Annotated in this window: 56 protein-coding genes, 1 tRNA gene and 2 pseudogenes (1 of these 59 running past the window's edge); 31 read left to right on the forward strand and 28 right to left on the reverse strand. The window is 67.3% G+C overall.

Annotated elements, in window-relative coordinates; genetic code table 11:
- Positions 1–125 (forward strand): annotated as a pseudogene (locus AB4Z37_RS12490) (IS481 family transposase); the annotation flags it as partial.
- A gap of 86 nt (positions 126–211) precedes the next feature.
- On the opposite strand, the gene AB4Z37_RS12495 reads toward AB4Z37_RS12490, so the two are convergent.
- Entirely contained in the window at positions 212–1,411 is a 1,200-nt protein-coding gene (locus AB4Z37_RS12495) for an MFS transporter (protein WP_441517060.1), read from the reverse strand.
- An 81-nt stretch (positions 1,412–1,492) separates the two neighbouring features.
- Here AB4Z37_RS12495 and AB4Z37_RS12500 point away from each other — a divergent pair, with 81 nt between their 5' ends.
- Positions 1,493–2,476 carry an AraC family transcriptional regulator gene (locus AB4Z37_RS12500; protein ID WP_441517061.1) on the forward strand — a complete coding sequence of 328 codons (984 nt, stop codon included), beginning with the start codon at positions 1,493–1,495 and terminating at the stop codon, positions 2,474–2,476.
- Between the two features lie 29 nt (positions 2,477–2,505).
- On the opposite strand, the gene AB4Z37_RS12505 is transcribed toward AB4Z37_RS12500, so the two are convergent.
- Entirely contained in the window at positions 2,506–3,288 is a 783-nt protein-coding gene (locus tag AB4Z37_RS12505; RefSeq protein WP_441517062.1) for a DeoR/GlpR family DNA-binding transcription regulator, read from the reverse strand.
- Between the two features lie 103 nt (positions 3,289–3,391).
- On the opposite strand from AB4Z37_RS12505, the gene AB4Z37_RS12510 reads away from it, so the two are divergent.
- The 5 genes from AB4Z37_RS12510 to AB4Z37_RS12530 all read left to right on the forward strand — a co-directional run bounded on the left by AB4Z37_RS12510 (position 3,392) and on the right by AB4Z37_RS12530 (position 8,143).
- Positions 3,392–4,030 carry a TIGR00725 family protein gene (locus tag AB4Z37_RS12510; protein ID WP_441517063.1) on the forward strand — a complete coding sequence of 213 codons (639 nt, stop codon included), beginning with the start codon at positions 3,392–3,394 and terminating at the stop codon, positions 4,028–4,030.
- An 83-nt stretch (positions 4,031–4,113) separates the two neighbouring features.
- Positions 4,114–4,902, forward strand: coding sequence for an ABC transporter permease (locus AB4Z37_RS12515; RefSeq protein WP_441517064.1), 789 nt, complete (start codon positions 4,114–4,116; stop codon positions 4,900–4,902).
- Positions 4,899–5,948, forward strand: coding sequence for an ABC transporter ATP-binding protein (locus tag AB4Z37_RS12520; RefSeq protein WP_441517065.1), 1,050 nt, complete (start codon positions 4,899–4,901; stop codon positions 5,946–5,948). Before AB4Z37_RS12515 ends, AB4Z37_RS12520 begins: the two co-directional genes overlap by 4 nt.
- A 20-nt stretch (positions 5,949–5,968) precedes the next feature.
- Entirely contained in the window at positions 5,969–7,066 is a 1,098-nt protein-coding gene (locus tag AB4Z37_RS12525) for an extracellular solute-binding protein (RefSeq protein ID WP_441517066.1), read from the forward strand.
- Between the two features lie 252 nt (positions 7,067–7,318).
- The gene (locus AB4Z37_RS12530; protein ID WP_441517067.1) at positions 7,319–8,143 is read left to right on the forward strand and encodes an ABC transporter permease; all 825 of its coding nucleotides are present in this window, start codon (positions 7,319–7,321) and stop codon (positions 8,141–8,143) included.
- A gap of 3 nt (positions 8,144–8,146) precedes the next feature.
- On the opposite strand, the gene AB4Z37_RS12535 is transcribed toward AB4Z37_RS12530, so the two are convergent.
- A complete protein-coding gene (locus AB4Z37_RS12535; RefSeq protein WP_441517068.1) occupies positions 8,147–9,010 on the reverse strand; it encodes a helix-turn-helix transcriptional regulator in 864 nt (287 codons plus the stop codon).
- A 112-nt stretch (positions 9,011–9,122) separates the two neighbouring features.
- On the opposite strand from AB4Z37_RS12535, the gene AB4Z37_RS12540 reads away from it, so the two are divergent.
- The 3 genes from AB4Z37_RS12540 to AB4Z37_RS12550 all read left to right on the forward strand — a co-directional run bounded on the left by AB4Z37_RS12540 (position 9,123) and on the right by AB4Z37_RS12550 (position 11,724).
- Positions 9,123–10,574, forward strand: coding sequence for an MFS transporter (locus AB4Z37_RS12540; RefSeq protein ID WP_441517069.1), 1,452 nt, complete (start codon positions 9,123–9,125; stop codon positions 10,572–10,574).
- A gap of 19 nt (positions 10,575–10,593) precedes the next feature.
- On the forward strand, positions 10,594–11,061 hold the full coding sequence (locus AB4Z37_RS12545; RefSeq protein WP_441517070.1) for an ester cyclase: 468 nt from the start codon (positions 10,594–10,596) through the stop codon (positions 11,059–11,061).
- A gap of 207 nt (positions 11,062–11,268) precedes the next feature.
- The gene (locus AB4Z37_RS12550; RefSeq protein ID WP_441517326.1) at positions 11,269–11,724 is read left to right on the forward strand and encodes an ABC transporter permease subunit; all 456 of its coding nucleotides are present in this window, start codon (positions 11,269–11,271) and stop codon (positions 11,722–11,724) included.
- Positions 11,725–12,166: 442 nt separating this feature from the next.
- On the opposite strand, the gene AB4Z37_RS12555 is transcribed toward AB4Z37_RS12550, so the two are convergent.
- The 3 genes from AB4Z37_RS12555 to AB4Z37_RS12565 form a co-directional block, all read right to left on the reverse strand.
- Entirely contained in the window at positions 12,167–13,120 is a 954-nt protein-coding gene (locus AB4Z37_RS12555) for a caspase family protein (protein ID WP_441517071.1), read from the reverse strand.
- A gap of 15 nt (positions 13,121–13,135) precedes the next feature.
- Complete coding sequence (locus AB4Z37_RS12560) at positions 13,136–13,504, reverse strand: TIR domain-containing protein (protein ID WP_441517072.1); 369 nt, start codon at positions 13,502–13,504, stop codon at positions 13,136–13,138.
- A gap of 288 nt (positions 13,505–13,792) precedes the next feature.
- Positions 13,793–14,545 carry a pyridoxamine 5'-phosphate oxidase family protein gene (locus tag AB4Z37_RS12565; RefSeq protein ID WP_441517073.1) on the reverse strand — a complete coding sequence of 251 codons (753 nt, stop codon included), beginning with the start codon at positions 14,543–14,545 and terminating at the stop codon, positions 13,793–13,795.
- Between the two features lie 100 nt (positions 14,546–14,645).
- On the opposite strand from AB4Z37_RS12565, the gene pdxR reads away from it, so the two are divergent.
- Positions 14,646–16,043, forward strand: coding sequence for a MocR-like pyridoxine biosynthesis transcription factor PdxR (pdxR, locus tag AB4Z37_RS12570; protein WP_441517074.1), 1,398 nt, complete (start codon positions 14,646–14,648; stop codon positions 16,041–16,043).
- Between the two features lie 483 nt (positions 16,044–16,526).
- Here pdxR and AB4Z37_RS12575 read toward each other — a convergent pair whose 3' ends face one another.
- From AB4Z37_RS12575 to AB4Z37_RS12605, 7 genes are all read right to left on the reverse strand, one after another.
- Positions 16,527–16,919, reverse strand: coding sequence for a hypothetical protein (locus tag AB4Z37_RS12575; protein WP_441517075.1), 393 nt, complete (start codon positions 16,917–16,919; stop codon positions 16,527–16,529).
- A gap of 13 nt (positions 16,920–16,932) precedes the next feature.
- Positions 16,933–18,414, reverse strand: a complete 1,482-nt coding sequence (locus AB4Z37_RS12580; protein WP_441517076.1) for a sensor histidine kinase — start codon at positions 18,412–18,414, stop codon at positions 16,933–16,935.
- On the reverse strand, positions 18,411–19,085 hold the full coding sequence (locus AB4Z37_RS12585; protein WP_441517077.1) for a response regulator transcription factor: 675 nt from the start codon (positions 19,083–19,085) through the stop codon (positions 18,411–18,413). Before AB4Z37_RS12585 ends, AB4Z37_RS12580 begins: the two co-directional genes overlap by 4 nt.
- Before the next feature lie 422 nt (positions 19,086–19,507).
- Positions 19,508–20,248, reverse strand: coding sequence for an SDR family NAD(P)-dependent oxidoreductase (locus tag AB4Z37_RS12590; protein ID WP_441517078.1), 741 nt, complete (start codon positions 20,246–20,248; stop codon positions 19,508–19,510).
- Between the two features lie 5 nt (positions 20,249–20,253).
- Positions 20,254–20,862 (reverse strand): glutathione S-transferase family protein, encoded by a 609-nt coding sequence (locus AB4Z37_RS12595; RefSeq protein ID WP_441517079.1) that lies wholly within the window; start codon positions 20,860–20,862, stop codon positions 20,254–20,256.
- A 69-nt stretch (positions 20,863–20,931) separates the two neighbouring features.
- Positions 20,932–22,128 carry an MFS transporter gene (locus AB4Z37_RS12600; RefSeq protein ID WP_441517080.1) on the reverse strand — a complete coding sequence of 399 codons (1,197 nt, stop codon included), beginning with the start codon at positions 22,126–22,128 and terminating at the stop codon, positions 20,932–20,934.
- A 10-nt stretch (positions 22,129–22,138) separates the two neighbouring features.
- On the reverse strand, positions 22,139–23,392 hold the full coding sequence (locus tag AB4Z37_RS12605) for an MFS transporter (protein WP_441517081.1): 1,254 nt from the start codon (positions 23,390–23,392) through the stop codon (positions 22,139–22,141).
- 328 nt (positions 23,393–23,720) lie between these two features.
- Between AB4Z37_RS12605 and AB4Z37_RS12610 the strand changes: the two genes are divergently transcribed.
- The gene (locus AB4Z37_RS12610; RefSeq protein WP_441517082.1) at positions 23,721–24,173 is read left to right on the forward strand and encodes a winged helix-turn-helix transcriptional regulator; all 453 of its coding nucleotides are present in this window, start codon (positions 23,721–23,723) and stop codon (positions 24,171–24,173) included.
- A 177-nt stretch (positions 24,174–24,350) separates the two neighbouring features.
- Here AB4Z37_RS12610 and AB4Z37_RS12615 read toward each other — a convergent pair whose 3' ends face one another.
- Positions 24,351–24,644, reverse strand: a complete 294-nt coding sequence (locus AB4Z37_RS12615; RefSeq protein ID WP_441517083.1) for a DUF4287 domain-containing protein — start codon at positions 24,642–24,644, stop codon at positions 24,351–24,353.
- Positions 24,645–24,689: 45 nt separating this feature from the next.
- On the opposite strand from AB4Z37_RS12615, the gene AB4Z37_RS12620 reads away from it, so the two are divergent.
- Positions 24,690–25,364 carry a TetR/AcrR family transcriptional regulator gene (locus AB4Z37_RS12620; protein WP_441517084.1) on the forward strand — a complete coding sequence of 225 codons (675 nt, stop codon included), beginning with the start codon at positions 24,690–24,692 and terminating at the stop codon, positions 25,362–25,364.
- 169 nt (positions 25,365–25,533) lie between these two features.
- On the opposite strand, the gene AB4Z37_RS12625 is transcribed toward AB4Z37_RS12620, so the two are convergent.
- From AB4Z37_RS12625 to AB4Z37_RS12660, 8 genes are all read right to left on the reverse strand, one after another.
- Positions 25,534–26,172 carry a flavin reductase family protein gene (locus tag AB4Z37_RS12625; RefSeq protein WP_441517085.1) on the reverse strand — a complete coding sequence of 213 codons (639 nt, stop codon included), beginning with the start codon at positions 26,170–26,172 and terminating at the stop codon, positions 25,534–25,536.
- Positions 26,173–26,444: 272 nt separating this feature from the next.
- Entirely contained in the window at positions 26,445–27,140 is a 696-nt protein-coding gene (locus tag AB4Z37_RS12630; RefSeq protein WP_441517086.1) for an ABC transporter ATP-binding protein, read from the reverse strand.
- Complete coding sequence (locus AB4Z37_RS12635) at positions 27,134–27,889, reverse strand: ABC transporter ATP-binding protein (RefSeq protein ID WP_441517327.1); 756 nt, start codon at positions 27,887–27,889, stop codon at positions 27,134–27,136. The genes AB4Z37_RS12630 and AB4Z37_RS12635 overlap by 7 nt, the downstream gene beginning before the upstream one ends.
- 7 nt (positions 27,890–27,896) lie before the next feature.
- Positions 27,897–28,871, reverse strand: a complete 975-nt coding sequence (locus tag AB4Z37_RS12640) for a branched-chain amino acid ABC transporter permease (RefSeq protein ID WP_441517087.1) — start codon at positions 28,869–28,871, stop codon at positions 27,897–27,899.
- A gap of 4 nt (positions 28,872–28,875) precedes the next feature.
- Complete coding sequence (locus AB4Z37_RS12645; RefSeq protein WP_441517088.1) at positions 28,876–29,790, reverse strand: branched-chain amino acid ABC transporter permease; 915 nt, start codon at positions 29,788–29,790, stop codon at positions 28,876–28,878.
- A gap of 61 nt (positions 29,791–29,851) precedes the next feature.
- Positions 29,852–31,042, reverse strand: coding sequence for an ABC transporter substrate-binding protein (locus AB4Z37_RS12650; protein ID WP_441517089.1), 1,191 nt, complete (start codon positions 31,040–31,042; stop codon positions 29,852–29,854).
- Positions 31,043–31,110: 68 nt separating this feature from the next.
- Positions 31,111–32,022, reverse strand: a complete 912-nt coding sequence (locus tag AB4Z37_RS12655; RefSeq protein ID WP_441517090.1) for a fumarylacetoacetate hydrolase family protein — start codon at positions 32,020–32,022, stop codon at positions 31,111–31,113.
- 13 nt (positions 32,023–32,035) lie between these two features.
- The gene (locus tag AB4Z37_RS12660; protein ID WP_441517091.1) at positions 32,036–33,163 is read right to left on the reverse strand and encodes a cupin domain-containing protein; all 1,128 of its coding nucleotides are present in this window, start codon (positions 33,161–33,163) and stop codon (positions 32,036–32,038) included.
- Between the two features lie 113 nt (positions 33,164–33,276).
- Here AB4Z37_RS12660 and AB4Z37_RS12665 point away from each other — a divergent pair, with 113 nt between their 5' ends.
- Both AB4Z37_RS12665 and AB4Z37_RS12670 read left to right on the forward strand, forming a co-directional pair.
- Positions 33,277–34,035: an FCD domain-containing protein gene (locus AB4Z37_RS12665; RefSeq protein WP_441517092.1), complete on the forward strand. Its 759-nt coding sequence runs from the start codon at positions 33,277–33,279 to the stop codon at positions 34,033–34,035.
- A gap of 448 nt (positions 34,036–34,483) precedes the next feature.
- Positions 34,484–35,401, forward strand: coding sequence for an EamA family transporter (locus AB4Z37_RS12670; RefSeq protein ID WP_441517093.1), 918 nt, complete (start codon positions 34,484–34,486; stop codon positions 35,399–35,401).
- A gap of 74 nt (positions 35,402–35,475) precedes the next feature.
- Here the strand turns inward: AB4Z37_RS12670 and AB4Z37_RS12675 are convergent.
- Positions 35,476–36,756 (reverse strand): annotated as a pseudogene (locus AB4Z37_RS12675) (malic enzyme-like NAD(P)-binding protein); the annotation flags it as partial.
- A gap of 375 nt (positions 36,757–37,131) precedes the next feature.
- Between AB4Z37_RS12675 and AB4Z37_RS12680 the strand changes: the two are divergent.
- From AB4Z37_RS12680 to AB4Z37_RS12695, 4 genes are all read left to right on the forward strand, one after another.
- On the forward strand, positions 37,132–38,181 hold the full coding sequence (locus AB4Z37_RS12680; protein WP_441517094.1) for a S1/P1 nuclease: 1,050 nt from the start codon (positions 37,132–37,134) through the stop codon (positions 38,179–38,181).
- Positions 38,182–38,259: 78 nt separating this feature from the next.
- Entirely contained in the window at positions 38,260–41,211 is a 2,952-nt protein-coding gene (locus tag AB4Z37_RS12685; protein ID WP_441517095.1) for a LodA/GoxA family CTQ-dependent oxidase, read from the forward strand.
- 6 nt (positions 41,212–41,217) lie between these two features.
- Positions 41,218–42,384, forward strand: coding sequence for a tryptophan 7-halogenase (locus tag AB4Z37_RS12690; RefSeq protein WP_441517096.1), 1,167 nt, complete (start codon positions 41,218–41,220; stop codon positions 42,382–42,384).
- 74 nt (positions 42,385–42,458) lie between these two features.
- Positions 42,459–42,806 carry a YrdB family protein gene (locus AB4Z37_RS12695; protein WP_441517097.1) on the forward strand — a complete coding sequence of 116 codons (348 nt, stop codon included), beginning with the start codon at positions 42,459–42,461 and terminating at the stop codon, positions 42,804–42,806.
- A 30-nt stretch (positions 42,807–42,836) separates the two neighbouring features.
- Here AB4Z37_RS12695 and AB4Z37_RS12700 read toward each other — a convergent pair whose 3' ends face one another.
- Complete coding sequence (locus tag AB4Z37_RS12700) at positions 42,837–43,187, reverse strand: hypothetical protein (RefSeq protein WP_441517098.1); 351 nt, start codon at positions 43,185–43,187, stop codon at positions 42,837–42,839.
- An 8-nt stretch (positions 43,188–43,195) separates the two neighbouring features.
- Positions 43,196–44,092, reverse strand: a complete 897-nt coding sequence (locus AB4Z37_RS12705) for an MFS transporter (RefSeq protein ID WP_441517099.1) — start codon at positions 44,090–44,092, stop codon at positions 43,196–43,198.
- Positions 44,093–44,204: 112 nt separating this feature from the next.
- On the opposite strand from AB4Z37_RS12705, the gene AB4Z37_RS12710 reads away from it, so the two are divergent.
- Complete coding sequence (locus tag AB4Z37_RS12710; protein ID WP_441517100.1) at positions 44,205–45,098, forward strand: LysR substrate-binding domain-containing protein; 894 nt, start codon at positions 44,205–44,207, stop codon at positions 45,096–45,098.
- A gap of 148 nt (positions 45,099–45,246) precedes the next feature.
- On the opposite strand, the gene AB4Z37_RS12715 is transcribed toward AB4Z37_RS12710, so the two are convergent.
- A tRNA-Gly gene (locus tag AB4Z37_RS12715) sits at positions 45,247–45,321 on the reverse strand.
- A 296-nt stretch (positions 45,322–45,617) separates the two neighbouring features.
- Between AB4Z37_RS12715 and trxA the strand changes: the two genes are divergently transcribed.
- Complete coding sequence (gene trxA / locus AB4Z37_RS12720) at positions 45,618–46,535, forward strand: thioredoxin (protein ID WP_441517101.1); 918 nt, start codon at positions 45,618–45,620, stop codon at positions 46,533–46,535.
- Positions 46,536–46,619: 84 nt separating this feature from the next.
- Complete coding sequence (locus tag AB4Z37_RS12725; RefSeq protein WP_441517102.1) at positions 46,620–47,294, forward strand: LON peptidase substrate-binding domain-containing protein; 675 nt, start codon at positions 46,620–46,622, stop codon at positions 47,292–47,294.
- A gap of 30 nt (positions 47,295–47,324) precedes the next feature.
- Here AB4Z37_RS12725 and AB4Z37_RS12730 read toward each other — a convergent pair whose 3' ends face one another.
- Positions 47,325–47,675, reverse strand: a complete 351-nt coding sequence (locus AB4Z37_RS12730; protein ID WP_441517103.1) for a hypothetical protein — start codon at positions 47,673–47,675, stop codon at positions 47,325–47,327.
- 102 nt (positions 47,676–47,777) lie between these two features.
- Here AB4Z37_RS12730 and AB4Z37_RS12735 point away from each other — a divergent pair, with 102 nt between their 5' ends.
- Together AB4Z37_RS12735 and AB4Z37_RS12740 are read left to right on the forward strand one after the other, a co-directional pair.
- On the forward strand, positions 47,778–48,320 hold the full coding sequence (locus AB4Z37_RS12735; RefSeq protein ID WP_441517104.1) for a TetR/AcrR family transcriptional regulator: 543 nt from the start codon (positions 47,778–47,780) through the stop codon (positions 48,318–48,320).
- A gap of 82 nt (positions 48,321–48,402) precedes the next feature.
- Positions 48,403–48,600, forward strand: coding sequence for a Trm112 family protein (locus AB4Z37_RS12740; RefSeq protein ID WP_441517105.1), 198 nt, complete (start codon positions 48,403–48,405; stop codon positions 48,598–48,600).
- Positions 48,601–48,804: 204 nt separating this feature from the next.
- On the opposite strand, the gene AB4Z37_RS12745 is transcribed toward AB4Z37_RS12740, so the two are convergent.
- The gene (locus AB4Z37_RS12745) at positions 48,805–50,025 is read right to left on the reverse strand and encodes a ubiquinone biosynthesis hydroxylase (RefSeq protein ID WP_441517106.1); all 1,221 of its coding nucleotides are present in this window, start codon (positions 50,023–50,025) and stop codon (positions 48,805–48,807) included.
- 170 nt (positions 50,026–50,195) lie between these two features.
- On the opposite strand from AB4Z37_RS12745, the gene tesB reads away from it, so the two are divergent.
- The 7 genes from tesB to AB4Z37_RS12780 form a co-directional block, all read left to right on the forward strand.
- Positions 50,196–51,059 carry an acyl-CoA thioesterase II gene (gene tesB, locus AB4Z37_RS12750; RefSeq protein ID WP_441517107.1) on the forward strand — a complete coding sequence of 288 codons (864 nt, stop codon included), beginning with the start codon at positions 50,196–50,198 and terminating at the stop codon, positions 51,057–51,059.
- Positions 51,060–51,391: 332 nt separating this feature from the next.
- Positions 51,392–51,730 (forward strand): P-II family nitrogen regulator, encoded by a 339-nt coding sequence (locus tag AB4Z37_RS12755; protein ID WP_441517108.1) that lies wholly within the window; start codon positions 51,392–51,394, stop codon positions 51,728–51,730.
- A 73-nt stretch (positions 51,731–51,803) separates the two neighbouring features.
- Positions 51,804–53,183: an ammonium transporter gene (locus AB4Z37_RS12760; protein WP_441517109.1), complete on the forward strand. Its 1,380-nt coding sequence runs from the start codon at positions 51,804–51,806 to the stop codon at positions 53,181–53,183.
- Between the two features lie 98 nt (positions 53,184–53,281).
- Positions 53,282–53,593 (forward strand): ArsR/SmtB family transcription factor, encoded by a 312-nt coding sequence (locus AB4Z37_RS12765; protein ID WP_441517110.1) that lies wholly within the window; start codon positions 53,282–53,284, stop codon positions 53,591–53,593.
- On the forward strand, positions 53,590–53,958 hold the full coding sequence (locus AB4Z37_RS12770; RefSeq protein WP_441517111.1) for an SRPBCC family protein: 369 nt from the start codon (positions 53,590–53,592) through the stop codon (positions 53,956–53,958). The genes AB4Z37_RS12765 and AB4Z37_RS12770 overlap by 4 nt, the downstream gene beginning before the upstream one ends.
- Before the next feature lie 78 nt (positions 53,959–54,036).
- Positions 54,037–54,642: an ATP-dependent Clp protease proteolytic subunit gene (locus AB4Z37_RS12775; RefSeq protein WP_441517112.1), complete on the forward strand. Its 606-nt coding sequence runs from the start codon at positions 54,037–54,039 to the stop codon at positions 54,640–54,642.
- Positions 54,643–55,072: 430 nt separating this feature from the next.
- Positions 55,073–55,250, forward strand: the 5' portion of a protein-coding gene (locus AB4Z37_RS12780) for a P-II family nitrogen regulator (protein WP_441517113.1). 161 nt of this gene lie beyond the right edge of the window; the window shows 178 of its 339 coding nt (coding positions 1–178); it begins with the start codon at positions 55,073–55,075; its stop codon lies beyond the right edge, outside the window.

The following is a 55,250-nucleotide window of genomic DNA, read 5'->3' on the forward strand; positions in this document are numbered from 1 at the left end:
CGATCGCGGCTGACGGGCAATACGGCGTGTTCTTCGCTGCCCATCAGGTCGCCACCATCGACTTGACGGGCTCAAAAAGTGTCGGTGATGTCTCCGAACGGGTGTCGGCCATGTCCCCGGACTGAACATCAAGCCCGGCAATGACGCGGTGGATGTGGCGTGCTCCGAGCGTGGACGCGATCGCCGCAACGGGGCTGCGTTCGCGCTCGCCCTACACCGTCACAGCGGCCGGCCGGGAGCGCACCCCGATCACGATGATCAGTCCGGCCACGAGCAGAACGAGGCTGCTCGCGCTGAACACGCCGCTGGTACCGCTGAAGTCGTAGAGCATGCCGCCCGCGGCGGCGCCGATCGCGATCGCGAGCTGCACGGCCGCCACCAGAAGTCCGCCGGCGCTCTCAGCCTGATCGGGGACCGTGCGCGTCAGCCAGGTCGACCACGCCACCGGAACCGCGCCGAACGCCAGCCCCCACAGCGCCACCATCACCGCGTCCGCGGCCGGACTGGCCAGGGCAACGAGACTGATGCCGAGAACGCCCATCAGCAGCGGCATCGCAATCAGGGTCAGCCGCAGGCTGCGCTCCAGCATCGGGCCCGCGAGCCACGTGCCCAGGAAGTTGGCGATGCCGAACCCGAGCAGGATAGCCGAGACCGCGCCGATGCCGGCGCCGGTCACCGTCTCCAGGAACGGGCGGATATAGGTGAAGAAGGCGAAGTGTCCGGTGAAGACCAGCATCGCGGCGAGCATGCCGAGACCGATGCCGGGGCGCATCAGCACATCGACCAGCGTGCGCAGGCGCGTCAGGCCGCTCGGCGCCATGCTCGGCAACGTCGCGAGCTGGACGACCAGCGTCACCACGCCCAGCACCAGGGTGATCAGGAACACATTGCGCCAGCCGATGATCTCGCCGAGATAGCTGCCGACCGGGGCCGCGAGGATGGTCGCGGCGGACACGCCGGTGAAGATCATCGACAGCGCCCGCGGCACCAGCGGCTCCGGCACGAGCCGCATGGCCACCGCCGCCGACATCGTCCAGAAACCGCCGAGCGCGATCCCGAGCAGAACGCGGCCGAGCAGCAGGAAGGTCAGCCCCGGCGCGAAGGCGACCAGCAGGTTCGAGACGATCAGCAGCACCGAAAACGCCAGCAGCACGTGCCGGCGGTCGACCCGGCGCGTCGCCGCCGAGATCAGCAGGCTCGTCACCAGGGCCACCACTGCGGTGACGGTTACGGCCTGGCCGGCGACGCCCTCGCTGATGCGCAGGTCCGCCGCCATCGGCGTCAGCAGGCTCGCCGGCAGAAACTCCGCCGTCACCAGGCTGAACACGCCGAGCGCCATCGACACCACGGCAGCCCATGCCGGCGTCTCGCCCGTGCGGCTCTGCTGAGCCGGCTGCACCACTTCACTCATCTGCCCCTCCATTCGCGGCAACGTCTTGCGGTGCAGCAAATAGGATGGCGGATCCGGACGATCCATGCCATAAAGTCCGGCATGCTTGATCATACGTCCGATAATCGCGCCGATATGGAGAGGGCGCCGACCCCTGCGGACCTTGTGAGCGAACTGCTCATGGGCATGCGCCTGGTCGGGCTCAAGTATCACCGCATCCAGATCCCCCCGCCGTTCGGGATCCGGTTCGGTGCGGCCGAAGGACGGGCCCAGTTCCACTTCGTCGCGCGCGGTCCGGTGTTCCTGCGCAGCGCCGATCAGGTGATCGCCATGACCACCGGCGATGCGGTGCTGATGCCGCGCGGCGGCGCGCACGATCTCGTGTCCGAAGCCGACATGCCCGGCCGCTGCGTTACCGCGTTCGAGACCGCGCCGCTGTGTCCGAGCGTCAGCGACATCAACGCCTGCGGTAACGGCGCCGCCGATGCCGGCGGCGCGCTGATTTTCAGCGGCTGCATGGCGTTCGACCTCGGCAGCATGCATCCGCTGGTGGCCCTGATGCCCGATGTCATGCTGGTGGGCACGCTGCTGGAGCGCTACCCCGAGATCCTGCCGATGCTGGAAGCGATGGAGCGCGAGAGCTGCGGCGAGCGCGCCGGCTTTGCCGGCATCCTGGCGCGGCTCGCCGATGTGGTGTCGGCGTTCATTGTCCGGGCGTGGGTGGAATGCGGCTGCGGCGACAGCAGTGGCTGGGTGGCGGCGCTGCGCGATCCGCGCCTTGGCCGCGTCATCGCCGCGCTGCATCGCGATCCCGGCAGGAACTGGACGGTCGCCGATCTCGCCGCCGAGATGGGCAGCTCGCGCTCGGTGTTCGCCGAACGGTTTCTGGAGGTCACCGGCATGACGCCGGTGCGCTATCTCACGGAGCTGCGCATGCGGCTGGCGTCACAATGGATCGGCCGCGACCGCATGTCGATCGATGTCGCCGCCCATCGCCTGGGCTACGGCTCGCAGGCCGCCTTCAGCCGCGCCTTCAAGCGCGTGATCGGACACCCGCCCGGCGCGATGCGCGACGGCGCCGCTTGAGCGCTGCGCCGTGCCGATGCAACGCGGCGCTATGCCACCACCACGGACAACCCGGCCTTCCTGAACTGCGCCGCCAGCGCCGCGGGCGGCGCGGCATCGGTGACGAGCCTTGCAAAATCGTCAGCCGCCCCGAGCCGCGCCACCGCACGGCGGCTGAACTTGGTGGCGTCGCCGACGGCGACCGCCATGTCGGCACGACGCAGCGCCGCGCGTTTCACCGCGATCTTGTCGAGATCGAAATCCATCAGCGCGCCGTCGTCGTCGAAGCCGGAGAAGCCGAGGAACGCGCAGTCGAAGTGGATCTCGTTGATGGCGGCGACGGTCGCCGCGCCGACCAGCGAGCCGTCGGGCCCGCGGCAGGCGCCACCGAACACCTGCAGCTCGATGCCCTCGTTCCCCGCCAGCAGCATCGCCACCGCAAGGCTGGTGGTGAACACCCGCAGCCCCGTGCGCTGGCGCAGCCGCCGCGCCACCGCCTCCACCGTGGTGCCGACATCGAGGAACACCGAGGCGCCGTCCGGCACCAGCGCCGCCGCGGCGAGGCCGATGCGCGCCTTGCCCTCCATCGAGCGGCCGTGCTTCTCGGCATAGCCGAGGCGCACGGTGGAATCGCGCACGCCGGCGCCGCCGTGAAAGCGCTGCAGCAGGCGGCCGCGGTCGAGCTGGATGATGTCGCGGCGGATCGACTGCGCCGACACCGCGAAGTGCTGCGCCAGCATCTCGATGGTGGCAAAGCCCTTCTCGCCGACGATCCGCACGATCTCGTGCTGCCGGGGCGTGATTTCGTCGGTCGGCCCGTTCGCGCTCGCCATGCCGCTTTTCCTGCGATGGAAGATATCTTACATATCCATGGCTTCCGCCGACATCAAGCTGGCGGGCACCGCTCCGACCAGCGCACAGAGAGACGAAGCCACCATGACAACCGCCCTGCGATGGCACCCGAACGCCAAGATCCTGTCGAACGGCGACCGCACCTTCGACCCGGCGGCCCTGCGCTGGACGGATAGTCCGCCGCCCGCGGAGGCCAGTGAAGCCGTCTCGCCGGTCGAGGCCCTGCAGCGGTTCGCGCCGGCCGGCCGGCTGCGCCGCGTGCCGATCGGGATCATCGGGCCGCGCGAGGCCACGGCCGCGCAATGCGACCTCGCCGAAGCACTCGGCGAAGCGCTGGCGCGCCATGGCCTGCAGATGCTGTGCGGCGGCAAGAACGGCGTGATGGAAGCCGCCTGCCGCGGCCATGCCGCCGGCGGCGGCCTGCCGGTCGGTCTCCTCCCCGACGAGGAATGGGACGCCGCCAACCCCTATGTCGCCATCCCCATCGCCACCGGCATCGGCCCGGCGCGCAACGCCATCATCGCCCGCGCCTGCCTTGCGCTGGTCGCGGTCGGCGGCGGCGTCGGCACGCTGTCGGAGATGGCGCTGGGGCTGCAGTTCAGGCGCCTGGTGCTGGCGCTCGCGGACGCGCCCCAGGTCGAGGCGGTGCCGCGGCTGCCCTCGGTGGACGCGGCCCTGGCGCGAATCGCCGCACGGGTGCTCGCTCTCGATGACCATATGTAATATTTCTTCCACGCGTCATTGATCTATCATGAAAGACCGCTAAGCGCTGTCGGGCGCCGAAGCGGCGACCGAGGGAGCGCCGGGTGCGGCTGATCACGATCCTCTACCTGGTCTTCCTGGCGGCGCCCGTCGCGCTGCTGGGACTGGGATCGTTCGGCGAGAGCTGGAGCAACACGCTGCTGCCGAGCGGCTTCACCTCGCGCTGGTTCGTCGAGGTCGCCACCGACCCGAGCTTCCGCCGCGCCTTCACCACCAGCCTGCAGGTCGTCGCCCTCACCTGCGCGCTGAACATCATCATCGGCCTGCCGCTCGCCTACGCCATCCAGGCCGGCGCCCGCGGCGGCGTGCGCATCTCCGCGCGTCTCGTCACTTTCCTGCCGGTCGCGGTGCCCGAACTGGTGCTGGCGTTCGGCTTCATCCTGGTGTTCTCGTCCGACGCCCTGCCCTGGCTCGGCAGCTTCTGGCTGCTCGCCGCCGGCCATCTCGTGCTGACGCTGCCCTACACCGTGACGGCGCTGATCGCCGACATGGACCAACTCGGCCTCGACGACTATGAGCATGCCGCCGCGACGCTTGGCGCCTCGTTCCTGATGCGCTTTCGCGACGTCACGCTGCCGCTGCTCGGCACCAGCCTTCTATCATCGACGCTGACGGTGGCGGCGCTGTCGATCGGCGAATTCCAGCTCTCCAACCTCGTCTCGGGTTTCCTGTCGCGCACCTATCCGGTGGTGCTGCTGCAGGCGTTCTATGGCGCGACGGGCTTTGCCTGCGCCGCCACCATCGTGCTGCTGCTGCTCGCGACCATCGCCTCGCTCGCGTCCAGCGTCACCGCCCAGGTCGCGGGCGCCGGCAAGGGAAGGGCCGCCGCATGAGCCTGCGCTACGACAACGTCAGCTACACCTACCCCGGCACCTCGACCGGCGTGTTCGACATTTCGCTGGAGATCGGCCGCGGCGAGCTGCTGGCGATCATCGGCGCCTCCGGCTCCGGTAAATCCACCGTGCTCAAGCTGCTCGCCGGCTTCGTGCAGCCGAGCGCCGGCCGCGTGCTGATCGACGGCGACGATGTCAGCACGACGCTGCCCGAGGCGCGCCGCCTCGGCGTCGTGTTCCAGAACTACGCGCTGTTTCCGCACATGCGGCTGTGGGAGAACGTCGCCTATCCCCTCAAGGTGCGCGGCCTGTCGCGCGGCGAGCGGCGCGAACGCGCGGCTGCGATGCTGCAGCGGGTCGGCATGGGCAACCGCGTCGACGACTTTCCCGCGGCGCTGTCCGGCGGCCAGCAGCAGCGCGTGGCGCTGGCCCGCGCGCTGGTGTTCGAGCCGCGTGGCCTCCTCCTCGACGAGCCGCTGTCGGCGCTCGACGCTGGCTTACGCATGGAGATGCGCGACGAGATTTTGCGGGTGCAGCGCGCCGCCGGCATCGCCACCCTGCTGGTCACCCACGACCAGGAAGAGGCGCTGTCGATCGCCGACAAGGTCGCTGTCATGCGCGACGGCCGGCTCATCCAGGTCGGCCCGCCGCGCGCGCTGTACGAGACCCCGGTCAACGCCGACGTCGCCGCCTTCGTCGGCCAGTCCAACCTGTGGCCCGGCCGGGTGACCGGCGCCAACCTCGTCGGCACCGCGCTTGGTCCGCTCGCCTGCGACACCGGCGACCGCGCGATCGGCGACGCGGTGACCGTGTTCGTCCGGCCCGAGCGCGTCACGCCTGTCGACGAACCGGCGACGGCCGTGGTCGGCCAGTTCACCGGCACCGTCGTCGCCGACCGCTATCTCGGCCCGGTGCGCCGCATCGACCTCGATGTCGGCGGCGGCATCATCAAGCTCGAAACTCACTTACGCGAACCGGTGACATCGGTCGCGATTCCGCCCGACGCCGTCCGGCTGCTGCCGGCCGGTCTGCAAAACCCTGCGTAAACCCCTGCAAGGACCTCGTCATGACCGGATCCCTCAACCGACGCGCCTTCCTGCTCTCGACCGCCGCAGCGACGCTTGCGGCGCCGCTCGTCACCTCCCATGCCGCGCTCGCGCTCGACGGCGGCGAGCTCTATCCCGGCGAACAGGCGCTGTACGACGCCGCCAGGAAGGAAGGCCTCGTGGTGTCCTTCGACACCGGCCCGACCTGGGCGAACTGGGCAGCTGAGTTCAAGGCGTTCCAGAAGCGCTATCCCGGCGTCGAGATGGTCTACAACGACCTCGGCTCGGCCGCGACGGTCGTGACCCTCGACAAGTCGCGCAACCGCCCGCAGGCCGACACCGCCTATTACTTCGCCGCGTCCGCGCTCGACGCCGCCAAGGCCGGCGTCGTCGCCGACTTCAAGCCGGTCAATTTCGACAAGCTGCCGGACACGCTGCGCCATCCCGAGGGCCAGTGGTTCACCATCCACACCCTCAACGTCGCATTCCTGGTCAACACCAAGCTGGTCAAGGACGTGCCGCAGAGCTGGGCGGACCTGCTCAAGCCCGATTACAAGAACGCCATCGTCTATCTCGACCCGCGCTCCACCGGCCAGGGCCAGGTGATCGCGTTCGCAAGCGCCTTCGGCAACGGCGGCAGCATGGACGACATCGCTCCGGGCATCGACTATCTCGGCAAGCTGTCGAAAGCCGGCAACGTGCTGCGCACCATGGGCACCACGCCTTACGCCCAGTTCCTGAAAGGAGAGATCCCGATCTGGATCGGCTACGAGAACGACGGCCTCAAGGCCAAGCATGTCGACGGCATGGGCGACGACATCGCGGTGGTGATCCCCAAGGAAGCTTCGGCCGCCGCGCCCTACGCCATCTCGCTGGTCAAGGGCGGCCCGAACCCCAATGCCGGCAAGCTGTGGCTCAACTTCATCATGACCGATGACGGCCAGAAGATTTTTGCCGAGGGTTTCGTGCGCCCCGCCGTGCCCGGCGCCGCGCTGCCGCCGTCCGTCGCCGACAAGATGCCCGCCGCCCCGCAGATCCGCCCCATCGACATCGCGAAAGCGGTTGCCAAGAAGGGCGAGATCGACGCCGGCTGGGCCAAGGCCGTGCTGGGGCAGTGAGCGAAGGGCTGCCGCGTTCAAACGCGCGTGACCTTTTGCAATGCGAGCGTCCCAACCCTCATCCTGAGGAGCCCGCAAAGCGGGCGTCTCGAAGGATGAGGCCGGGCGTCAACTTGTGGCCTCATGGTTCGAGACGGCGCAATTGCGCCTCCTCACCATGAGGAGTGGATGGCGTCGTGTGTCGAATGCTTCCTCCGCTTTCGGAACGGAGGCATTCACGTCACGATACTTCTTCCTTGGAGAGAAACCCGCGTGAGCACCCGCGCCCCGAAGACTGCGCTGACCGCCTTTGCCGCACCGGGCGTGCTGGTGCTCGGCCTGTTCTTCATTGCGCCGGTCACCGCGGTGCTGATCGGCGCGTTCTCCGACGGCGGCGCGGCGTTCGGCCGGCTCGCCGCCGACCCGGTGTTCTGGAACGGGCTGCGCGGCACGCTGCTGCTCGGCACCGTGGCGCCGCTGTTCTCGCTGACGATCGGCTTCTGCGTCGCGCTGACGCTGGCGCGCGTCGCGCCGGGCGTGCGCACCGCGGCGCTGATCGCGATCTCGCTGCCCCTGACCTTCTCCGGCCTGATCGTCGCCTACGGCTTCATCCTGCTGCTGGGCCGCGCCGGCTTTGTCACGCTGCTGCTCGCCGAGCTCGGCTTCGATCCCGCGGTGACCGGCGCCTTCATCTTCTCGCCGATCGGGCTGGGGCTCGCCTACTCCTACTATCTCGTGCCGCGCGTGGTGCTGATCGTGCTGCCGGCGATCAGCAACTTCGACCGCAGCCAGCTCGCCGCCGCCCGCTCGCTCGGCGCCGGCGCGTTCCGCGCGGTGATCGAGGTGATGCTGCCGCAGATCCTGCCAAGCCTCGTCGCCGCGTTCTGCCTGACGGCGGCGGTCGCCGTCGGCGCCTATGGTACGGCACTGGCCCTCGTCGGCACCCAGGTCAACATCCTGCCGCTCGTGCTCTACAGCAAGATCTCCGAGACCGGCACCGACCTGCCCGCCGCCTCCGCCGCGTCACTGGTGCTGGTGGCGATCTGCGCCTGCATCGTCGCGCTCGGCGAAGCGATCCGGCCGGCGGGGAAGCGGTAATGATCATCCGACCGGAAGTCGCTCCGCCTTGAGCCAGCGGCGCCGCAGCAGCGAGACCTTTCGCTCGCTCTCGACATCTACGGCTGAGTAGACGACAAGCCGGAGACCCGGCAATTCCTCGAGCAGGAAAGTGCTCTGCTCGAGCTCCATACGGCCCACACCGTGCACATCGAAGCGCTTGGTCTTGTTGCCACGACGACTGACGTCCTGTTCTGGCCACCAGCGATAGAACTCGTGGCTCGCGCGCTGCAGCCGCTCGATCAGTTGCACAAACGCTGGATCGTCGCGATGCCGCCCAAATTCGACGCGAAATCGGGCCAGCATTGCACGTGCATCGGTTTCCCAATCAGGAATCGCTGCGCGATGCGCTGGACTGGCGAAAACCAGCCACAGCATGTTGCGGTCCTCTGCGGGCAGTTTGGCAAGGTCACCAAACACCGCGGACAGCGCCGTATTCCAGGCGACCACCTGCATCGATGCAGTCGCGAAGTAAGCCGGACCTGATACGGCTTCAAGCATGCGTTGCAAGGACGGCGAGACCTCGGCTGGCAACACTGCTCCCACTGGAGGCGGCCGGTCGTGCGCCAGCATGAAAAGATGGGCCCGCTCGGTCGCATCCAGCCGCAATGCCTGCGCAACCCGGTCAAGAAAATGGCTGGAGACGTCGATGTCGCGGCCCTGCTCCAGCCACGTATACCAGGCGACACCAACACCCGCGAGATGCGAGACCTCCTCGCGGCGGAGCCCTGGCGTCCGCCGCCGTGGCGTCGCGGGCAAGCCAACATCCGTGGGCGAAAGACGCGCACGGCGGCTTCTGAGAAAGGCGGCCAGTTGCTCACGCGCCGGCCTGCGGCTGCGAATGGTCATTGCGATCCTGATACTCACTATACCCGGATAAAGTGCTCTCTGGTCGAATGATAGATCAAAGCACGATCATGCGCACGACGATCAACGACAACCGACCGCAAAGGCGATCGCCGTGCACCGCAACAGCCAAAGCCAGACCACCGAAGATCTGCGTCTAGACATCCGCGGCCTCACCGCGCTGCTGTGCGGCGTGTTTCTCGCCGTCTCCAGCGCGTTCATTGTCAATGTCGCGCTTCCCGGCATCCGACGGGATTTCGAGGCGACCGCTGCGCACGTCTCCGCGGTCGTTGCCTGCTATGGTCTGGCCTACGCCATGATGCTCATCACAGGGGGCCGCCTCGGCGATCTCTACGGGCGTCGACGCCTGTTTATCGTCGGCCTCGCCGGCTTCAGCGCGACCTCGTTGATGTGTGGGCTCGCCCCTACGATCGGCAGCCTGATCGCCGCCCGCATCGGACAGGGTCTCTTCGCCGCGCTCATGTATCCTCAGGTCCTCTCCATCATCCGCGTCGCCGCAGCGGACGAACTGGCACGGACGCGTGGCTTCGCCGCCTTCGGCGTCACGCTCGGCCTGTCGGGGATCGCCGGCCCCTTGATCGGCGGAGCGTTGATCACCACCGATATCCTTGGTTTTGGCTGGCGCATGATCTTCCTCGCGGTCGTGCCGGTTGGCGTCATCACCTGCGCCACGGCCTGGCGGTTCATACCGGAGACGCGCGACGCCACCGCCTCGGAACTCGATATCAGCGGAGCGCTGCTGTGCACCGCCGCGCTGGGCTTGCTGCTGTATCCACTGATCGCCGGCCCGACTCTCGGCTGGCCACGCTGGACCGTCGCGATGCTGGCTGCCGGCATCGCCCTGCTCGGCATTGCCGGACACGATCAACGCCGCAAGTCGCGGGCCGGCGGCTCTCCGCTGATCGCGCTGGCGCTGTTCACCAACACCGCCTTCACGGCAGGCACGATTATCGCCGGGTTACTGCATGCCACGCTCGTCGGATTCCTGTTCGTGCTGACCCTGCACCTCCAGACCGGACTTGGTTGCACGCCCTGGCAAGCGGCCCTGTTCACCGCGCCGACACCGGCGGCGTTTCTCGTCACGTCGGTGGTCGCAAGCCGTCTTGCCGCGCGTCTCGACGCTGGTGTCACGATGATGTTCGGCGCCGTCGGCATGGCCGTCGGCTACGCCGCCTGCGCCGCCGTCACCATGATGCAGACGGCCGCCGCCGCCTGGACGCTTGTTCCCGCACTCGCCATCGTCGGCGCGGGCCAGGGCCTGCTCCTTCCCCAGTTGCTGAATGTGTCGCTCGGAAGCGTGTCGCGGACGCAGGCCGGCTCGGCCTCCGGCCTGATCGCGACGGCCCAGCAGATCGGAGGCGCATTCGGCGTCGCAGCAGCCGGCATTCTGTACTTTGGCCTGTCTCGCCCCACCGCGGGAGCTGCCGACCATGCGTCCGCGTTTGCGCTGAGCCTCGCCTCCGACGTGGTCGTGAGCGCGATCATCATTGGATTGCTCCCGATCCTGTCCAGCGGGCTCTCGGCGTCCGCGCGACCATCCCGCTGAGCCTCACCAGGAGACCGCCATGCAAGACACGACAAGCATTCGATCCCGCTTTCTCGATTTCCGCGAGCGGCTGTACATACGGCATGACCTTGGAGCCGTGGACGAATACGTTCATCCGTTGTTTCGCAGCCACAGCGACAACATCGCGCCGGTGTTCGCGGCCTACCGCGCGTCCCGGCCGTCAGATCCGGAGCCTCTCGACATGCGGCCGGCCTACAAGCTGTTCGTCACTGCATTCCATGTCGGCCTTCCCGACCTGCAACCTGTCCACACGGATATCGTGGTCGAAGCTCAACAGCTCATGGCCATGACCCGATGGTCCGGCACCCACCTCGGCCCGTTTCGTGGTCTCGCCGCCACTGGCAAGACCTTGCATTTCGCGACGGCCGACCTCTACCAGTTGCGCGACGGACTGCTCGCCGAGCACTGGGACATCGCCGATGCCCTCGACGCCTGGACGACGCTCGGCCTCGTCCAGCGCATCTGATCGCATTCAGCCGGCGGCTGCGACGTGCAATTGCATCGTCGCACCGCCAGCACGAGGCCATCGATGACGCAAGCGACATGGCGCAGCATCGCGCTGTCGAGCACGGCGAACACCGCACCGCGATCGTAGCTGCCGCTGACATTTTCGGGCCTGATCGTCGCCTACGGCTTCATCCTGCTGCTGGGCCGCGCCGGCTTTGTCACGCTGCTGCTCGCCGAGCTCGGCTTCGATCCCGCGGTGACCGGCGCCTTCATCTTCTCGCCCATTGGCCTCGGGCTCGCCTACTCCTATTACCTCGTGCCGCGCGTGGTGCTGATCGTGCTGCCGGCGATCAGCAACTTGGACCGCAGCCAGCTTGCGGCGGCGCGCTCGCTCGGCGCCGGCGCGTTCCGTGCCGTGATCGAGGTGATGCTGCCGCAGATCCTGCCGAGCCTCGTCGCCGCATTCTGCCTGACCTCGGCGGTCGCCGTCGGCGCCTACGGCACCGCGCTGGCCCTTGTCGGCACCCAGGTCAACATCCTGCCGCTCGTGCTCTACAGCAAGATCTCCGAGACCGGCACCGACCTCGCCGCCGCCTCCGCCGCATCGCTCGTGCTGGTAGCGATCTGCGCCTGCATCGTTGCGCTCGGCGAGGCGATCAGGCCCGCGGGGAAGAGGGAGTAGCACAACGGCCGCAATTCGATTGTCGCGTAGGCCTACGACGAGGATCCGAGCGTTAGAAGTCTCATGCAGTTTGCTCTACAAGTGGGGTGCAAGGACGATCTTTTGGCTCTGAGTACTTGGAAAAGCCTAGCTCACTCTACCTTCGTGTGGGTACAGATCAGTACAGCTCAAGCGTCGCGCTCCACTACCTCAGCTATAAGGGGCAGATACCTCCTTACTTGTTCGCGATCACTCTCCTTCTCCGCGTCAGTCAGATCCACATAGGAAGTCGCAAGCTGCTTCTCCCATCGCTGAACAAGCTGCACGGGCATCAGCAGCGAACCATCCGACTGTCTTATACACTTGCTGTGCAAGTATCTCTGCCAATGCGACCATCGCTCATGTTCGATCGCGGCGAGACGCTCTATCAGATCTTCTAACCTCTTGGTAACGTCATTTTCCTTCATAGGAGACCAGCTATCGCAAGGCGCCGATAATGCTCACCGAGCGCGGTTAGCTTCATCGTCTTGCTCTCCACAGCCGCATGATATGGATGCTGCGCGCCCACCGGTACGGCCAAGTTCACTCGGTTGTACTTTTGCAAGATAGAGAAAATCGGCGTCTTTTCTGGATCAGCGTCCGGATGTTCCGGCTCGTAGCCTGGATCAAGCTGAAACTCGCATCCAGGCTGAGGAAAAAATTCTGCTATGCGGCGCAGATCCGCTGGGGGTATGGGTGACTGCACCTTACGAAGGGATATGAACCCTTTCACATTTGTCTTGAAAACTGGTCGTTGGCTCCAGCTGCCCAGCGACTGATCAACGTGCGCATAGACGCTTCCCGGCGTAACTTCTCCGACTAAGTTCGCCGCAGCACCACCAAGTGCATCCACTAAAAGTCCGGTAAATAAACCGCCACCGTTGGCCTCCACAGCATACTGATCCTTGGTAGACGCCGTCAGAATCGTCATGCCATCGGCAATTTCTGAGATTTGCTTATTCGTATGACTGTCGCCGAGCGCTCCACTATGACAGCTGTCGAGAACAATGATTTTGTTTCGAGCAGGACTTTCGTTTGCAAAAGTCATGATTTCAGAAAGCGGAATACCGTCGTCGCCTGTCTTACAATCGCCAGCGCAGAGATAGCCACCCGTAGTCTCGATGTGACCATGTCCAGCGAAGTAAAAAAGGCTCACGTCGGTATCGCCAACAAAAAGCTCTCGGATGGCCTGCTTTAGTCCAACGCGCGTTATGACGTCTGTCGGGCCTGTTCCTGCGACAATCCTTGTACCGAAATTTACCGAGCCGTCTGCGTGACGGTCTAGCATTGCCTTTACCGCGTGCGCGTCATTCACACATCCGCTCAAACGCCCGATATGCTCATAGTGATCAATGCCGACAATCAGAGCTTTCCGCATGCGCTACTCCAGCGCTCAGAGAGAATCGATCCAGTCTTTGATGTTGTCCCACGTCCACACCATAGTATTGACGCCATCGATCTTCGTTCTGTCGTCCTTATACGCCCAAATGCCGCGAATTTTTTTCTTCTCCTCTTGAGCGCATTTGATCTCCCATTTCTGGCCACTAGAAGTGGATGAGTTCGCGCTGACGATGACAAGAACACCATCGGATCGAAGAATGCGCGTTCGAACCTTTTTCTTCCATTCTTCTTCATACGCTTCCTTCACCGACATATCGGTGTATTCAAAAGCCGTTTTCGTATGGAGAGACTGTCCTTTGATCAAATCGCGGATTTTTTCATCTTCGATAGCAAACGCTACAAAAATCACTTTATTCGCCATAGCTATCTTCCTTTGAATACAAAATAGAGAAGCAATCAACGCACTATAGCGGTTCCCTAGAGTTTGCCAATTCTGCTCCGCCGCTCTCTGCGAACGCAGACCTCAGGGGCCAACAAAGGCGCCTACCCGGCGTTGGAGAGACACACAGAAGCGACGGACGAGCTCACCACTAAGCTGGAGGTAAGCGGTGGACATATACGAATAGATTCAGCAACATCGGGATACCGTGGACAGTGATGTAGTTCGCGCACCATCAGAACCATCTCTGCGAAGCGAATTTACCAAATCTTATGGCTCATTCTTCCGCATCGCCTCACCAAACACCTCATCCAACCTCTCACCCTCGCGATATCCCGCCAGTCCCTCCGGCCGCGTGACGCCGGGCAACAGCCGCGGACATGGTTCGTCGGCGCCGACGACGGTGCGCACCGGGATGACGCCGGCCCACACCGGGAAATCATAATCCTCCTCGTCATCGCCGACGCCTTTGGCGCGGGACTTCACGGAGGCATCGTCGATGAGCATGGCGATGACGGTCGTCGCCTTGATCTCCTGCTCGGTGGTCGGCCGCAGCGTTGCGGCGCGGCCGGGATAGAAGCGGTCGACGAGACCGTTGAGGGCGCGCGCCTTCGCGTCGGCATCATCGACGATGCGCGCGGTGCCGAAGCACATCGCCGAGCGGTAGTTGACGGAGTGGTTGAAGCCAGAGCGCGCCAGCACCAGGCCGTCGAGATGCGACACCGTGAGGCACGCCGGCGTGCCGGCGCGCAGATGGCGCAGCATCCGGCTGGCGGACGAGCCGTGCCAGTAGAGCAGGTCGTCCTCGCGCCAGTGAATGGTGGGCGTGCAGTAGGGCTGGCCGTCGATGACATAAGCGACATGGCACAGCATCGCGCTGTCGAGCACGGCGAACACGGCATCGCGATCGTAGCTGCCGCGCTCGTGGTAGCGCTTGAGGCGGTTGCGCTCGGTGGTCGGGAACGGCGCGGAGGTGGTCGGCGGGCTGTCGCTCACGGCTTCTGTCCTCGATCTGGCTTGCATCGTCAGGCTGGCAGGACCACTGTGCGCCATGCCAATGGTTCGAAAAAGGACCAATTCTCGATCAAAAACAGCGACCAATCCGCCGGACTGGTCGGCGCTGATGCCTGTGCTGCCGGGCGAAGGGCCGCGCGCGCGAGCGCTGTACCGCGCCATCCGCCAGCTGATCGAGGGCGGCCGCGTGCCGGCGGGCGCGAAGCTGCCGACGACGCGCGACCTCGCGCAGCGCCTGCGGCTGTCGCGCGCCGCCGCCGTTGCCGCGTTCGAGATGCTGGGCGCGGAAGGCTTCGTCGAGGCGCGCACCGGCGCCGGCACCTTCGTCGCGGCGCGGGTGCCGGACCTGTCGCAGGCGGTGCCGGCAACACCGGCGCGGCCATCGAAAAAGACGGCGCGCGCGGCGCCGCCGGCGGCAATGCCGCAGGCCTGCACCCTCGGCGTCGCGGTCTCCGATGCGCGCACGCTGCAGATCTTCCGCCGCCTGCTGTCGCGCGACCTGATGCGGCCGCACCCCGACCATTTCCACTACGGCGACCCGCGCGGCAGCCGAGCCCTGCGCGAGGCCGTCGCGGCGTATCTCACGACGGCACGCGGCGTGCGCTGCCATGCCGAAGAGATCGTGCTGACCTCCGGCACCCAGCAGGGGCTCGATCTCGTCGCCCGCGCGGCGTTGAAGCCCGGCGACACCGCGTGGATCGAGGACCCCGGCTATCCGATGGCACGCGCGGCGCTGCTCGGCACCGGAGCGAAGCTCGCCGGCCTGCCAGTGGACGCGTCCGGCCTCGACATCGCGCAGGGCGCCTCACGGCCGGCGCGCCTCGTCTATGTCACGCCGTCCCATCAATTCCCGCTCGGCGTCACCATGACCATGGCGCGCCGCCTCGCGCTGATCGAATGGGCGCAGCGCCACGACGCCTGGATCATCGAGGACGACTACGACAGCGAATTCCGCTACGCCGGCCCGCCGCTCACCGCGCTGCAGGGCATGGATGGCGGCGGCCGCGTCGCCTATCTCGGCACCTTCTCCAAGGTGCTGTTTCCCGGCCTGCGCGTCGGCTACGCGGTGCTGCCGGAGCCGCTGCTCGGCGCGGTGCTGGAGCTGCGCGCCCGCTCCGACCGCCATCCGCCGACGGTGATGGAGAATGCGCTGGCGGCGCTGATCAGCGAGGGCCATTTCGCCGCCCACCTGCGCCGCGCCCGGCGCACGGTGCAGGCGGCGCGCGACACGCTGGTGGCGCAGCTGCAGGCCCATGCGAGCGACCATCTCGCGGTGGCCGTGCCCGAGCAGGGCCTGCACCTCGTCGCGGCGCTCGACCATCCGCGGCGCGATACCGAGATCGTGACGGCGGCGGAGGCTTCCGGCGTCGCCGTGCGGGCGCTGTCGCCGATGTATCTCGATGCACCGGCACGGCAGGGGCTGGTGCTGGGATTCTCAGGGTTCAGTGTCGAGGCATTGCGGCGCGCAGCGCGGACGCTGGGCGAGGTGTTGCGGGCGGAGGAGTGAGCGCGGCGATTTCCGGCGCGCGTGTCCCGTCATCCTGAGGTGCGCGCTCTTGCGCGCCTCGAAGGATGAACGGCCGCTGAGCTGCCGCCCGGGCCGTCGCCCTTCGAGGGCCATGCTCCGCACCACAAGTCGGGCTTGCCCGACTTGTGGCTTTCAAAGAACGCCCCGGCTAAAGCCGGGGCTATGCACCTCAGGGTGACGGATGACGACAATCAACGTCGGCGCTGTGCAGGAAAGCGAAGAAACCCGCAAGTCAGTGCGCTTGTGCGACGAACAAGCGCTTCCGCACCCTCTGCGTCATCACCGGGCCGGCGCGGAGCGCCGAGACCCGGTGATCCAGCTTTTCCTGACTTACAATACGTAGCGACGAAGCTGGATTGCCGGGTCGAGCCCGGCAATGACGCGGTGGGTGTGGCTAGCGCCACAGTTCAACGCGGACGCCGTACAACGTGTACCGGGCATCACGCGCGTCGCACACCTTCACTACTCGCACATCAGCGTCGGCTTGCGGAAATCGGTGACGAACCAGCGGCCGTCGCGCGGGGTGGCGTAGAGAGTGTAGAAGCATTCACGGCTCTCGACATAGCCCGGCGTATGGGTCTCGACGCGGCGCTCGCCATAGCGCGTGTCGCGGATGTCGACGCGCGACCTGCCGGGCACGACGTCGTTGTGCACCTGCCGCCACTGGAAGGCGCGGCGGCCGTCACCGAGGTCGAAGCTGTTGATCGGCGGACCATAGTCGGCGATCGCCGCCTCGATCGGCTGGCCGACATAGCCCTTCATGATGTCGGAGGCGCAGCCGGCGAGCAGCAGGGTGGAGACGAGCGCGAGCGCGGCGAGGCCACGGCGGCCACGCATCGGCGGCAGGAGTTTCACGCAAGCATCCCTTTCACTTGAGCATTCGTGGGTCGGCCACGGCCGGCGCGGCGGCGGGCGCCGCCTCCGCATGACGGTGGAGCTCGATGCGGAAGCAGGCGCCGCCAATGGCCGTATCCGTGACGCTGACACGGCCGAGATGGCGGCGGGCGATCTCGCGCACGAGATTGAGACCAAGGCCCGCGCCGGTGGAGCGTGGATGCAGGCGGTAGAATGGCTCGAACACCCGCGCGCGCTCGTCCTGCGGCACGCCGGGGCCTTCGTCGCGCACGTCCACCGCGCCGGAGCTATCGACCGCCACGGTGATGACGCCCCTGCGGCCGCCATGCTCGATGGCGTTCTGCACCAGGTTGGTCACGGCCTGCTCCAGCGAGGTCTGGTCGCCGAGCACCGGCACGCGCGTCTCGTCCGGCTCGAACGCGAGGTCATAGCCGGCGGCGATGGCGATCGGCGCCATGTCCTCGACGACATGGCGGGCGAGCGCGACAAGATCGAGCGGCGTAAAGACGTCGATATGATCGAGGCGCTGCAGGTCGAGCAACTGCTCGGCAAGCAGCGCAAGGCGCGTGACGTCCTCAATCAGACGGGTGCGCTCGGGGCTCGGCGGCAGCAGTTCGAGGCGGGTCTGCAGGATGGTGATCGGCGTACGCAGCTCGTGGGCGGCGTCGGCCATGAAGCGGCTGCGCCGGTCATAGCCATCGTCGAGCCGCTCCAGCGCGCGATTGACCGCCTGCACCAGCGGCGCGACCTCGCGCGGCACCTGGCTGGTCGGCAGCCGCACCGCGAGGCGATTGATGTCGATCAGGCTGGCGTGCTCCGCCGTCGCGCGCAGGCCGCCGAGCGCCCGGCGCACCACGATGGGGGTCGCCACCATGGTCGCAACGCCCATCACCAGAACGATCGGCGCGATCCCGGTGACGACGACCAGCACGGCGAGGGCGGCGACGATGCGCAGCCAGGTGCGCCAGCCGGTGGCGTTCTCCATCACCTCGAGGCGCGCGTCGACATTCAGGCTCACGGTGTGCGCGCGTGCCACCGGATTGCCGGTGCCGCCGAGGATCTGCACCTGGCCCGCCTCGGTCTTCAGCCGCTTCAGGCTGGCGGTCGGGCTGTTGTCGCCGAGCCCCCAGCTCAGACTGGCGCGGTCGGCGGTGGCGAGCACGGTGCCGAATTCGCCGCGAAAGCGCGGCGGCACCTCGCCGGACGAGACCATGGCGCCGTTCGCATCCCGCACCACCAGCCACAGCTTCGGATGTGCCGCGCGCAGAGCGACGAGATCCGGCGTATCACGGAGCGCCAGCGCACCGGTGGCGTCGCGAAACACCCCATCGCGAGCGGCATCGACCACAGCGGCATCGTCCTGCAGGTCGTTGAAGCTCAGCACGAAGATGATCAGGGCGAGCAGCAGGACGAGGGCGACCACCTGCATGGCGATGATGCTGCGCACCAGCCGCCAGTGCAGCGATCCCGGCGGCTTTTCTTTCTTTGGGCTCATGGCAGCGTCCGCAGCAGGTAGCCGACGCCGCGCACGCTGCGGATCTCGACATCGGCGCCGGCCTCGCCGAGCTTGCGGCGCAAGCGCGACACATGGGGATCGAGCGCGTTCGGCTGGATGTCCTCGCCGAAGCCGTAGACCGCCTCCTCCAGCGCGGCACGCGCCACCGTGCGCCCGGCGCGGCGCACCAGGGTTTCCAGCACCAGGATTTCGCGCCGCGACAGACCCATCGGCACGCCGCGCACGCTGGCGGTGCGGTGGCGCAGGTTGAAAACCAGCGTGCCGGCGGCGATCTCCTCGTTCTCGAGGCAAGCGGGCCGCCGCAGCACGGTGCGCAGCCGCGCCAGCAGTTCCTCCAGCGCGAACGGCTTGGTGAGGTAGTCGTCGGCGCCGCAGTCGAGACCCTGGACGCGGTCAGCAAGGTCGCGCCGCGCGGTGAGCACGATGACCGGGGTGGTGACGCCGCGGGCGCGTAAGCGCGGCACCAGCGTCAGGCCATCGCCATCCGGCAGGCGGCGGTCGAGAATCACCGCATCATGCACGCCCTGGCGCGCCGCCTCCTCGGCCTCGGCCAGCAGCAGCACATGGTCGACGACGGCGTCCTGGCGCTCGAGCGCGGTGCGCAGCAGCGCCGCGATCTCCGGCTCATCCTCGACGACCAGGATTCGCATGCAATGGGGCCCGACACCACGCGGCACGACGAGACGCCCCGGAACGGGCCGCTCCGCCGGCCGGGACTGCCACCCCAGTCACCCCACAGGGGCGGGCGGCGCGGGCAGTGTCGTCGGCGGAAATTGCAGCAATGTTGCGGGCGCGGAATCTTTTCGCCGGGCGATGGACGTTTGGTCGCAGGACGGGCGGCGTGGAGCGACTGACTTAACCACGCGGCCAACGCGTTGCTATCCGTTGTCGTTGCCGGGCAGCGCGATCCGTCTTTGACGGATCGCCAGGACTAAGGTCTCCCGGCAACCGCGCTCAGGGACGCAGTGCCTTCCTTATCGGGGTCGCCGAAACAAGTCCGGCGACGACACAGAACTTGGACTATCCGCTTGTGACCACGCCGCTGGAGCGGTCAGGTGCGCCCCCCTCCACATCACCACTTCTCGGCGAACGGCCGGATGATGTGGTCGAACGACCACACCGACGGATCCTGGTGGGCGATGTGAAAGACCTCGTCGGCGATGGCCTCGGGTTTGGCGAAGTAGTCCTCGCGCGGCCACGGCCAGCCGGCCGGCGGCTCGACCCAGGCGGGACGGGTGCGGCCGCCCTCGCCGAGCCAGGCGGCATCGATCGCCGCATCGATGGTGACATAGCCGACATGGACGCGCTTCGGCCCGAGATCGCGGGCGAGCGCCTGGGCGAGGATGCGCTGCGCCGCCTTGGTGGGCGCGAACAGCGCATAGTTCGCCGCGCCGCGATGGGCCGCGGTGTTGCCGGTGACGATGATGGCGCCCTGCCCGGCCGCTACCATGTCCGGCGCCAGCGCCCGCGCCAGATGCAGCAGCGCCGTGGTGTTGACACGGAAGTTGCGCTCCAGCGCCGCCGGATCCGCCTCCATGAAGGTGGCGAAGGTCTCGGACACGGCGTTGTGCACCAGCACGGATGGCGCGCCGAGGTCGGCGCGCAACCGCGCGAGGGTCGCCGCCAGCGCATCGAGATCGCCGACGTCGCAGGCATAGGCCGCGCTGCCGGCGATCTCCCGCTGCAGCGCGCCGAGACGCTCTCCGTTCCGCGCCAGCATCGCCACGCGATAGCCATCGCGGGCAAAGCGGCGGGCGATCGCGGCACCAGTGGCGCCGCCGACCCCGGTGACGAGACAGATCCGCCCGGTCATGGCAGCTAGCTCCGGAACCGGGTGCGCGCGAACGCTGGATCATTGGCAAGCCGCGCCACCACCGCGGCAAGGCGGGGTGCGAGGCCCGGGCCGTCGCGCTCGGGCAATTCGCTGCCGACATAGTAGTCATAGGCGATGTAGGCGCTGATGGTCGCCAGATCGAGCGGCGCGCGGCCGATCACGCCATCCTGACCGCTGGCCGCATCGAGCGCCGCAAAGCCATTGGTGATGGCGCGGCGGTGGCGGGCGATCGCCTTGGGCTGGCTCTCCGTGCGCCGCAGCTCTTCCTCCCAGGCGATGATCTGCTCGCACACGGTGCCGGCGATCGCCACCAGACGCAGCACCGACCGCCGCTCGGCGCCCGACGGCGGCACCAGCGCACGGTCGGGACCGAGCTGTTCGTTGAGGTGATCGACGATGGCCATGCTGTCGATCAGCGCCTCGCCGCTGTCGAGCTGCAGCACAGGGATCTTGACCAGCGGGTTGACGGCGGCCACCGGCGCCGGATCGACGAACACGTTGACGCCGTTATGGGTGAAAGGGATATCGCGCGCGATCAGCGCGGCGCCGACACGGCGGGCGAAGGGCGAGTAGTAGCTTCCGAGCAGCAGCATGGTCAGGCTCCGTGGGTTGAGGACATCGATCGGTGGATGTCGCCGTGCCACCGGGGCACGGCGACGGTGTCAGGCGCCCGGCCGCCGGCCGGACACGAGTACAAGCAAGGCGAGCACGGCGACGCCGCCGGCTGACAGCATCAGGCCGGAGAGACCGGCCTCGCCCAGCACCGCGGCGCCGAGCACCGCGCCGGCGCCGCCGGCGGTGTTGAACACCGCGGTGTAGATGGCGGACGCCGGCATCGCGGCAGTGCCGGCGGTGCGCAGCACCGCCGCCTGCAGGCCGACCATCAGCACCGCGAACGCCATGCCCCACGCCACCAGCAGGACGACCAGCGCCGCGAGATCGAGCTGCGCGCCGCCCCGGCCGAGCACAGCAAGCGCCACCGCCATCACGACAAGGCCGAGCGCGATGGCCGGACGCATGAAGCGATCGATGAAGATGCCGGTCAGCACATTGCCGAGAATGCCGGCGGCGCCGAAGGCGAACAGCAGCACCGCGATCATCGGCGCGGTGACGCCCGGCATGTCCCTGAGGAAAGCTTCGATGAACGTGAACGCGCCGAAATGCGCGATCACCGTGAACGCCGCAGCGATGTAGACCCGGCGCAGCGGGCGGTTGCGCGCGACCTCCGCGAGCGCGGCGATGCCGACCGCGGCGTCGGCCCGCACCGGCGGAAGAACCGCTGACAGCAGCAGCGCGGTGACGACGCACAGCGCGGCGGTGGCGCCGAACGCCGCCGGCCAGCCCTCGGCCTGGCCGATCAGATTGGCGAGCGGCACGCCGAGCACGGTGGCCACCGTGATGCCGCCGAACACGATGGAGGTGGCGAGGCCGAGACGATCCGGCGGCGCAATCCGCCCCGCCACCGCTGCGACCATCGCCCAGAAGAAACCGTGCGCCACCGCACCGAGCGCCCGCGACGCCAGCAACGCCGCAAGGCTGCCGGACAGCATCGCCAGCGCATTGGACGCCGCGAGCACCAGCATCAGCACGATCAGCAGCGGGCGGATCGGCAGCCGGCCGAGCAGCACCGCGCAGACCAGCGCGCTGGCGGCGCCGATCCAGGCATAGAGCGTCACGGTGAGGCCGATCGCGGCGCGGCTCTCACCCAGGCTTTGGGCAATCTGCGACAGCAGCCCGATCGGCGCGAATTCGGTGAGCACGATGGCGAAGGTGGCGATGCCGAGCGCAACCACGGCGAGCCAGATGCGAAAGGCGGACTGTTGCCGTGAGCCGTGCGGCACGCAGGAGGAGATCGACATGCTGCGCGCCTCAGCGAGCCGGCGCGGGGCGCGGGCGGGCAACCGCCCAGACCAGCAGCGCCAGCGCGCTGAACACGGCGCCGAGCAGGCACACGCCGGACCAGCCGAAGCGGTCGTAGACCAGCGTCGATGCGAGCGAGCCGCCGCCGCAGCCGGCGCAGTAGCAGAGCATGTAGGCCGCGGCGAGCCGGCTCTGCGCGTCCGGGCGCACCTGATAGATCAGGCTCTGGTTCGAGACATGGACGGCCTGCAGGCCGAAGTCGATGACGACGATGCCGATCACCAGCGGCCACAGCGAGACATGCAGCAGCGCCACCGGCCACCATGACAGCAGCATCAGCGCGAGCGCGATGCCCGTGGTGCGCTCGGCATGGCCGCGATCGGCGAGCCGGCCGGCGGCCGCCGCGCCCAGCGCGCCGAGCGCCCCGGCGAGACCGAACAGGCCGACCTGCGTATGCGACAGCGACAGCGGCGGCGCGCTGAGCGGCAGCACCATCGGCGTCCACAGCGCCGTCACCGCCGCGAAGATCAGCAACGCCAGCGCGCCGCGCAGGCGCAGCACCTTTTCCTGTGCGAACAGCGTGAACACCGACACGATGAGACGGCCATAGGGGACGCGGACCCTCGGTCGCGCCTGTGCCGGCAGCGTCGCGGCGAGCAGCAGGGCGATGAGCAGGATCGCCACGGCCGAGACGATATACACCGAGCGCCAGCCAAGGAGATCGGACAGCGTGCCCGACACCGTGCGCGCCACGAGAATGCCGGTGATGATGCCGCTGGTGACGATGCCGACGATGCGGCCTCGCTCGGACGGCCGCGCGAGCGACGCCGCATGGGCGACCAGCTGCTGTGTCACCACCGTGAGCATGCCGACCGCGGCAAGGCCCGCGAGCAGCACGCCGGCATCTCCGGCGAACGCCACCAGCAGCAGCGCGGCGGCGAGCACCGCGAGCTGGCCGATGATCAGGCGGCGGCGGTCGAAGAGGTCGCCGAGCGGCACCACCAGCACGAGCCCCGCGGCATAGCCGACCTGGGTCAGGGTGATGATCGCGCCGGCGACGGCGTGGCCGAGGCCGAACGTATCGGCGATCACGTCGATCAGCGGCTGGGCATAGTAGGCGTTGGCGACCGCAAGACCCGCGGCCAGCGCCAGCAGCCAGGCCACCGGCGCGGATACGGACGGCGCCACCGCCTTGCTGATCCCGGCGTATGCGGCATCCGCCGCGACGGCCCTTTCGAGCGAGCCGTTGCCATCCAGATCCATCGCCGACCTCCAGCTGGTTTTACATCGAAACTGCTTCGATCGATACTCAAGCTGGTTTTTATCTGCAACCACCTGCTGCTGCACGGGAGACATGCGGCGCATGGCATTGACTTGTCACATGGCATTAATAGTTGATTGCGAACAGCTTTTGGCGAAGAGACGGGCTGCGGGCGCTCCGCGAAGCGCCCTCAGTGGTTTTCATCTAGGACCAGCTGGACTCGCCGGCAGGAAGTTTTACATAGCAACCAGGGGACAGTAGATTACGCCTGCGGCCATGGTCCACGGACTGTGCGGGCCACCGGCCGCCGCGCGAGGAGACAGGCCAGCCATGGCCAAGCGAACCAGCCACAGCACCCGGACATGCCCCGTCGCCCGGCCGCTCGACGCCATCGGCGACTGGTGGTCGCTGCTGATCATCCGCGACGCCTTCGACGGTCTCAGCCGGTTCGGCGAGTTCCAGAAGAGCGTCGGGGTTGCCAAGAACGTGCTGTCGGCACGGCTGCGCAACCTCGTGCAGCACGGCATCCTCGAGACCCGGCCCGCCTCCGACGGCAGTGCCTATCAGGACTACGTGCTCACCGAAAAAGGCCGCGGCCTGTTTCCGCTGCTGACGGCGCTGCGGCAATGGGGCGAGACCTACTTCTTCGACCCCGCCGAGTCCCATGTGCTGCTGGTCGACCGCAAGAACGGCCTGCCGGTGCGCAAGCTCGAACTGCGCGCGCAGGATGGCCGGCTGCTCGGGCCGACGGATACCGTGGTGCAGGCGGTGGCGGAGGGGTAGTCGGGACTGGCGCGCCACATATGTTGCGTCATTGCCGGGCTTGACCCGGCAATCCAGCTTACTCACCACGCGACGTGATGTTCTTAAGCTGGATCACCGGGTCTCGGCGCTCGCGCGCAGACACGGTGATGGCGCGGAGGGGCGATCACACAGCGGGTCGCTCCGCCTGCGGCCGCATTACTTCTTCTTCGCTTTCGCCACCGGTTTTGGCTTGGCCTTGGCGGTCGATCTACCGGCCGCCGCCGCTATCAACTTCGTCGGCGCCTCGACCCATCCCTTGGCCTTGAAGCTCGCCCAGATCGCCATGGCGTGGCCATGGCCGAGATCGAAATCCTTCTTCAGCCATGCCACGAGGTCGGATGCCCGCAGCTCCGGCGTGAGCAGCCCGGCACGCCTGGCCAGCGCACGGAAATCATCGGGCGTGTGCCCGGTCTTGGCTTTGATATTGTCGAGATAAGCCTGAAAGGTCATCGGCGGCTCCGCAATTCAAATTAAATATAGTAAGCCATATCCAATATGTCAAAATCCTCGAAACGACAACCCGCCCCTGGCCCGAAGCGGTCCAACAAGCGCACATATGTATCGGCCCAGCGCAGCGAGGCAGCCGCCGCCACCCGCGAGCGCATCCTCGACGCCGCCAAGGCCCTGTTCTCGCGGCATGGCATCAGCGAAGTGACCATCGCCGCGATCGCCGAGCGGGCGGAGGTCGCCGCCTCCACGGTGTATGCGCTGTTCGCGTCCAAGACCGGCATTCTGCGCGCGCTGATGACCTCGGCGCTGTTCGGCGCGCGCTTTCGCGCAACCCAGGAGGCGCTTGCCGGCGTGACCGACCCGGCCACGCTGATCCGGCTGACCGCGCGGGTCGCCCGCGCGGTGTATGACGGCGAACGTTCCGAGCTTGGCGTGCTGCGCGGCGCCTCGGCCTTCGCGCCGGAGCTGCGCAAGCTGGAAGCAGAGTTCGAAAACACCCGGTTCGAAATGCAGAAGGCGCGCATCGCGCTGCTGTTCGCCCAGTCGATGGCGCGCAAGGAGCTGGATGTCGCCACCGCGCGGCGGATCATGTGGATGTACACCAGCCGTGACGTCTACCGCATGCTGGTGTTGGACGGCGGCTGGAGCGCGGATGCCTATGAGGCCTGGCTGGCGCGGACACTGATCGAAGCGCTGGTGGAGCCCGAGCGTATGTCCTGACGAATGCGGAGACGCGACCGCATCAAGCCGATCTCTCCTCATGGTGAGGAGGCGCGCTTGCGCCGTCTCGAACCATGAGGCCACAAGCCTCGACCTCATCCTTCGAGACGCAGGCTGCGCCTGCTCCTCAGGATGAGGGGGCCGATGCGTGCGTCGGCGGATTGCTGCCTCAGCCCTTATGCTTCGCCGACCACTCGGCCCAGCTCGGACGGCGCAGCTCGAACAGGTCGCTGGAGCGGGCGTACCAGCCGCTGCCGTGCATGCGCCCGATCAGCTTGAGCTTCGGCGTATCGAAATGGCAGCGCTCGGCATCGAGCACCACGGCGTCGTCGACATGGGCGGCGAGCACCTCGCCTATCACCAGCGTCTGTTTCGGCCCCATCACCAGTGAGGCGACCGAGCGGCATTCCAGCGACACCGGCGACTGCGCGATGCGCGGCGGCTTGACCCGCAGCGATGGCAGCGCGGTCAGGCCGGCACAGGCAAGCTCATCGACCTCCGGCGGCGCGTCCATGCAGGTGATGTTCATCGCCTCGGCATTGTCTTCCGACACCAGGTTGATGACGAACTCGCCAGTGGCGAGAATATTGGCTGCGGTGTCCTTGAACTCGCCACCCGCCTGCCGCAGCAGGCCGAGCGTCACCGTCGGCGGCTCATGGCCCATGACATTGAAGAACGAGAACGGCGCCGCGTTGACGATGCCCTGCTCCGACACCGAACTGACCCAGGCGATCGGCCGCGGCGTCACGGTGGCGGTGAGAACCTTGTAGCGCAGGTCCGGCGCTAGTGTTGACATGTCAAACAGCATGGCGGGGCCTCACACGGTGAAGATTGGTGGGATCGCGGGTGACGCGATGGCGCCGTCTCCGCGTGTCGTCGATAAACTTTGGTTCACACGACTGCATGACATGGAATTCGATCCACACCACCCAACCCGTCACCCTGAGGTGGCCGTGCGAAGCACGGCCCTCGAAGGGCGACGGCTCGAGCGGTGAGGCCTCGGCCGTTCATCCTTCGAGGCGCGCAAGAGCGCGCACCTCAGGATGACGGGAATAGCGCAGCATCGCGGGCCGCTCCACTCTACAAACCGAGATAGCGGTGGGCGATCTGCGGGTCGCCCTGAAGCTCCGCCGGCGAGCCGGCCCAGACCACGCGGCCTTTCTCGACCACGTGATGACGATCGACCAGCGAGGCCATCTCGCCGAGATTCTTGTCGATCAGCAGAATGGTCTGGCCCTCGGTCTTGAGCTGCTGCAGGCAACGCCAGATCTCGGCGCGGATCAGCGGCGCAAGGCCTTCGGTCGCCTCATCGAGGATCAGCAGCCGCGGATTGATCAGCAGCGCGCGGCCGATCGCCAGCATCTGCTGCTCGCCGCCCGACAGCGTTTTCGCCAGCTGCCGCCGCCGCTCGTCGAGCCGTGGAAACAGTTTCAGCACCCGCGCCAGCGTCCAGCCACCGTCGCGCCCCGGCCGCGCGGTGGCGACGAGGTTCTCCTCGACGCTGAGGGAGGAAAACACCCGCCGCCCCTCCGGCACGAGACCAAGACCCAGCCGCGCGATGGCATTGGGCGCAAGCCCCGCGAGATCGCGGCCGTCGAAGCGGATGTGACCGGCGCGCGGGCGCAGCATGCCCATAATGGTGCGCACGGTCGTACTCTTGCCCATGCCGTTGCGACCGATCAGCGACACCACCTGCCCGGCGGGAGCTTCCAGCGACAGGCCGAACAGCACGCGGCTGGCGCCATACCCGGCTTCGAGATTGTCGATCGTCAGCATGGCGCGTCTCCGCCGAGATAGGCCGCACGCACGTCGGGATGGGCGCGCACCTCCGCGACTGTGCCGGTGAAGATGACGCGGCCATAGACCAGCACGCTGACCCGATCAGCGAGCGTGAACACCGCGTCCATGTCGTGCTCCACCAGCAGGATGGCGTAGCGGCCCTTGAGCTCGGACAGCAGCCGCGTCAGCGCCGCGGATTCCTCCGGACCCATGCCGGCCATCGGCTCGTCGAGCAGCAGGAGCTGCGGATCGCGCGCCAGCGCCACCGCGATCTCGAGCTGGCGCTGCTCGCCATGGCCCAGCGTCATCACCGCACGGTCTTCCTTGCCGGTGAGCCCGACGCGGTCGAGCCAGTCCTGGGCCGCGTCGCGCAGCCTCGTGTTGCGGCGCGGATTGGCGAACATGTTGAACGAGCCGCCACCCTTGGCCTCGATCGACAGCATGACGTTATCCCGCGCGGAGAATTCCGGACACAGCTGGGTGAGCTGGAACGAACGTCCGAGGCCGAGCCGCGCCCGCGCATAGGCCGGCAGTGCGGTGATGTCGCGCCCGGCGAACACGATGCGGCCGGCGTTGGGCGCGAGCTCGCCGCAGATCTGGGTGATCAGCGTCGACTTGCCGGCGCCGTTCGGCCCGATCAGGGCATGCAGTTCGCCCGGCTGCACCGTCAGCGAGACATTGTCGGTGGCGACGACGGCGCCGAACGCCTTGCGCAGCCCCTCGATGGCAAGCACCGGCTCAGTCATTGTGCGCTCAGTCATGGTGCGCTCCGAACAGGCGGTCGGTCAGGCCCTTGCGGCCGAACAGCGCAATCAAGGTCAGCACCGGGCCCATGACAATCATCCAGTGCTCGGTCCAGCTGGTCAGCAGCTGCTCCAGCGCGATGTACACCGCCGTGCCGACGATCGGCCCGAGCAGCGTGCCGAGACCGCCGAGGATGACAATGGACATGAACTCGCCGGACTTGGTCCAGGCCGCCATGTCCGGGGTGACGAAGCGGGCGTAGTTCGCCCACAGCACTCCGGCGAGGCCGGCGCCGACCGCCGAGATCACGAACGCGGCCAGCCGGAACGGCAGCGGGCGAATGCCGAGGTTGATGGTGCGGCGCTCGCTCTGGCGCAGCGCCTGCAGCACGAGTCCAAAGCGCGAATTGACGATGGTGGCGCAGGCCAGCGTCCACAGCGCCAGCACGCCGAGGCAGAGATAGTAGAAGGTGCGCGGGCGGGAGATGTCGATCAGCGGCAGCTCGTTGCGGCGATCGATCAGCAGGCCGTCGTCGCCGCCATAGGCCTGCAGCGACACCAGCACGAAGAAGATCATCTGGGCGAACGCCAGGGTGATCATGATGAACTGCACGCCGCGGGTCTTGAGCGCCAGCGCACCGACCAGCGTCGCCAGCAGCGCGCAGGCAACCAGCGCCAGCGGCCACACGATCAGCGCCGCATTGGTGCCGGACCAGCCGAACAGCTTGTCGCCGGCGGCGGTGTGGTAGGCGACGATCGCGACGGTGTAGCCGCCGAGCGCGAAGAACATGGCATGGCCGAAGCTGACCATGGCGCCGTAGCCGAGGATGAGGTCGAGGCTGACCGCGGCGATGGCGTAAATGAGAATGCGAGTGGCGAGGTCCATCGCCTTGGCGATCCCCGCTGCTTCCGCAGCGAACGGCAGCACCAGGAAGAGAACGAGGCCGACGAGGGCCGCCGAGCGGCGAAGCGTGCTGGGCATCATGATGTCAGCTCCGCGCCGGAAGAAGGCCGAGGGGGCGCACCAACAGCACCAGCGCCATCAGCACATAGATGCTGGCCGAGACCAGCCCGGCGCTGAGGGTGTCGGCCACCGACGCCGGCAGCACCGACTGCAGCGCCTGCGGCAGGTAGGCGCGGCCGAGGCTGTCGACCATGCCGACCAGCAGCGCGCCGACAAGGGCGCCGCGGATCGAGCCGACACCGCCGATGACGATGACCACGAAGGTGGTGATGAGGACGCGCTCGCCCATGCCGATCTCGACCGCGAGCAGCGGCGCCGCCATGACGCCGGCAAGGCCGCACAGCAGGCCGCCGAGGCCGAACACCAGGGTGTAGAGCCGGCGGATATCGATGCCGAGGGCGTCGACCATCTCGCGGTCGTCGGCGCCGGCGCGGATCAGCATGCCGAGCCGCGTGTGATTGACCAGGAGCCACAGCCCGATCGCCACCAGCGCGCCGACGGCGATGAAGGCGAGGCGAATGAGGGGATAATCGAGGCCCGGCAGCAGGCCGACAGAGCCGCGCAGCAGCCGGGGGATGTCCATCAGCGGGGGCTTGCGGCCGAACAGCATGCTGACGGCCTCGTTGGTGAACAGGATGAGGCCCAGCGTCGCCAGCACCTGGTAGAGATGGTCGCGCTTGTACAGCCACTGCACCACCGCGACCTCGATGAGCACGGCATAGGCGCCGGCGCCGATCAGCGCCGCGGCGACGCCGGCGGCGAACGAGCCAGTGGCGAGCACCGCATAGGCCGCGCAATAGGCGCCGACCATGTAGAAGGCGCCGTGGGTGAGGTTGATCACCCCCATGATGCCGAAGATCAGGGTGAGGCCCGACGCCAGCATGAAGAGCATGGCGCCGTATTGCAGGCCGTTGAGAAGCTGTTCGACGAGGAGGAGCATGGCGGCATCCGGGCGCGCGGACGCGCCACGGTGATCACCGCGGCGCGCCGGGAAGCCCTGTTCAGTCCATCTTGCACTTGGCGGCGTAGGCGTCGCCGTAGTCGCTGGAGACCTTGCGGACGATGGTCTGCACCAGTTCGCCCGAGCCGTTGTTCTCGTACTTGGTCAGGTAATAGTCCTGCACCGGATGCTGGTTCGGCCCGAACGCGAACTTGCCGCGGATCGAGGTGAACTGCGCGGCGCGCAGCGCCTTGCGGAAGTCGTCGCGCTTGGTGATGTCACCGCCGACCGCCTTCAGCGCGCTGCCGATGAGATGCGCGGTATCGTAGGCCTGCTGGGCGTACATGGTGGGCGTGCGCGAATAGGCCTTCCTGAATGCGGCGACGAACGCCTTCGAGTCCGCGTTGTTGGTCTCGGTCGTCCAGATCGCCGAGGCATAGATGCCGTCGGCCGCGTCACCGGTGGCGGTGACCATGCGGGCATCCATCGAGAAGCTCGGGATCAGCATCGGCACGGTCTTGGACAGGCCGGCGTTGGCGTACTGCTTGGCGAAGTTGATGCCCGCGCCGCCGGGGTGGAACTGATAGATCGCGTCCGGCGCCATGGAGCGCACGCGCGCCAGCTCCACCGAGAAATCGGTCTGGTCGAGCTTGGTGTAGATCTCGCCGGCGATCTCGCCCTTATAGGTGCGCTTGAAGCCTTCGAGCGCGTCACGGCCAGCCTGATAATTCGGCGCCAGCAGCACCATCTTCTTGTAGCCGAGCTCGTTGGCGGCAAGGCCCGCGGCTTCGTGGAAGGCGTCGTTCTGGTAGGACGCGACGAAGTAGCCGGGGTTGCACTTCTCACCGGCGAAGGTCGAGGGACCAGCGTTGACGCTGACATAGGTGCCGCCGGATTCCAGCACGCCGGGCACCACGGCCGCCAGCACGTTGGAGAAGTTGATGCCGGTGAACAGCTTGACGCCGGACTGGATCATGCCATCAGCCGCCTGCTTGGCGTTGGCGGGCTTGAGCGCGTCGTCCTCGATGGTCAGCTTGACCGGCACGCCGCCGAGCTTGCCGTCATCCATCGCGAGCTTGAAGCCGTCGCGGATGTCCTCGCCGATATAGCCGGCGGGGGTCGACAACGTGGTGATGAAACCGATCGACACCTCGGCGGCCGGCGCCGCGCTCCACGCCGCCGACGCGGCGAGCGAGCCGGCGGCGAGCAGGCCGGCGACCACGCGACGGCGGTTCGACATCCTTGCACCCATGATTGTGTCCCTTCCCTGGATTGATTGATGCGGCGACGCGATGCGCCGCCGCTGTTGTGATGAGGAGATCAGACCGCCACGACGGGGTGGCGGATGCGGCCGATGCCGTCGACCCCGGCCTCGACCACGTCGCCGGGCCACAGCCATTCCTGTGGTGTGCGACCGGCGCCGACGCCATCCGGCGTGCCGGTGGCGATGATGTCGCCGGGCTCCAGCGTCATCGCCGCGCTGATGTCGGAGATCAGCAACGGCACCTTGAACAGCATGTGGCGGGTGTTCGACCTCTGCTTGGTCTCGCCGTTGACGGTGAGCCAGAGGTCGAGATTGTGCGGATCCGGAATCTCGTCCGCGGTGACGATGCACGGCCCGAACGGCGCATAGGTGTCCTGGCCCTTGGAATAGATCCACTGGCCGGCGCGGCGGTTGTCGCGCGCGCTGATGTCGATCATCACGCTGTAGCCGAATACGTAGTTCAGCGCGTCGGCTTCGGTGACGCGGCGCGCCGTGCGGCCCATGATCACCGCGAGCTCGACTTCCCAGTCGAGCTGCTGGGTGATGGCCTTGTTGTGCTCGATGGCCTCGTTCGGGCCGATCACCGCCGTCGGCGGCTTGGAGAAGATCACCGGCTGTTTCGGCAGGTCCTTGGAGGTGTCGAGCGTGCGCGCCGATTCGGCGACATGCTCGACATAGTTCAGGCCGATGCCGAAGATGTTCTTGCGCGGCCGCGGGATCGGCGCCAGCAGGCGGACATTCGCGAGCGGCAGCGCCGTGCCGGCCGGGAAGCGGCCGTCCTGGCCCTCCAGGATCTCTTCCAGAGTCTCGAGCCCGGACGGGCCGAGATCGATGAAGGTCAGCATGGACGACGGCAGCAGCAGGCCCGCCTTGGCCGAGATGGCTTCAACGTCGACGACGAGGTCGCCGACGATGACGCCGAGGCGCGCTTCGGATTCGACAGTGGCGCGGTAGGTAACGAGACGCATGGTTTGAAAGTCCTCAGGCGAGAATGGGCTGCTGGCCGCCGTTGTCGCCGAACGCTTCCTCGCGATAGAGGCCGAGCGAGCGCATGACGGGCAGGTCGTTGAAGGTGAAAAGGCAGGCGTCCTCGCTGGCGGACGCGTTGGCATGCTCGTGCCAGGCCCACGACGGCACGCAGAAGATGTCGCGCGCCTTCCAGTCGAAGCGCCTGCCGTCGATGACGGAATAGCCCTCGCCCTTGGCGACCTGGTAGACGAAGCTGCCGGTGTGGCGATGGGCGCGGGTCTTTTCGCCGGGCCGCAGCATCTGCATCGAGGCGCCGATGGTCTGCATCACCGGACCGCCGGCGACCGGATTGACATAGTTCATCAGCACACCGTCGAACGGCGAGCCGTCGGTCGCCTTGGCATAGCGCTGCAGCGCCTCGTAGGTCGGCTCCCATTCGTATTTGAGCAGCGGCGAATAGCCCTTCGCCCACTCGGCATTGGCCGGGCGCAGGCCGGGCGCGCCCCAGGAATGCGACATGTCGTCGACAGGATGGCCGACGCTCTGCTGCATGTCGGGATGCACGACGTAGAAGTTGGCTTCGAGCGCGTTGACGAGGGGGATGTCGAGGCCGTCCTGCCAGATACACGGCGTGCCGTCGGCGGCAACGCCGTGCTCATGCCAGGTGCCGTTCGGCGTCAACACGAAGTCGTTGGCGCCCAGCGTCATCTTGTGACCGTCGACGATGGTGTAGGCCCCCTTGCCTTCCATGATGAAGCGCAGCGCCGAGGCGGAGTGGGCGTGGGCCGAGGCGACCTCGCCCGGATGCATCACCTGCAGGCCGGAGTAGAGCCAGCCGACGCAGGCGGCGACATCACGGCGACCGGGATTGTTGAGATAGACGACGCGGCGGCCGGCCTTCTCGGGCGTCACCAGCGCGACCGAGCGCAGCACATAGTCGCGCAGGTCCTGATAGCGCCACAGCACCGGCACCGACGACGATTTGGGCTGCCACGGCTCGATCTTGTTGGCGACTGTCCACAGGGCGCCGGCGTCCATGCGCTCGAGCTCGTCGTAGTAGGCGAGCAGCTCCGGCGTGTCCTCGACATTGGCGCGGCCGGCAACGTCCTCGCGGTGATTTTCTCTGGTCGGATTGGCCATGGTGTTGTCCTCCGTGCGATTTATATGACAGAAAGGATTTTCGAAAGGAAGTGGTTTTTGCGTTAGAGTTCGAATCCGTGTAGACCGGACAGCAGGCCGGGAGGAGCGATCAGGTGAGCGGGAAGCGAAACGTGGCGCAGCCGATGGCCGGCGACACCCAGCCGCGGGCGGCGGATGAGCCGGCGACGCTGGCGGAGACCGCCTATCGGCGGCTGCACCGCGACATCATCGCCGGCGTGTTCGCGCCGGGGCAGCCGCTGCGGCTGGAGCTGCTCAAGCAACGCTACGGCTTCAGCTTTTCGCCGCTGCGCGAGGCGCTGAACCGGCTGCAGTCGGAGCGGCTGGTGGTGGCCGCGGCGCTGCGCGGATTCTCAGTCGCGCCGTTCTCGTCCGAGGAGATGCGCGACGCCACCGAGACACGAATTCTGGTCGAGTGCGAAGCGCTGCGCCGCTCGATCGACAATGGCGACGACGACTGGGAGGCCGGCATCGTCGCCGCTTTTCATGCGCTCGACCTGCAGGCGCGGCGGGTGAAGGCCATTCTCGGCGAGCCCGGCGACGACGACCTCTCGGCGCTGGAGGTCCGCCACCAGGATTTTCACCGCGCGCTGATCGCCAGATGCCGCTCGCGCCGGCTGCTCGACCTCGCCGAGCAGCTCTACGCCGAAACCCAGCGTTACCGCCTGCCGATGCTGACCGGCCGCGCCTTCGCGGACGAAGCCCGCGACGTGCCGCTGGAGCACCGCCAGATCATGGACGCGGCCCTCGCCCGCCGCTCCGAGGAAGCAACCGCCCTGCTCGCCGCCCACTACCGCCGCACCTCGGCGCTGATCGACCGCAACATGGCGGCACAGACGAGGGCGGGGGATTGAGGCTGCTGGACTGGTCCGCGCTATCCTTGACTTCCGTCATCCGAAGGCGCTCGCATCAGCCAGCCTCGCCCAGCACAAGGCGACAACCGCCGGGCTGACTTGACCGTTAGCCACACCCACCGCGTCATGCGCGGGCTTGACCCGCGCATCCAGCTCGCCCGCATCATAACGGGCACCAATGCAAGCTGGATCACCGGGTCTCGACGCTTCGCGTCGGCCCGGTGATGACGCCGGAAAAATATGAAAGCGTGGCGTCAAACAACGACGACAGTCATTCAATCCCGCTCCGGTATTCCTCGCTGACGAAGAGTTACCATGCGCTGACGGTCATTCCCGCGCGATCCATAACATCCTACATCTCAGGCAATACCCCGGCCGCTCGCCGGCGCACCCGCCCACGACGCCGGAAGAGCGACGGGCAAAACCATTTTCAAACAACTGGACGCCAATGACTTCCCGCCACATCGACCTGCTGCTCACCGCGATCGCGCCGGCGATCTGGGGCAGCACCTATCTCGTCACCACCCAGTTGCTGCCGGCCGGCCATCCGATGACGGTGGCGATGCTGCGGGCGTTGCCGGCGGGGCTATTGCTGCTGCTGATGGTGCGGCAGTTGCCGACCGGCGTGTGGTGGCTGCGCACGGCGCTGCTCGGCATCCTGAACTTCTCGTTCTTCTGGGCGATGCTGTTCGTCGCCGCCTATCGCCTGCCCGGCGGTGTCGCCGCCACTGTCGGCGCGATCCAGCCGCTGGTCGTGGTGATGCTGGCGCGGCCGCTGCTCGGCACGCCGATTCGTGCTGTCGCAGTGCTTGCCGCGCTCGGCGGCATGGCCGGAGTCGCGCTCTTGCTGCTGACGCCGCGCGCGACGCTCGATCCCGTCGGCATTGCCGCGGGGCTTGCTGGCGCGGTGTCGATGGCGCTCGGCACCGTGCTGAGCCGCCGCTGGCAGCCGCCGGTGTCGCCGCTGACCTTCACCGCCTGGCAGCTCACCGCCGGCGGCGTGCTGCTTACTCCGGTGGCGCTGCTGCTGGAGACGCCGCTGACCACGCTGACACCGGCGAATGTCATCGGCTTCGTCTATCTCGGCCTGATCGGCGCGGCGCTGACCTACATCCTGTGGTTTCGCGGCGTCGCGCGGCTCGAGCCGTCGGTCGTCGCCTCGCTCGGCTTCCTCAGCCCGGTGACCGCGGTGGTGCTCGGCTGGATCGTGCTCGACCAGTCCCTCACGCCGACCCAGCTGATCGGCATGGCCGTGGTGGTCGGCAGCGTCTGGCTGAGCCAGCAGGCCCAGCGGCCCGTTGCGGCGCGCATGCCGATCGCTGGCGCCGGAACAGCGCAGCCCCGCACGGAGGCAGAGCGCGGCTGACGCGCCGGCGCCCGCGTTGCGAAGGCGCCGCGGCCGGCGCGCCGATCAGCGCGCCAGGCGGTTCATGTCCGGGTGGGACGCAATCCCGCCTTGAGCCTTTCAGCGTAACCGTCGATATCGTCCATCAGCTGCCGCGCCACGCCGGTCGCCATCCCGGCCTTGACCACCGCCGGCGGCACCACATGGATCAGCCGGGGATCGAACGGCGTCGGAATGATGTAGTCGCGCCCGAACGACAGCTTGCGGCCATAGGCAACGGCCACCTCTTCCGGTACGTCGAGCCGGGCCAGCTGCGCCAGTGCCTTGGCGCAGGCAATCTTCATCTCGTCGTTGATGGCGCGGGCGCGAATGTCGAGCGCGCCGCGGAACAGATACGGGAAGCAGAGGACGTTGTTGACCTGGTTCGGATAATCCGACCGCCCGGTCGCGACGATGACGTCGGAGCGCACGGCGCGGGCTTCTTCCGGCGTGATCTCGGGATCCGGATTCGCCAGTGCGAAGATCACGGGGTCCGCGGCCATGCTGGCCACCATGGATCCTGTCAACGCGCCCTTGGCGGACACGCCGATGAAGACGTCGGCGCCGGCCACGGCGTCGGCGAGCGTGCGCGCGGAGGTCGCGGTCGCGTGCTCCGCCTTCCACGGGTTCATGCCCTCGGCGCGCCCTTCCCAGACAACGCCTTTGGTGTCGCAGAGGATGCAGTTCTCGCGCCGCGCGCCCATCACCTTCAGCAGCGCGAGGCATGCAAGCCCCGCGGCGCCCGCGCCGTTGAGCACGATGCGCACGTTCTCGATTGTCTTGCCGGTCAGCTCCAGCGCGTTGATCAGGGCGGCCGCGCAGATCACCGCGGTGCCATGCTGGTCGTCATGGAACACCGGAATGTCCATCATCTCCTTGAGCCGCTGCTCGATGACGAAACACTCCGGCGCCTTGATATCCTCCAGATTGATGCCGCCGAAGGTCGGCCCCATCAGGCTGATCGCCTTGACGATGTCATCGACATCCTCGGTGGCAAGCTCGATATCGACGGCGTTGACGCCGGCGAAGCGTTTGAACAGGACGGCCTTGCCTTCCATCACCGGTTTGGCGGCCAGCGCGCCGAGATTGCCGAGCCCGAGGATCGCGGTGCCGTTGGTGATGACGGCGACCATGTTGCCCTTCACCGTGTAATCGTAGGCCGCATCGGGCCGCTCGGCGATCGCCTGCACCGGCACCGCCACGCCGGGGCTGTAGGCCAGCGACAGATCGCGTTGCGTCGCCATCGGCGTCGAGGCAACGATCTCATATTTTCCCGGCACCGGCTCGAGGTGATACGCCAGCGCCTCTTCGGACGAGATGCGATTTTTGCCTGACATGATGGTCGTCTTTCTGCGTCGCTTTGAAGAATTGTCGCTTTGAAGAATTGTCATCTGACCGCAGCTCGCTTCGAGACATGAAGCGATCGGCCCCTCCTTGAAGCGTCTATCGCATCATCCGTCGCAAAGCCACTGCGATTGGACGCAAGAAGGACCGTGATCACGGCGACGCGCCGGATACGCATGGACAGTCCATGCAGACCTGCGCAGGCGCTTTGTTTTTGCGATCGACAAGATTCGATGGCACCACTCAGCGTGCGGTGCAACATCGACCATCCTTCGCTGCAGTGCGGCAACCGCTGCGGCGCCCACCATTGAGCTGCAACAAAGGTTCGCTACACTTCATCCGGCAAGGGCATCGGGCGGGGCACATCCATGATCGGCCATATCGTGCGGCGTCTGATCGTTGTCGCTGCTGTCGCCGTCCTCGCTGTGTCTGCGGCGCACGACACGGCCGCGGCGTGGGGTTATCAGGGCCACAAGGTCGTCGGATCGATCGCCGACCGCCTGCTGAAGGACACCAACGCCGGACGCAAGGTCGGCGAGATCCTCGGCACCGATCTGCGCACCGCCGGTCCCTGGATGGACTGCCTGAAGGCCGTCCGCCGTGACGACAACGATAACTACGCCTACACCATCGATCCGGAGCATCTCGAATACGAGGTGCCCTGCACCAAGTTCAAGACGCCGGAGCTGCGCGACGAGATGGTCGCGTTCGTCAAGCGCAACTGGTTCACCTGCACGTATCTGCCGGACGGCGTGCACCAGCGCGGCTGCCACGAGACCTACCACTTCGACGATGTCGCCCTTCAGCGCGGCCGCTTCGACCGCGCTTTCGCCGGCACCAACCCACACGACCTCGTCGCGGCGATCAACGCCGCAGTCGCCGTGCTGCAGGGCAAGCCGGCGCCGCCGCCCTTCGCCATCGCCAGCAAGAGGGAGGCGCTGTTCATGCTGGCGCATTTCCTCGGCGACCTGCATCAGCCGCTGCATGTCGGCTCGGTCTATCTCGACGCCGCCGGAGGCCGCATCGATCCGGACGCGGCCCACCCCGCAGACCCCGCCACCGAAACCGCCGGCGCCAACTTCATCCAAGACGAGAACATCAACCTGCATCGCGAATGGGACGACATTCCCACCGACCTCGGCGAGGCGGCGACGCGGGAGCTGCTGGCGGACGCGCGATCGCAGCCGGCGACGCCCGGCAGTCTCGACGACTGGCCCGCCGCCTGGGCATCCGATTCGATCACCGTCGCCCAGCAGGCTTTTGCCGGCCTGACCTTCACACCAGGCGGCGCGCAGCGCTGGACCGTCACCTTCGACGACCACGCCACCTATCTGCGCGCCCAGGATGCGATCAAGCGCAAGCAGCTGGCGAAAGCCGGCGCCCACCTCGCCGAACTGTTGAAAGCGATCTGGCCGTAAAAGGCGAGTCAATCATATTGACTCAACCATTGGTGGCATGTTCCCCTTCCTCGCCCGCATGCGCAGGGGAGGGATCTGATGAGCGTCACGAACCCGCCGATACCACCGTGCTTCGACTGCGGCGACGATCCGATCAATCGCCTGATCGAGATGTTCGTCGATATCGCTCAGAAGAAGCGGATCAGGCTGGGCCAGACGCCCGCCGAGCGCCCCGTGTTCCGTAAACTGCACGGCACCGCGCACGGTCGCCTGGAGATGGCCAAGAATATCCCCGCCGACCTCAAGGTCGGCGTTTTCGCCCATGACAGCCTTGTGGCCTGGATGCGCTTCTCCAGCGACACCTCGCCGACCTCGCCCGACCTGCAGTCGACGGTCGGCATCGGTCTCAAGGTGTTCGGCGTGCCCGGCGAGAAGGCCTATGGCGGCGCCGGCGACACCGCCGACTTCATCATGCAGAACTACCCCGTCTTCTTCGTCGATAATGCCAAGGAGATGTGCGAATTCACCTATGCCGGCGTGGTGCAGGGCGACTATCCGACCTATCTGGCGCACCACCCCAAGACCAAACGCATCCTCGACGAGATGGCCAAGGTCGAAGGCAGCGTGCTGACCACGACCTACTGGGGCATCCTGCCGTTCGGCGCCGGCGAGAAGCAGGCGGTGAAGTATCGCCTCGATCCGGAGACGCCGCCGGAGAATGTCGCCAACGACGCGCCGAACTATCTCGCCACCGACATGGCCAACCGGCTGCTGCACGGCGAATACCGCTTCCGCTTCATGGTCCAGCGCCGCACCAATCCCGCGACCATGCCGCTCGACGAAGCCACGGTCGAGTGGCCGGAATCCGAGAGTCCGTTCATCCAGATCGCAACGCTGATCATCCCGCGCCAGGATGTCGAGGACCGCGGCCAGGCGGATTATGGCCAGTCACTGGCCTTCAACATCTTCCGCGTGCCGCCGGCGCAGGCGCCGGTGCCGGAATCCTCGATCGCGGCGGTGCGCCGGGCGGTGTACGCCGCCAGCGCCAACACCCGCCACGAGGCCAACGGCCAGCCGCTGCACGACCCGCCGCAGCCGCGCCAGGCGCACCTGCCGCCCGACACCCCGCCGGACACCTGCGTGGTCAAGGCCGTGATCTACCCGTCGATCGGCATCGCGCGGGTCGGCAACAGTCCAGACGAATGGTACCTCGGCCCCGAAACGCCCGATCCCGAGCCGCTGCCGGCCGGCGCCTACCGCGACAAGCACGGCCGCCTGAAACGGCAGGCGGCGCGCTTTCGCATCTATGGCGTCAATGCCAAGGGCGAGATCGTCCGCGAGCTCACCGGCAAGAACGACGACGTGGCCATCACCTGGTCAGTCGAACTCGCCAACACCAAATCGGCCTGGTACGGCTTCCAGCTCGCGCTCGATATTCCGGAAGCTGCCTCTGCGCCACCGACGGTGCTGCGCAACGCCGCGGTCGCCGACCGCACGCGCCTTGCCATCACGCCCGGGTCGCGCGAGGCCGCCGGTCGGCACGCCAAGCCCAAGGCGTTCGACAGCGGCGAGTTCATGGGGCGGAAGGTCTATCTCGGCGAAATCTCCACCGACGACGAGCAGCGCCTGATCGTTCTGGGCGGGCATGGCAAGTCGGCATCGTGTGACGGCACCTGGGCGATCACCTTCGCCAACAACGAGGGCTGGCACGACGACATCTCCGACGGCCCGGTCACCGCCAAGGTCACCCTCGACGGCACGCCGCTCGAGGTCATCCCTGCCTGGGTCGTCGTCGCGCCGCCGAATTTCGGCCCGCAGCGCAAGTCGGTGCGGACGATGTGGGACCTGATGCGCGATGTCGCGATCACGGCCGGCACGCTCGCCGCCCCCAAGCGGCCGTCGTTCACCCGTGACATCCTGCCGATCTTCCAGCGCATGGCCGGCCTGCAATGGGTCAACGCCGGCTTTGCCGCCGGCTTCGGCTGGCGCGGCGCGTTCGACTTCTCGACGCCGGACGGCATCGCCAAGCTCGCCGATCCCGGCCCGGCCTATCAGGAATTCCGCCGCGTGCTGTCGAACTCGTTCCGGCGCTTCGCTGTCGATTCCTGGTCGCCCAAACCATGGCCGTGGCTCTATGGCGATGCGATGAACATTCCGCCGGCGCCGACGCCGCGCCAGAATTGCGCGCTGAGCAACTGCCAGCTGGCGATGCTCGACCAGTGGGCGGCCGGCAATTTCGACGCCGATTACAAGCCGCACCACGTGCCGCCGAGCACGATCGACAAGGTGCCGCTCGCCGAGCAGGGCGACGTCCTGACCAAGGCGGCACTGGAGTTCTGCCTCGCCGACGCCTTCCACCCCGGTTGCGAGATGACCTGGCCGGTGCGCACGGCGACCATGTACATGGCGCCGTTCCGCTTCGCCCATGTGCTGCCCGACTGGGTGGCGCCGAATCTCGGCGAGACGCTGACCAGCGACAGCATGACCATTCCCAACGGCCCGCTGTACGGCCAGATCCCCGGCGGCATCACCCGCTGGATGGCCGTGCCGTGGCAGACCGACAGCGCCAGCTGCCGCTCGGGCTATGTCGCGACCTATGACCCCTATGTTCCCGCGTTCTGGCCGGCCCGCGTCCCCGATCAGGTGCTGACCAAGGATAACTATGACATTGTGATGGACCACAAGCGGCCGCTGTCGGAGCGCCGCGCGGCATTCGCCAACCGCGCCGCCTGGATCGATCCGCTGGGCACGACCAGCTACACCGACCAGATCAACAACATGATCGAGCACTTCGACCATCTCGGCGTCGTTGAAGTCCATCCCGGCCCCAAGGACACCGATGCGTTCCCGGCGGTGATCGAGGTGGAGGACCGCCGAGCGACAATCCACGACGTCATTCCCAAGAGCGGCCGGGGACCGCGCAGCCTGAGATCGCCCGCGCACCAGGGCGCGACCCATGCCGGCGCGCCCGGCACCAACCGGCGCCTCGACATTTCCGGCATCGACAAGTTTCGACGGTTTCCGCTGGGGCTGCCCGTGCAGTTCAAGTAGGCGGCCGTGGCCGACTGCGATGTCGTCATCGTCGGGGCGGGCCCGGCGGGCGCGACCGCCGCGCTCAACCTCGCGCCGTTCCACCGCGTGCTGCTGATCGATCGCAGGCCGGCGCCGCGCGGCAGGATCGGCGAATCGCTGCCCGGCGCGGCGCGACGGCTGATGACGGACATGAGCCTGTGGGACGGCTTCGCCGCCGATGGCCATGCGCCACGCTATCTCCATCGCAGCGTCTGGGGCTCGGACGAGGCGACCGAACGCGACGCCCTCGCCGATCCCGATGGCCATGGCTGGCACCTCGATCGCGCCCGCTTCGAACGGCGCCTGCGCGCCACCGCCGCCGCGCGTGGCGCCGTGCTGCTCGCACCCGCCCGACCGCGCGCACTCGTCCGCGACGGCGACGGCTGGCGAGTGAACATCGACCACGACGGACATGCCGTCACAATCCACGCGCGACTGATCGTCGATGCCGCCGGCCGCAACTCGCGCATGCTGCCTCGCGGCGAGGCGCGCCGCAGCGGCGACGACCGGCTGATCTGCACCTGGCTGCGCGCGCGAGCGCCCCTCGCTGCCGGCGCGACGCAGATCGAGGCCGAGCCCGGCGGCTGGTGGTATGCCGCGCCCTTGCCCCATGGCGAGGCCGTGCTCGCCTTCCACACCGACGCCGATCTTGCCGAGGCGCGGCTGTGCCGTGACCGCGGCGCGCTGCTCCAGCGCGCGCGACGCTTGCCGATGCTCGGCGAGCAGCTCGGCGCCACCGCATGGAACGACGCCGCCCACGGCGCGTGTGCAGCCCACGGCGCGGCCCTCGCGCCCGCTGCAGGACCGGGCTGGATCGCGGTGGGCGATGCGGCCCTCGCGTTCGACCCGCTGTCGTCGCAGGGGTTGTTCAACGCGCTGTATACCGGGCTCGCCGGCGCCGAGACCGCCGACCGCATGCTGGCCGGCGATGCGGCCGCGGCCGTCGACTACACAGCCGAGATCGCCGGGGTTCGCGCCACCTATCGCGACCATCTCGCCGCCTGGTACGGCGTCGAGCAACGCTGGCCTGACCAGCCGTTCTGGGCGCGGCGCCATGCGGCTCCACGAGGCCCTGCACGCGAGCAGCGCTCCGGCGCGTTCGAGGTCGCGTCGTGGCCGACACACGGCGCGAGCTGGACGGCGTTGCCGTAACCTGCTTTCGATCGTGGCCGATGGCGATTCGCATCGTCGATCGAACGTCCGCAGAGCCCGCCTGGAGCATCCTGATGGTGAATGTTGTTGCTGCGGTCCTCGCGCTCGGCGTCGAGATCGCGATGCTCTGGGCCTATGGCCGCTGGGGATACGATCGCTTTCCCGACCTGCCGCTGCGTGTGGCGGGCGCCGCCGTTGCGGTCGCGGCGGTTGCGATCATCTGGGGCGCCTTCCTCGCACCGCGCGCGCGGCGGCGCCTGCCACTTCCGGCCCGGATTCCGGCCAAGCTCGCGCTGTTCGCCGGCAGCACGGCGATGGCATGGAGCGGCGGACATCTGCTGTTCGCCGCCACGCTCGCGATCTGCGCCATCGCAGCGCTTGCGTTGGAGTATTTTGCGGACGCCCCGTCCGCGGCGCTGTGATCGGTCGTCGCACGCGCTGACGACCTGCCATCACGCCCGCCGCGTACCGGCCCGCTCGGTCAATGCGACAGCGAGCGCAGCGCCACCGAAGGCGGCACCGACGGCGCAGACCCCCGTCCAGCCGAAGGTGACCCACGCGAGCCCCGACACGCCCGATCCCGCTGCGGCGCCCAGGAAGAACAGGCCGGTGAAGAGACCATTCAAACGCCCCCGCGCTTCCGGCCGCAGCAGATTGATGGCGCGCCGCCCCAATGTCTGGTCGCCGATCACGCCGAGGTCGAGCAGCACCGCGGCCACGACCAGGATCGCCAGGGCGGCATGCGAGGACACTGCCGACCCGCCAAGGGCGCGCATGCCGCCGCCGATGCCGGCCAGGATCATCGCCGCGATCACGGCGAGGTGGGCCAGGAGCGTTGCTGCGCGTGTCCAGCCACGGTCGCCGGCGCGCCCCGCGACCGGCGCGACAACAGCGCCGGCGGCACCGGCCAGAGCAAACAGCGCGATACCGCTCTGGGTAAGGGAGAACGGCGGCGCGGCAAGCCGAAGCGCCACCGACGTCCAGAACACGCTGAACGCGCCCATGCACAGCGCCTGATACAATGCGCGCCGCTGCAGGACGGATTCCTCTCGCAGGTGCTCCACATCGAGCCGATCAGGCGCGGATAACTCGTCGACGTCGGGGGATAGCGCCGGGGAATGACGACCATCAGGATGAGGGTGAGCGCGGCGATGAGGCCTGCAAGCGCGCCGTAGAGCCAGCGCCAGCCTGCAAACTCGGCAACGAGGCTCGCCGTCGGCCTCGACAGCAGGATGCCGATCATCAGCCCGCTCATCACGTTTCCGATCACGCGACCGCGCCGCGCTTCGGGCGTGAGCAACGCCGCCACGGGTACGAGCATCTGGATCGCGCTCGTCGTCACGCCCGCGACGAAACAGGCAAGAAGAAACAGCGAAGGCGTCGGCGCGCACGCGACCGCCGCGAGGGCGACGACGTCGATCGCCAGGGTCGTGACGATCACGGTCCGGTTCTCGGCGAGATCCGTGAGGGGCACGAGCAGGAATAGACCGCTCGCATAGCCGAGCAATGTCAGCGTAGTGACGAGGCTCGCCGCGCTCGCGTTCAGGCCGAATGACGGCCCGATGAGGCCGATCAGAGGCTGGGACGCGAACAGGCTGAGGACGACGACGCCGACCGCGATGGCGAACAGGAGCGTCAGCCCCCCGGACATCTCGGCTGATCCGCCGCGACCGGCTTGTTGCTGGTTCGATTGCAAAAGGGAAGACATGAGGGTCCTTTTGGGAGTCCATTTGAATATGGACCGCTGGCCTTTTGCATTCACCCGATCGAAGTGATAATCCACCAAAAATGCAAATAGTTATTCCACTAATCGTGAGAATATGGCGAGCATCGAGCAGTATGAGGCGTTCGTCGAAACCATCGACCGCGGCAGCCTGACGGCGGCCGCAAAACGCCTGAACCGATCGCTGCAGTCGGTCAGCCGCGCGATCGCGACACTGGAGGAAGAGCTCGGGGTCGAGCTCGTGCGGCGGACGACCCGGCGGCTCAATCCCACGCCGGCCGGCCTCACCCTCCATGAGCGGCTGCGAGCCGCGTTGAAGGACATCAACGATGCCCGGGCCGACGCGAAACGAGAGACCGCGCGGGTGAGCGGACTGTTCAGGATCGGCGCCCCTGTCCGGTTTGCCCCAAACTTTGTGGTCCCGTCCGCGGTCGCGTTCCAGCACAAATTTCCGGATCTCGAGATCGAGCTCGCTCTGACCGACGCCTTCGCTGACATGATCGAGGACAGGCTCGACGTCGCCATCCGGATCGGCGACCTCGGCGCTGCAAGCCTGAGGTCGCGCAAGGTCGCCCAACTCCGCCGAATCGTTGTCGCGGCGCCAAGCTATCTCGCGCGCCACGGCTCTCCACGCACGCCCGACGATCTCGCGTCGCATCTGTGCGTCGTGCGCACGGTCGGCCCGGAGGGCGACGCGTGGCCACTCACAGTGAATGGCGCGGTGGTGCGAACAGCCGTGAAAGGCGCGTTCCGTACCAACGATGCCGCAGCCGCGAATGTGGCGGTGCTGCATGGGGCAGGTATCGGGCTCGCGCCGTTATGGCAGGTTCGCCAGGACATCGACGACGGCCGCCTGGAAATTCTTCTGCCCGAGCACCAGCCGCCCCCGATACCGGTGAGCGCCGTGTGGCCTGGCAGCGTCGGCACGCCGGCGCGCACCCGCCTGTTTGTCGACATGCTGGTGCACAGGCTGGCGGGCGAGCGGATCTAGGTCGCCGCTCGTCGGCGAGAGCGGACGGTCGACCATTGTAACGTGCCGGGAATGATGAAGACGGTGCACCAAGGCGGTGCCGCGCCGTGCGGCGCGCATTCTCGCAAACCACTGATCGTTTTGAGAAGCTGTTCGTCTTGAGAAGATCTGGAGCGGGCGAAGGGATTCGAACCCTCGACCCCAACCTTGGCAAGGTTGTGCTCTACCCCTGAGCTACACCCGCATCCGAGATATTGGCGCCCCGCGGAGCGCCGACGGGCTGTCCTATGCCAAATGCCGCCGGGGAATGCAACAGGCTGGTCGCAATTAAACTGGCGATGACGCTTAACAGACGGTTTTGCGACATTTCGCGGCCTCAACGGCCTGGATTTCGCCACGCCAGCGGCGATTCGCGCCGGTTCCCGGTGATTGAAAATACCGGCCTTTGCCGCCATTTATCTTCGGGGCCGTGATAGGATCGGCCCATCCCGACAATGCGAGGGGCATCGGGACGGCCAACGGGCGCCAGGCGAGGACCACGTGACAATTATCGACCAGAACAGCGGCGAAATTCCGCCGGCTTCCGCCAATCTGATCAAGGACACCACCACCCAGACGTTCATGAAGGACGTCATCGAGGAATCGCGCCAGCAGCCGGTGCTGATCGACTTCTGGGCGCCGTGGTGCGGTCCCTGCAAACAGCTGACCCCGATCCTGGAAAAGGCCGTTCGCGCCGCCAAGGGCAAGGTCAAGCTGGTCAAGATGAACATCGACGAGCATCCGGCGATTCCCGGCCAGATGGGCATCCAGTCGATCCCCGCGGTGATCGCTTTCGTCAACGGCCAGCCGGCCGACGGCTTCATGGGCGCGGTGCCGGAAGGCCAGATCAACGCCTTCATCGAGCGCTTGACCAAGAACCAGCCGCCGACCGGCACGGCCGCCGACCTGCTCAAGGAAGCCGACGCAGCCCTGGCTGCCGGCGATGCGGAGACGGCCGCCGCGATCTACGCCCAGGTGCTCGGCGAAGATCCGGAGAACATCACGGCGCTGGCGGGGCTCGCGCGCTGCTATGCGGAAACCGGCGCCATCGACCAGGCGGCCCAGACGCTCGCCATGGTGCCCGAATCCAAGCGCAACGATCCGGCGGTCAAGGCGGTGCAGGCGATTCTCGACCTCGCCGCCCAGGCCGAATCACTCGGCCCGCTCGCCGAGCTCGAGCAGAAGGTTTCCGCGGATCCCAAGGATCATCAGGCGCGGTTCGACCTCGCCACCGCGCTGAACGCCGCCGGCAAGCGGGCGGAAGCGACCGATCACCTGCTGGAGATCGTGCGCCGCGACCGCAAGTGGAACGACGACGGCGCACGCAAGCAGCTCGTGCAGCTGTTCGAGGCGTGGGGACCGACCGACGAGGCGACCACCGAGGGACGGCGCCGCCTGTCCTCGATCCTGTTCTCCTGACGCCGCGCGCGGGCGGCGCCGCCGCGGCGACCGCCCCGCGTCTCCGACGAGACGCCGCCGCGATGTGAAGCCGAGAAACAACCGATGCCGATCAACGTCGAATATCGCGGACCTGCGGATCTTCCCGCCATCATTCCGGTGTTTCCCCTGACCGGCGCGCTGCTGCTGCCGCGCGGGCAGATGCCGCTCAACATCTTCGAGCCGCGCTATCTCGCGATGGTCGACGATGCGCTGCGTGAGGGCCATCGCCTGATCGGCATGATTCAGCCGGACGTCGCGCATTCGCACAATGCCGACCGCCCCGTGCTGTTCCAGGTCGGCTGTGTCGGCCGCATCACCCAGCTCGCCGAAGCCGGCGACGGCCGTTACATCCTCGAGCTCACCGGCGTATCACGCTTCAAGGTGGTCGAGGAGATCGCGGTGACCACCGCCTACCGGCGCTGCCGTGTGAATTATGAGCCCTTCATCGACGATTTCACCGCCCGCAAGGGCGAGGACGAGGTCGACCGCGAGGCGCTGCTGTCGGCGCTGCGCGCGTTCCTCAAGGCCAACCAGCTCAAGGTCGACTGGGAAGGCATCGACGGCGCTCCCAACGAGGCGCTGGTCAACGCGCTCGCGATGATGTCGCCCTTTGGCGCCGCCGAGAAGCAGGCACTGCTCGAGGCGCGCGATCTCAAGACCCGCGCCGAGATCCTGATCGCGGTGACCGAGATGGACCTCGCCAAGAAGAAGACATCCGGCGACCCGCCCCTGCAGTAACCGACAACCCGTCGCCCGCCGCGCGGACGCTCAATACCCCGCCGCCGCCAATCCGACCGCCAGCGCCAACGCCATCCAGCCGGGATGCCGGCCGCGCGTCGCGCAGGCGTTGGCGAGCGCACCGAACGCATACATCGCCGCGACGATCACCACGATCCAGTGCCGTGCCGTCGCTGGTGCGACATGCGGCGCCGCGACCAGCAGCACGCCGCCGGCGATCCATGCCACGGTGCTGCATTGCCAGACCAGGCGAATCAGCGTGCGCAGTCGCCGCGGCTCGATCGTGGCGTTGGCAAACACCTTGGTTTCACCGAGCACGCCGTGCACCAGCGCGGTGAGAATCGCGATCACGCCGGCAATCTGCAGCATCAGATCACGCATCATCGTCACCATACAGTTGTGTATGGTGACGATGCGCCGATCGCTGGCCCCTGTCAATACAGTTGTGTATGGTGACTCATGAACGAGATGGATGGTCGATAGATGGCGGATCAGCTGTCGGCGCAGGACTGGCTCGACCAGGGGTTGCGAACGCTGGCGCGCGACGGCTTCATCGCGCTGAAAGCGGATCCGCTGGCGAAGGCGATGGGCGTGTCCCGCGGCAGCTTCTACTGGCATTTCGCCGACATCGCCGCCTATCACGCCGCGGTGCTCGGACGCTGGCGCGAGGTTGCGCTCGACAACATCATCGCCGATGTGGAACAGGCGCCGCCCGAGGACATGCCGCTGCGCCGGCTGCTGCGCCGCGTGTTCGCCGCACGGCCGGCGCTGGAGATGGCGGTGCGCGGCTGGGCAACCCATGATGCCGCGGCGCGCCGGGCCGTGCAGGCGGTGGACCGCCGCCGTCTCGGCTATGTCGCGGACCTGCTGGTCGCCGCCGGCGTGCCGGCGGCCGCCGCACAAGCCCGCGCACAGATCCTGTACTGGGCGTTTCTCGGCTTCGCGCTGTCGGACCGGGCGCCGCCCGCCGAACCGCTGACGGCGCTGGTCGACGAACTGGTCCGGATGGCCGGCGCGCGCGACTGAACAGCGCGCCCGCGCGATATCCATCCGCTGCACAGATGTGCTAGCAGGAGAGCATCTTCACGAGTTCACGCCGGAGCCTGCCATGACGACATCCCCGACCCAGCGCCCGGACGCCGTCGATCCGAAACTGCTCGAGATCCTGGTGTGCCCGCTGACCAAGGGCCCGCTGGAGTACGATGCCGAACGGCAGGAACTGATCTCGCGCTCCGCCAAGCTCGCCTACCCGATCCGTGACGGCATCCCGATCATGCTGCCCGAAGAGGCGCGCAAGCTGGACTGAGGCGGAAGACGGTTCGCGACGGGACACAGCGCGCTTCCACATTTTCTGCGTCATCACCGGGCTTGACCCGGTGATCCTGCTTAAGAAACGCACGTCGTGTAGTGAGTAGGCTGGTTTGCCGGGTCCAGCCCGGCAATGACGCATGGGACGTCGCAAACTCTGGGAAACAGCCTAACCGCGTGGCCCACGATCGGCTTGCGGACGCTACAGCGCCTCGCCGCGCAGCAGGCGCGGCACCTCGCCGGCAAGGCCCGCAGCCTGACGGATGAAGGCGCTTTTCAGCGGCGGCAACCGGTCAACGAGGCCGAGCCCGATGTCGCGCACGCTGCGCAGCAGCGTCGATTCATTGGAGAACAGCATGTTCAGCGTGTTGGTGGCGACCCCCATCGCCATGGTGTCGAAGCGCCGCCAGCGCTGATAGCGCTCGAGCACGTCGGCCTGCCCCGGATCGATACCGAGCCGCGCCGCATCCACCACGCATTCGGCAAGTGCGGCGATGTCCTTCAGCCCCATGTTGAGGCCCTGTCCGGCGATCGGATGGATGACATGGGCGGCGTCGCCGACCAGCGCCAGCCGCGGCGCGACGAAGGAGCGGGCGACGAAATAGCCGAGCGGAAACGCGCGCGGCGCATCCAGCGCCCGCACCTCGCCAAGCTTCAGCCCGAACCGCATCTCCAGCTCCCGCTGGAATTCGTCGGCTGGCAGCGCCACGATCCGCGCCGCCTCGTGCCGCTTCTCGGTCCACACCAGCGACGAGCGCCGGCCCATCAGCGGCAGAATCGCGAACGGCCCGGCCGGCAGGAAATGCTCCTCGGCGCGGCCCTCATGATCGCGCTCGTGGCCGACAGTGACGACGATGCCCGACTGATCGTACTCCCAGCCATGGGTGGCAATGCCGGCGCGCTCACGCAGCTTCGAGCGCGCGCCGTCGGCGGCGACCAGGAGGGCAGCCTCGATGGTCTCGCCGCTGCTGAGGCGCACCGCGATGCCGTCGCTGCGCGTCTCGAATGTCGTCACGGCGGCGGCGCGCAGGGTGATGCCGGAGGCTTCCGCGCGCGTCGCCAGCGCGTCGATCAGACGGCGGTTCTCCACCATGTGCGCGAATGGCTCGCCCGGCGCGACCTCGCCGCCGAAGGTGAGGAACACCGGCCGCGTCGCATCCGCGAGCTGGCTGTCGGTCACCACCATGTCGAGGATCGGCTGCGCCTCGGCTGCGACGTCGCCCCACACGTCCAGCGCCTCGAACAGCCGCCGGCAGGCGGCCACGATCGCCGAGGCGCGGGGGTCGCGGGACGGCCGCGTCGCCAGTGCCGGATCGGCGACGATGATCGGGGTGGTATCGCCGAACCCCTGGCGGAGCGCCAGCGCCAGGGCGAGCCCTGCGAATGCGCCGCCGCCGATGACGATACCTCGTTGCGTGGACATGGTCGTCTTTCCATACTCGCTCTTGCCACGCACGCACGCTTGGGCAACATAGTCCCGCGCCTGGAACACGGCGGATGCTGTTGTTCTATCAGCAATTCCGTGTGCCCGGAAATGTTCAAATTGCGACGGCGGACCGACGGGTCCGGCGCAACCGAGGACCGAGACACGCCATGTCGAAAAGCCTGATTGACCTGATCTCGATTCTCGACATCGAGCCGCTGGAAGTGAATTTATTCCGTGGCATCAGTCCCAAGACCAGCTGGCAGCGGGTGTTCGGCGGCCAGGTCATCGGCCAGGCCATGGTGGCGGCGTGCCGCACGGTCGAAGGCCGCGTGCCGCATTCATTGCACTGCTACTTCATCCTGCCGGGCGACCCGCAGATCCCGATCATCTACGAGGTCGAGCGGCTGCGCGACGGCAAGAGCTACAGTACCCGCCGCGTCACCGCGATCCAGCATGGCCACGCCATCTTTTCCATCATGGTTTCGTTCCATGTCGAGGAAGAAGGCTCGTTCGACCACCAGGAGGTGATGCCCGACGTGCCGCCGCCGGAAAAGCTCACCGCCGAAGAGGTCGCCAAGCAGCCGATGTTCCGGGAGATGCCGGAGTTCATCCGCCGCTATTACGAATCCGACCGCCCGATCGAGCTGCGCCCGGTCGAGCTCGGTCGCTATTTCGGCCAGAAGATCGAGGATGGCCGCATCCATGTCTGGATCCGCACCGCCGCCAAGCTGCCGGACGATCCGGCCCTGCACATGTGCGCGCTCGCTTACGCCTCCGACTTCTCGCTGCTCGACGCGGCGATGGCGCGTTATGGCCGCACCCTGTTCGACAAGCGCATGATGCCGGCGAGCCTCGACCATGCGATGTGGTTTCACCGCCCGTTCCGCGCCGACGAATGGCTGCTCTACAGCCAGGATTCGCCGAGCGCCCAGGGCGGCCGCGGCCTGACCCGCGGGCTGATCTTCAAGCCGGACGGCACGCTGGTCGCTTCCGTCGCCCAGGAAGGCTCGATCCGCGAGCGCAAGAGCTGATGACCCATCCGTGCAGGCCGCGCCGCGGCCTGCCGCTGGCCACGACGTCCCGCCGTGCCGTGCAATTGGGCATCACCCGCCCGGAATTGCCGTAATATTTTGCCGACAGCCTTTATCGCAGGCAATAAACCTGCTTATTTCCTGCGTCCGTGCCGCCCGCGTCGGCAGGCGCGGAAGGGCGTCGTCGTCAATTGTCATATCGCTGATGTCATATCGCTGACATACGGGCGCGATCCCGTGACGCCGCCGGCGTGGACTGCCAGCGGGCTTTGCGGACGGCGGTCCAGGGCGCATGAGAGAGGCGCATGAGAGAGCTGGGAAGGCCGGGGACTATGAAACTTGTTGTTGCGATCATCAAACCGTTCAAGCTCGACGAGGTGCGCCAGGCACTGACCGCCATCGGCGTGCACGGCATGACGGTGACCGAGGTCAAGGGTTACGGCCGCCAGAAGGGCCATACCGAAATCTATCGTGGCGCAGAGTATGTGGTGAACTTCCTGCCCAAGCTGCGCATCGAGATCGCTGTCTCCTCGGAGCTCGCCGACAAGGCGGTCGAGGTCATCACCGCGGGCGCGCGCACCGGGCAGATCGGCGACGGCAAGATCTTCGTCACGCCGATCGATCACGCGCTGCGCATCCGCACCGGCGAAACCGACACCGACGCGCTCTGACGCCATTTCTCATTCTCGTCTCGGCGCGCCCAACGCCGCGCGCGCCTTCATTGTTGCCTGCCGGGGATCTTCCATGACGATCACGCCCTGCCGCGCGTCGCGTGCGGCTGCTCTTGCGACGCGTGCACGCGCGCATTTCATCGCCACTTCGCGCCGCGGTCTCGCCGCCGCGACCTTCGGCGCCGCGGCGCTGCTGGCCGCAGGTGGCACCACGCCCGCGCTGGCGCAGGCCGCATCCGGCAGCATCAATGCCGCCGACACCGCCTGGATGATCGTCGCGACCGCGTTGGTGCTGATGATGACCATTCCCGGCCTCGCGCTGTTCTACTCCGGCATGGTGCGCAAGAAGAACGTGCTCGCCACCATGGCGCAGAGCCTCGCCGCCGTGGCGCTGATCTCGATCCTGTGGGTGATCTACGGCTACAGCCTCGCCTTCGTCGGCGACGGCGCCTGGATCGGCACGCTCGACCGCGGACTGCTCGCCGGCGTCGACATGACCAGCGTCAATCCGCTGGCGAAGACGATTCCCGAGGCGCTGTTCGCGCTCTACCAGATGACCTTCGCTGTCATCACCGTGGCGCTGGTGGCGGGCGCGGTGGCCGATCGCCTGCGCTTCTCTGCCTATGTGGTGTTCTCGCTGTGCTGGTTCACGCTGGTCTATGTGCCGCTCGCGCACTGGATCTGGGGCGGCGGCTTCCTTGCCGCAGCGGGCACGCTCGATTTCGCCGGCGGCCTCGTGGTGCACCTCAGCGCCGGCACGGCCGGCCTCGTCGCCGCGCTGGTGATGGGCAATCGCCGCGGCTACGGCACCGACAATCTCGCGCCCTACGACCTGTCGCTGGCGATCATCGGCACCGGCCTGTTGTGGGTCGGCTGGTTCGGCTTCAATGGCGGCTCGGCGCTGGAAGCCGGCTCACGCGCGGTGATGGCGATCTTCGCCACCCATCTCGCCGCCTGCGCCGGCGCGTTGACCTGGACCGCGATCGAATGGCTGACACGTCGCAAGCCCTCCGTGCTCGGCATGATCTCCGGCGCGGTCGCGGGCCTCGGCACCATCACGCCTGCCTCCGGCTTCGTGGCGCCGTGGCACGGCATCGTCATCGGCATCGTCGCCGGCGCGGTGTGCTTCTGGGCCTGCACCAGCCTCAAGCATCGCTTCAACTACGACGACTCGCTCGACGTGTTCGGCATTCATGGCATCGGCGGCCTGCTCGGCACGCTGCTGGTCGGCGTGTTCGCCACCTCCGCGATCGGCGGCTCGTCCGGGCTGATCGAGGGCAACAGCAAGCTGATCCTGAGCCAGCTCTACGGCATCGCCGTCACCTTCGCGTGGACCGGCGGCGTAACCTTCGTGCTGCTCAAGATCGTCGACGTCATGGTGCCGCTGCGCGTCACCAAGGACCAGGAGCTGGAAGGCCTCGACATCACCCAGCACGGCGAGGCGCTGCAGTAGCCGCCGCAGACCTGCGCCGCGCACGGCTTCGGTCGGCGCGGCGCATCCCTGCCAGGCAGGGCTTGCATTTCAAATAAGTATTTGCTTATGTGTCGTTCATGGAGAACGACATCTTCAAGGCGCTGGCCGATCCCACCCGACGAGCGATCTTCGACAAGCTCGCGAGCGGCAGCCAGAACGCCAGCGCCCTGCGCGAGGGCATGACCATCAGCCAGCCCGCCATGTCGCAGCACCTCGCGGTGCTGCGCGCCGCCGGGCTCGTGCGCGAGGAGCGCCAGGGCCGCTTCGTCAACTACGAGGTCGACCCCAACGGCATCGCGGACATCGGCACGTGGCTCGCACGCTACCGCGCCTACTGGCCACAGCGGATGGACGCGCTCCGGACCCTGCTGAAGGACATGGACCAATGACCGAGCCGGCGACTGCGGACCGCACCCCCGAGCACGACAGGCTGGAGCTGGACTATGAGTTCGAGGCGCCGCCCGAAAAGGTCTGGCGCGCGGTCACCATCCCGGCGCTGCGCGAGCGCTGGCTCCCCGATGCCGATCTTGCGACGGCCGAACCCGACACCACCGTCGACGGCGAGGAAGTGCGCTACCGCATGCGCGATCCGCGGCCGCCGTTTCGTGAGAGCGTCGTCACCTTTCGCCTGACCCCGACACCGGCAGGCGGCACGCGCGTCTACATCATCCACGAACTCGGCATCACGCAACACCACGCCGCGCAGGCGCTGCACGGCGCCAACAGCAACGACGTTCTGATGCGCGCCGCCTGAGCGGCGAGACGATCGCTGGTCTCGCTCAAGCGGCTTAACGCCTGATCCCCACCCTCATCACTGAAAGGGAGGTCGCCGATGCGCGACATGATGCAGCTCGTCCCCATGGTCGTCGAACAGTCGAGCCGCGGCGAACGCTCGTTCGATATCTACTCGCGGCTGCTGCGCGAGCGCATCATCTTCCTCAACGGCGAGGTCAATGACGCGATGTCCGGCCTCGTCTGTGCGCAGCTGTTGTTCCTGGAGGCCGACAACCCCAACAAGCCGATCAACCTCTACATCAACTCCTATGGCGGGGTGATCACCTCGGGGCTTGCGATGTACGACACCATGCAGTTCATCAAGTCGCCGGTGCACACCCTGTGCATGGGCACCGCGCGCTCGATGGGATCGTTCCTGCTGATGGCGGGCGAGCCCGGCCACCGCACCGCCCTGCCCAATGCCAGCCTGCATGTCCATCAGCCGCTCGGCGGCTTCCAGGGCCAGGCCTCCGACATCCTGATCCATGCCGAGGAGATCCGGCAGACCAAGCACCGCATCACCCGCCTCTATGCCGAGCACTGCGGGCGCAGCTATGAGGAGGTGGAACGAACGCTCGACCGCGACCACTTCATGTCCGCCGACGAGGCGCTGGCGTTCGGGCTGATCGACCGGGTGGTGTCGGCGCGGGAAGCCGCCGCGTAACCCAGGCAAGGGCGCGGGCCGCGGGACGCGCCTGCGAGCGACGAGGCGGCAACCGGCCATCCGATATCCTTATGTTTCTGCTGGATTTTCCGCGGCCCTTCGGCAGCCGGCCACAGCTCGCGGACCCCATCCGCCTTTGTTTTTTGCTGCCGCTCGCTTGGGCACAATTGTGTCGATTATCTGTTTTGCCCATGAGTTGGGCTAACCTGACTAAGTTTTGGGCGCGACAGTTTGGCGCGCACCCCCTCTTTTGCACCCCCGCAAGAAAACCCTCGGATTCATAGACCATTAGGCCGCACCGGCCGGTTGGCACGGCATTTGATTCTATGGGTGCCGGCTGGCCCGTGGGGAAGTGCTCGTCTTCGCGTGGTGACCTTCAGTCAGTACCGCCTGGCCAGTGACGGCCGGGCCCAAGCGGGGAAATGAACCCATGAAAATTGTTATGGCCATTATCAAGCCATTCAAATTGGAAGAGGTCCGTGACGCCCTGACCGCCATCGGCGTTCACGGACTGACGGTAACCGAAGTCAAAGGCTATGGCCGCCAAAAGGGCCATACCGAAATCTACCGCGGCGCCGAGTATGCCGTGAGTTTCCTGCCGAAGATCA

The organism is Bradyrhizobium sp. 2TAF24, from assembly GCF_052115025.1.
In the GTDB taxonomy this organism is placed as follows: domain Bacteria; phylum Pseudomonadota; class Alphaproteobacteria; order Rhizobiales; family Xanthobacteraceae; genus Bradyrhizobium_A.

Coding starts and splice junctions, on each gene's coding strand:
- AB4Z37_RS12495 (WP_441517060.1), bottom strand. CDS start 1,411: ATGAGTGAAGTGGTGCAGCCGGCTCAGCAGAGCCGCACGGGCGAGACG.
- AB4Z37_RS12500 (WP_441517061.1), top strand. CDS start 1,493: ATGCTTGATCATACGTCCGATAATCGCGCCGATATGGAGAGGGCGCCG.
- AB4Z37_RS12505 (WP_441517062.1), bottom strand. CDS start 3,288: ATGGCGAGCGCGAACGGGCCGACCGACGAAATCACGCCCCGGCAGCAC.
- AB4Z37_RS12510 (WP_441517063.1), top strand. CDS start 3,392: ATGACAACCGCCCTGCGATGGCACCCGAACGCCAAGATCCTGTCGAAC.
- AB4Z37_RS12520 (WP_441517065.1), top strand. CDS start 4,899: ATGAGCCTGCGCTACGACAACGTCAGCTACACCTACCCCGGCACCTCG.
- AB4Z37_RS12525 (WP_441517066.1), top strand. CDS start 5,969: ATGACCGGATCCCTCAACCGACGCGCCTTCCTGCTCTCGACCGCCGCA.
- AB4Z37_RS12535 (WP_441517068.1), bottom strand. CDS start 9,010: ATGACCATTCGCAGCCGCAGGCCGGCGCGTGAGCAACTGGCCGCCTTT.
- AB4Z37_RS12545 (WP_441517070.1), top strand. CDS start 10,594: ATGCAAGACACGACAAGCATTCGATCCCGCTTTCTCGATTTCCGCGAG.
- AB4Z37_RS12555 (WP_441517071.1), bottom strand. CDS start 13,120: ATGCGGAAAGCTCTGATTGTCGGCATTGATCACTATGAGCATATCGGG.
- AB4Z37_RS12560 (WP_441517072.1), bottom strand. CDS start 13,504: ATGGCGAATAAAGTGATTTTTGTAGCGTTTGCTATCGAAGATGAAAAA.
- AB4Z37_RS12565 (WP_441517073.1), bottom strand. CDS start 14,545: ATGCAAGCCAGATCGAGGACAGAAGCCGTGAGCGACAGCCCGCCGACC.
- pdxR (WP_441517074.1), top strand. CDS start 14,646: ATGCCTGTGCTGCCGGGCGAAGGGCCGCGCGCGCGAGCGCTGTACCGC.
- AB4Z37_RS12580 (WP_441517076.1), bottom strand. CDS start 18,414: ATGAGCCCAAAGAAAGAAAAGCCGCCGGGATCGCTGCACTGGCGGCTG.
- AB4Z37_RS12585 (WP_441517077.1), bottom strand. CDS start 19,085: ATGCGAATCCTGGTCGTCGAGGATGAGCCGGAGATCGCGGCGCTGCTG.
- AB4Z37_RS12590 (WP_441517078.1), bottom strand. CDS start 20,248: ATGACCGGGCGGATCTGTCTCGTCACCGGGGTCGGCGGCGCCACTGGT.
- AB4Z37_RS12595 (WP_441517079.1), bottom strand. CDS start 20,862: ATGCTGCTGCTCGGAAGCTACTACTCGCCCTTCGCCCGCCGTGTCGGC.
- AB4Z37_RS12600 (WP_441517080.1), bottom strand. CDS start 22,128: ATGTCGATCTCCTCCTGCGTGCCGCACGGCTCACGGCAACAGTCCGCC.
- AB4Z37_RS12605 (WP_441517081.1), bottom strand. CDS start 23,392: ATGGATCTGGATGGCAACGGCTCGCTCGAAAGGGCCGTCGCGGCGGAT.
- AB4Z37_RS12610 (WP_441517082.1), top strand. CDS start 23,721: ATGGCCAAGCGAACCAGCCACAGCACCCGGACATGCCCCGTCGCCCGG.
- AB4Z37_RS12615 (WP_441517083.1), bottom strand. CDS start 24,644: ATGACCTTTCAGGCTTATCTCGACAATATCAAAGCCAAGACCGGGCAC.
- AB4Z37_RS12620 (WP_441517084.1), top strand. CDS start 24,690: ATGTCAAAATCCTCGAAACGACAACCCGCCCCTGGCCCGAAGCGGTCC.
- AB4Z37_RS12625 (WP_441517085.1), bottom strand. CDS start 26,172: ATGCTGTTTGACATGTCAACACTAGCGCCGGACCTGCGCTACAAGGTT.
- AB4Z37_RS12630 (WP_441517086.1), bottom strand. CDS start 27,140: ATGCTGACGATCGACAATCTCGAAGCCGGGTATGGCGCCAGCCGCGTG.
- AB4Z37_RS12635 (WP_441517327.1), bottom strand. CDS start 27,889: ATGACTGAGCCGGTGCTTGCCATCGAGGGGCTGCGCAAGGCGTTCGGC.
- AB4Z37_RS12640 (WP_441517087.1), bottom strand. CDS start 28,871: ATGATGCCCAGCACGCTTCGCCGCTCGGCGGCCCTCGTCGGCCTCGTT.
- AB4Z37_RS12645 (WP_441517088.1), bottom strand. CDS start 29,790: ATGCTCCTCCTCGTCGAACAGCTTCTCAACGGCCTGCAATACGGCGCC.
- AB4Z37_RS12650 (WP_441517089.1), bottom strand. CDS start 31,042: ATGGGTGCAAGGATGTCGAACCGCCGTCGCGTGGTCGCCGGCCTGCTC.
- AB4Z37_RS12655 (WP_441517090.1), bottom strand. CDS start 32,022: ATGCGTCTCGTTACCTACCGCGCCACTGTCGAATCCGAAGCGCGCCTC.
- AB4Z37_RS12660 (WP_441517091.1), bottom strand. CDS start 33,163: ATGGCCAATCCGACCAGAGAAAATCACCGCGAGGACGTTGCCGGCCGC.
- AB4Z37_RS12670 (WP_441517093.1), top strand. CDS start 34,484: ATGACTTCCCGCCACATCGACCTGCTGCTCACCGCGATCGCGCCGGCG.
- AB4Z37_RS12680 (WP_441517094.1), top strand. CDS start 37,132: ATGATCGGCCATATCGTGCGGCGTCTGATCGTTGTCGCTGCTGTCGCC.
- AB4Z37_RS12685 (WP_441517095.1), top strand. CDS start 38,260: ATGAGCGTCACGAACCCGCCGATACCACCGTGCTTCGACTGCGGCGAC.
- AB4Z37_RS12695 (WP_441517097.1), top strand. CDS start 42,459: ATGGTGAATGTTGTTGCTGCGGTCCTCGCGCTCGGCGTCGAGATCGCG.
- AB4Z37_RS12700 (WP_441517098.1), bottom strand. CDS start 43,187: ATGATCCTGGCCGGCATCGGCGGCGGCATGCGCGCCCTTGGCGGGTCG.
- AB4Z37_RS12705 (WP_441517099.1), bottom strand. CDS start 44,092: ATGTCTTCCCTTTTGCAATCGAACCAGCAACAAGCCGGTCGCGGCGGA.
- AB4Z37_RS12710 (WP_441517100.1), top strand. CDS start 44,205: ATGGCGAGCATCGAGCAGTATGAGGCGTTCGTCGAAACCATCGACCGC.
- AB4Z37_RS12725 (WP_441517102.1), top strand. CDS start 46,620: ATGCCGATCAACGTCGAATATCGCGGACCTGCGGATCTTCCCGCCATC.
- AB4Z37_RS12730 (WP_441517103.1), bottom strand. CDS start 47,675: ATGCGTGATCTGATGCTGCAGATTGCCGGCGTGATCGCGATTCTCACC.
- AB4Z37_RS12735 (WP_441517104.1), top strand. CDS start 47,778: ATGGCGGATCAGCTGTCGGCGCAGGACTGGCTCGACCAGGGGTTGCGA.
- AB4Z37_RS12740 (WP_441517105.1), top strand. CDS start 48,403: ATGACGACATCCCCGACCCAGCGCCCGGACGCCGTCGATCCGAAACTG.
- AB4Z37_RS12745 (WP_441517106.1), bottom strand. CDS start 50,025: ATGTCCACGCAACGAGGTATCGTCATCGGCGGCGGCGCATTCGCAGGG.
- tesB (WP_441517107.1), top strand. CDS start 50,196: ATGTCGAAAAGCCTGATTGACCTGATCTCGATTCTCGACATCGAGCCG.
- AB4Z37_RS12755 (WP_441517108.1), top strand. CDS start 51,392: ATGAAACTTGTTGTTGCGATCATCAAACCGTTCAAGCTCGACGAGGTG.
- AB4Z37_RS12760 (WP_441517109.1), top strand. CDS start 51,804: ATGACGATCACGCCCTGCCGCGCGTCGCGTGCGGCTGCTCTTGCGACG.
- AB4Z37_RS12765 (WP_441517110.1), top strand. CDS start 53,282: ATGGAGAACGACATCTTCAAGGCGCTGGCCGATCCCACCCGACGAGCG.
- AB4Z37_RS12770 (WP_441517111.1), top strand. CDS start 53,590: ATGACCGAGCCGGCGACTGCGGACCGCACCCCCGAGCACGACAGGCTG.
- AB4Z37_RS12775 (WP_441517112.1), top strand. CDS start 54,037: ATGCGCGACATGATGCAGCTCGTCCCCATGGTCGTCGAACAGTCGAGC.